This is a genomic window from Plesiomonas sp., from assembly GCF_051652165.1.
GTDB lineage: Bacteria > Pseudomonadota > Gammaproteobacteria > Enterobacterales > CAMTGL01 > Plesiomonas.
The window spans coordinates 1-57,671 of sequence record NZ_JBOFTR010000008.1 but is presented as its reverse complement, the minus strand read 5'-3'; the positions used below and the strand labels follow the sequence as shown (position 1 = coordinate 57,671).

Below are 57,671 nucleotides of genomic sequence, written 5' to 3'. Positions count from 1 at the left end.
CTGCATGCCTACCCGATTCCTACGCTCAGTGATGAAGAGCAGGCATTTCTTGATGGGCCGGTCAACACACTGTGCCAAATGACCAATGATTTTCAGATCACCCATGAGCTGGCAGACCTGCCGCCCGAGATCTGGCAGTACCTCAAAGATCAGCGTTTTTTTGCTATGATCATTCAAAAACAGTATGGGGGATTAGAATTCTCTGCCCATGCCCAGTCACTGGTTTTACAAAAACTGGCTGGCGTTTCCAGCGTACTGGCCTCAACGGTCGGCGTACCCAATTCGCTTGGCCCCGGTGAGCTATTGCAACACTACGGCACGCCAGCGCAAAAAGAGCACTATCTACCACGCCTTGCCTGTGGTGAAGAGATCCCCTGTTTTGCCCTGACCAGCCCAGAAGCCGGATCAGATGCCGGTGCAATTCCCGATACCGGCATCATCTGCCGTGGAACATGGCAAGGCGAAGAGATCTTAGGCATGCGCCTGACATGGAACAAACGCTATATCACACTGGCCCCTGTCGCAACTGTGCTCGGATTGGCCTTTAAGCTGTACGATCCCGAGCATTTATTGGGGATCTCTGAAGATTTAGGCATTACTTGCGCCTTGCTCCCAACGGATACCGATGGCGTACAAATTGGTCGACGCCATTTTCCATTAAATATTCCGTTTCAAAATGGGCCAACACAAGGGCAGGATGTCTTTGTACCGCTCGACTATATTATCGGTGGGCAAACCATGGCCGGACAAGGCTGGCGAATGCTAATGGAGTGCCTCTCGGTCGGACGTGGTATTACCCTGCCTTCCAATACCACGGGCGGAACCAAAAGCGCGGCACTGGCTACCGGCGCATACGCACGGATACGCCGCCAGTTCAAAATGCCGATTGGCTACATGGAGGGCATAGAAGAGCCACTCGCCCGAATTGCCGCGCACACCTATCTACTCGATGCCGCCGCAACCCTGACCACCACCGCCATTGATTTGGGCGAAAAACCGGCCGTTATTTCAGCAATCGTGAAATACCACTGTACCCACCGCGCACAGCGTTGCGTGATTGATGCTATGGATATTGTCGGCGGAAAAGGGATCTGCATGGGGCCGAATAACTTTCTGGCCAGAGCCTATCAAGGCGCACCGATTGCCATTACCGTTGAAGGGGCAAACATTCTCACCCGCAGTATGATTATCTATGGGCAGGGCGCAATTCGCTGCCATCCGTATGTACTGGCTGAAATGAGTGCAGCCAAGAGCAGTGGCTCACTGGCTGTTAAGCAGTTTGATGATGCACTATTTGGTCATCTGGGTTTTGCCCTGAGCAATACGGCCAGTACACTTTGGCTAGGTTTAACCGACGGACGTACCAGCGCGGCCCCTAAACAGGCCCGCACCTTAACCCGCTACTACCAGCGTCTAAACCGTTTATCGGCCAACCTTGCCCTGCTCTCTGATGTCAGCATGGGTGTCCTTGGTGGCAGTTTAAAGCGCCGAGAGCGTTTGTCGGCACGGCTGGGCGACCTACTCAGCTATCTGTTCCTCTCTTCAGCCGCACTCAAACGTTTTGCTGACGATGGCTCCCCTGAAGCTGACCTCCCTCTGCTGGAGTGGAGCTTGCAAGATAACCTCTATCTGGCCCAACACGCTATTGATGAAATACTGCAAAACTTTCCGCAACCGGCTATCGCCAAAGTACTCAGATTTTGCCTGCTGCCGCTCGGAAAAACCTACCGCCGCCCGAATGATCAACTCGATCACCAGCTGGCCCGTATTCTACAAACACCCAGCGCGACCCGCAGCAGGCTCGGGCGCAACCAGTTCTTACAAAACTGCCCGCATAACCCTGCCGGCCGTTTAGAGCAGGCTTTAGAGGATGTACTGCTTGCAGAAACCATTCTCAACCGTCTGCGTCAAACTACGGGGGAAAATCACCCGCTAATGGCACTCGATAAACTGGCTGAAAATGCGCTGCAAGCCGGTACTATCTCCACACACGAAGCCGAACTGCTGCACCGTGCCGAACAGGGGCGTTTATACGCCATTAATGTAGATGATTTTGCCCCACATACACTGGCGGCATGCAATATTGATAAAAAAACACAGGCTATTTAGCAAGCACAATTGAGTGATCCATCATCGGGTTAGATAACCACATTACTGGCTACTTTTTTGTGCTAGATACTGATTATTTGGCTGTTATAGATACAATAATATCTCACTGTAACAGCAAATAATGTAATTTATCTCGCGCTTTTGTGATGCACAAAATCGTTTTTTTAACCAAATCACCACAAAATAAATAACAGGATGTACACTGAAAAGAGCGGTCTGTATTAAAGAATAGGCAATCAATAAATGCCCCCTATTAGGCAGTAAGTTGACTGACCACAAAGGCCAAAGACAGTAGCAAGTCAAGAGGGATCACATTATGGTATATCTGCCCATGGAGCATAGGCAAACATCGATACTGCTTGCAACATCTAGCATGAAACCTGCCTCATCTAATCCTATTGAGACATATCAAGAACATCATGCCCAGTTGCAATCAGCCACTCAACAAATAGCCTATCAGCATACTTGCTATCGCCATAGTCAGCGATCACTGTCCACACATCCGACACTGACATTAGTTGCTGGTATGGTGCGTCACCGCCATCCACGCTATGTACATGCATTTCAGCAAGGAAAAGCGCACTGGTATCACTTACCTGTTAGTACTAGCCAACGGCAACAAATTTCAACTGCTATGATGTCAGCTATTCGCTATTGCGCAATTGCTGTGCCAGGGGCCGATATGCGGGTACAAAAAATCCAGACTGTTTACCCAGTGCTCAGTATTCATCTTGTATCACGCAATCAACTCACGGCTGAACAAACGGGCAGCTATCAAGAGTATCCCTCAACCGATAAACAGTATTGGCTGTTTGAACTGGGTAAAGCACAATACTTACCGCATGCTATCCTCAAACCTAATACCACTGATTTTAGTTTTAAACTCACTGACTATATGGCCCTACAGAACAATGTAGCATGGCAACACTTGCCACCAGCATCTTCTGCTCAAAAAGCACATTTAACGGAAGGGCATCGTGAAAAACACAGCCATTGAGTGATTACACACGCTGACATTGTGTAGACAAGCAAATAAGATAATTATTATTTTCAGCACATTGCTTATTGGAAAATAAAAATCAGAGACAATGGAAATAGCAGAAATATTAAGCGAATTATACTGATAATCGATACAAAAAAGCCCTGAACATAAGTTCAGGGCTTTTTTTAATATTGGCGGAGCGGACGGGACTCGAACCCGCGACCCCCGGCGTGACAGGCCGGTATTCTAACCGACTGAACTACCGCTCCGCGAAACTGCTTTGAAGCTTATGCTTCAATTATGTTGCCCTGTTCATGGGAGGCAAAATAATTTTAAATAAATTGGCGGAGCGGACGGGACTCGAACCCGCGACCCCCGGCGTGACAGGCCGGTATTCTAACCGACTGAACTACCGCTCCGCGAAACTGGTGTGAAGCTTGTGCTTCGATTACCCTGCTCTGTTCATGGGAAGCAGAATAATATCAAATTAAGTGGCGGTGTGGACGGGGCTCGAACCCGCGACCCCCGGCGTGACAGGCCGGTATTCTAACCAACTGAACTACCACACCGCTCAAATGCTTGCCGTCGCAAGCGGGGCGAATATTACGATTCACACGTTATTCAGTCAATCATTTTCTCTAAAAAAAACAATGAACCACATCATCTGACGATAAAAACAACAAAAGCTGTAACTCATATCACTTTTTTGCAGAGAAATCTCGTTGGCCCACGTGTGTTTGTGCCAACACTTGCCGTTGTAATGCTGATAATGCTTTACGCCGTTGTACCTGCTTGCGCCAACGTCCCCCCCCCCACACACTCAATGCAACAATAAGTGCCAATAATGAGCTGCCAACTAATACCCATTGCATCCGTTGCACACCTTGCTGTTGGGCACGTGCTGACGATAATGCAAGCTCAGACAATATTTGTTGTTGTGCATCTTGTTCTGCTTGTTGTTGATCCCTTTGCATTTGCTGTCGCTCTTGTACAGCAGCGTTAGTCACCACACGAAAGCGTTGTGTAGGTAACAGTAACGATACCCTACACCGATCTATTGTCTGTAAATATGCCCATGTTTGTAAGCTGTAATGCCCTAATTGCGCACGATAAGGCAGTGATACCCGAACGTTGTACCCCTCTTTTTCAGCTTGCCCACGATAACCAATGGTCGCTAACTCCTCAGGCAAATGCTCTTCTACTTGCACATGTAACGAACCTGCAGCGACAGTGGTAGAGTCAGCCAACAACGTTAACCTATGCTGCTGATTGGGTGAGTGTACTTGCGTAAACAGCACTTTTAACGGTAATGCTTTCACCTCAACCCATTGCCCACTGTCTGGGAGTGTTACCCCTTCACCAGTACGCAATTCAACCCAGTAGTACCCGATAGGCATCGTCAACGCTAATTGCTGGCTAAATATCCCATCACCGGCAATAGCATCTACTCCAACCCCATTATCTTCTAAACGCCCTGCACTGAGTGGTGAATTGGTTAGGAGTTCACGTTTTGCTTTACGATTATCTGGCAAAGACAATTGCGCCTTTTCAACCGAGGTTAACTCTCCTAATGGAATAAATACCGTATGTAACGCGGTATTCTCAAGCAGTTCAGGGGCAATAACACTCTGATTACCTTGAGCTAAACGGGCTGAAAAGGTGAGCTGTTCATGCTGATATAGTGTCATTGGTAAGTGGTCAGCTTGAATGCGAATATTTGAAAAGGTCTGCACATTCAACACTGTTTGGCCTTCAGCTAACACTTGCCATGGCCCAACCATTGGCGCAGTAATCGTAATCAACTCATGCGTATCAGAGCGCCACCACTGCACATTATCAGTAGGATCACGGGCAAACAGCTTGCTACCATCAGGTTGTACCAGTGTCAGTGGTTCAGCATTGCTTTTACGAGTAATCACAAGAGTCAAATGGGGTGTCTCTGTATCAAGACGAAACCGATGAGCTAACACAGAAGCAGATGACAGTACTGTTGACGATAGCGACACGGTTGATGATGACAGTGTTGATGTAGTGGTAAATAAAGGCTCGTTTTGTGCCAGCAGTTCGGTAGAAAAAAATATCAACAGAATACCGCAAAGCTTTAAAAGCACTTGTTTGGGGGATACACAGCAGTACCGGTAAAGCATTGTGCCAAATGCATCATAATAATGCTGAAATTGCCGATACTGCATACCCTCTCCCACTGTTAACTACGCCACAAACATGAGCCCCCTTTTTTCTCAATCAGATCCAACCGAGACTCGTGTGCTTGTACTTCATCGGCAGATGCATGGATAACCTTTAGTGCCAATTCTGCAGAGATGGTGCGTTGTTTCTCGCCGCCAAATTCCGCATTAGCCCCTTCGGTTTCAGCAGAAAATGCCAGCGATGTTTGCCCGCCGGTCATCAGCAAATAGACATCGGCCAAAATCTCGGCATCAAGCAATGCCCCGTGCAGCGTACGGTGACTGTTATCTATGCCGTAGCGATCACACAATGCATCAAGGTTATTTCGCTTACCGGGAAATATTTTTCGCGCCATCACCAGCGTATCGGTGATCCGGCAGAAGGTGTCAGTTTTGCTGATCCCACGTTTTAGCAGACCAAACTCATAATCCATAAAGCCGATATCAAACGGTGCGTTATGAATCACCAGCTCAGCACCGCGAATAAAATTCAGAAAATCATCCGCAACCGCCGCAAACATCGGTTTATCATGCAAAAAAGCATCAGTAATACCGTGAACTGCAATCGCTTCAGGATCAACCAAGCGATCGGGTTTGATATACGCGTGAAAATGCCGCCCCGTTAAACGGCGGTTCACAATCTCTACCGCACCAATTTCAATAATCTTGTGCCCTTCATAGTGCACACCTAGCTTATTCATACCGGTGGTTTCGGTATCTAGTACAACAATTCGGTTCAAATCTGTGCTCATAGCCGTATTTATGTCAGACTTCTGGTTTATGAAAACAACAACCATTCGGCACGTTGCCGCGTGATCATAATGAGTCTACCCATCATGCAAGAGAGACAAAAACAGGTAGCACTGTTTACCGATGGATCATGTCTGGGCAACCCCGGCCCAGGCGGTTACGGTATTGTACTGCGTTACCGTCAGCACGAAAAACATGTGAATGCCGGATACCGGCTCACCACCAACAACCGTATGGAGCTGCTGGCCGCAATTGTTGGGCTTGAGATGCTCACCGAACCGTGTCAGGTTTCAGTGACCACTGATAGTCAGTACGTCCGACAAGGGATCACCAGTTGGATCCATAACTGGAAAAAACGTGGCTGGAAAACCGCCGATAAAAAGCCAGTAAAAAATGCCGACCTTTGGCAACGCCTTGATAAAGCCGCCGCCGTACATCAAGTTGAATGGCTGTGGGTAAAAGGTCATGCCGGACACCGTGAAAACGAAATTTGCGATCAACTGGCCAGAGAAGCAGCCGAAAATCCTACCCTTGATGATACTCAGTATCAGCCGGAGAAGTGATACTCTGGCACGCACCGACAGGATAGATTACCCGTGAAGGCGAAACATTGCGGGTTGATCCATTAAACATTAATGGGATTGTTCGTTTGCGTGCCACAATCAATCGCAGCCCACTTAATGCTGGTAAATGGCCATTACAAAAATCGCTAAAACGCCCTGTTCCCGTATGCCATGGAAACGGCATAAATGCCTCGGTGTGGATCACCTCATAGTTAAGTAGATAGAGCCAATCCATAATTCGAAACGGTGCAAACATTCGGCATTGATAAGGGAAGCGCCGCCGTAACAGCGGTAAGCAATGGCCAACCCCCAATAAACTCATTGGGTTACAGTCAATCATGATCAGATAACCATCATCAATCAGTACCCGATCAACTTCTCGCAACAACGCATGCGGATCATTAGCATAATCAAGCGTAAAAGCCAGCAGTGCAGCGTCAAAGGTTTTTTGTAAAAACGGCAAACAATCTACATGTGCCACTACATGTACATCTGGTGCTTCTGGCGCAAGTGCAACTTGATGCGATAACTGCGCAGCAGAAGTATCAAGATCTGCACTGAGCGCACCGAGTTTTAACAAATGCTGTCCAAAAATTTTGCCCCACCAAGGTGTAAGGTGTGCGTGAATTAACTGACGGTAACACTCACCTTGTACAATCATTGACCAGCTTAGAGGGGGTTGTATCACACGAGATGTACGAACAGGACGTATCACTCTATTATCCTCTCTTATTTTTACCCACAATACTGGATTACCGTAGGCAATATCAGGAGAACATACCATGTTAATCAGCATACCTGCGTTGCAAGATAATTACATCTGGCTGTGTTGTATCGATAACAAGCACGCTGTTATTGTTGATCCTTCACAAGCGGCCCCTGTGATTGACACCATCACTGCCCAACAACTTAACTTACACGCCATTTTACTCACACACCATCATGCCGATCACACCGGTGGGGTTGCCGAGCTCACAGCGCGCTATCCTGATGTTTGTGTATATGGCCCACAAGAGACTCAACACAAAGGGGCTAAGATATTGGTCTGTGATGGCGATACTCTTTCGCTACCCACTGCGGCACAACAATGGCAAGTTATTGGCACGCCTGGGCATACACTTGGCCATGTTTGTTACTACAACGCACAACAGGGTATTTTATTCAGTGGTGATACTCTTTTTTCAATGGGCTGTGGGCGGCTATTTGAAGGTACGGCAGAGCAGATGTATCACTCATTACAAACACTCAGTGCACTTCCATCAAACACTTTAGTTTGCTGCGCACATGAATACACCTTGGCTAATTTACGTTTTGCCTGTGCTATAGAACCGAATAATCTTGCATTGAAAGAGTATCAAAAACACGTTGAACAAAAGCGGTTGGCACAACAACCGAGCCTGCCTGTCAGTTTAAAAATAGAAAAAGAATTAAACCCTTTCTTACGTTGTGATGATACAAAACTGAGATCTGTATTACAAAAAAAGGGCGCTCCAGACAAAAACAGTCTGTTTTTTGCACAATTACGTGCGTTAAAAGATCAGTTTTAGATGATAAGGTTGTCAGCCTAGGATTAGACAAGTATTATTGCACATCTTTTAATCAACAACCGACCGAGATAACATGAAGATACGAGCATTGGTCCTCGTCTCTGTGTTGTTGGCCGGCTGTCAGGCGCCGCATGCGTCGACGCCGTATCCGAACACGAAGACTTCGTCAGTTCGTGCAACTGATACTCGCACCTCTCAAGCCTCATCACAGTGGGCAACAACAGACCTGGCACAGCAACAGGGCGTGTGGGATTACATCGGCAGTACGCTAAAAATACCGGTACCTAATAACGAACGGATCCGCAGCCAAAAAGCGCGCTACTTGCGTAATAAGAGTCATCTCCAACGTGTGACAGAGCGTTCTGAACCTTACCTTTACTGGATTGTCGAGGAAGTAAAAAAACGCAACATGCCGATTGAAGTCGCATTGTTACCCATGGTGGAGAGTGCTTTTGATCCCAACGCAACCTCAAGTGCAAATGCCACTGGTTTATGGCAGATTACCCCAGCGACAGGCCGAAATTATGGGCTTGATCAAAACTGGTGGTACGATGGTCGCCGTGATATTGGTGCATCAACCCGTGCAGCACTCGATCTATTACAACGTCTCAACAAAATGTTTGACGGTGATTGGACCATGACCTTAGCAGCCTATAATGCTGGTGAGGGGCGTATTCTTAAAGCGATTAAAGCAAATAAAGCACGCAATAAGAAAACTGATTATTGGTCACTCGATTTACCGCGTGAAACTGCACTGTATGTCCCCAAAGTATTAGCGTTAAGTGATATTGTGCGTCATGCTGATAAATATGCACTTAAGTTACCGCATATTGATAAATCAAGTGCTCTGGCAAGGGTCAACGTTGGCCAACAATTTGATATGAACTCTGCCGCGCAAGTAGCGGGTATGTCAGTTGATGAGTTACAAGCACTAAATCCAGCTTATACAACACGGGCAACTGCGCCTACCGGTCCGCATTATTTAATGCTACCGAAAAAGAAAGCGAAACAGTTTAAAAAAGCGATACAAGAGCACGAAGATATTTCACTTACTGCGGTTCGGCACAAAGTGCAGTCAGGTGAAAGTATTGATATTTTAGCGCGTCGTTACGGTGTTTCTGCGCTTGATATTAAACAACTTAATGAATTAAATGGCGCGGGTATTCGACGCGGTCAATATGTTTTGCTGCCCATAACCCGCAGTACATACCTTGCCAAAACTTCAGCCAGTGCGCAACGTGATACTTTTGCTTTAGCTACAACACCAAAAACGAAAAGTGCCACAACCCAATCTTATACTGTACGCAATGGCGATACACTCTCAACAATAGCAAATCGTCATAAAATGAGTGCGCGTGAGTTAGCCAAACTCAACAACATAAACAGTAATAGCCATTTAAAAGCGGGACAAACATTGAAAGTGAGTGCAAGCTCACGCAATGCGACAACTACCAGTAGCCTCGCGCGCTCTTATAAAGCAAAAAAAGGTGATTCATTCTACAGCATTGCGCAAAGACACGGCGTTGATGTTGCTGATTTACTGCGCTGGAACGATATGAACCGCAAAAGTGTGTTAAAACCTGGCACTGTTTTAAAGGTCAATAAAACAAAGAGTTAAAGAGATAACACTCTCTTTCTCTGCGAATTAAAATGAAGCACTCACTAGTATGTTTCAACGTAAGGTAAATTAAAAACCAAACGTGACTTCCAGTGGATTATGATCAGAGGCATCTGTTGACATAACAGATGCCTTTTCTACTTTTAATCCACGATAAAAAACATGATCAAGCGGATAACCAAACGCTTTTTTACGCTGCCCTTTTGGGAATAACACCTCTTCTAATCCCATTTGTTTAACCATTGTGCGTAATAATGCTAACCGAGTAACACTCCAGCTATTAAAATCACCGGCTAAAATAACTGGCCCACGATGCAGCGCAATTTGTGATAATACTTGTTCTAGTTGCTGGCGATACGCCTGAACACCCACGGTAAAATTGACGGCGTGAACATTCACGACCATCAGTGTTTGCCCTGTAGCAAGCCCATATACACTGACTAATGCTGACTTAGGCAATTTTAACCATGGTTCGCGTTCGCGTAGCGGGCAATAGTACTCGGCCTCTACGGCTGAAAGAGTCATGACTCCTGCCATTTGATCACGAATAGAGAATGCAGCGACCTGTGCTACTGCAGGATAACGCTGCGTAGCATATTGTAATAATTCTGGTGTTGCCTGCGCTTCTTGCAGTAAGACTAATTGCGCTCCATCAGTATAATTTGATAGTGCACTTAACCAATCATTACGTTGCTGTTTATAGATATTCCACACCAATATTTTGAGTGTATTACCGCTAAGAACCGTATGTTTATCTCTATCATAACGACAAGATTGTATCACTGTCGGAGAAGCAGACTGGTATTGCAACACAACACTGTCATTAGGAATATCAAATGGCCATTGCCATGCGCCTAATGCTACCAGTGAAGCTGTTGTACCAAACAGTAACCGCTTCTTTTTACCTTTCATGACTACCCGCCGAAAACACTGCTAAAGCCGAATGGATATCTCATATAAGAGTATAAAATAACAAATCTCACAGAAACAACCTAACTTTTGCTGTAAAATTGTGCAAATGGTTCATCTTATTACGTACAAAAATCTGCACGCTTTATGCTATTAACCTTTGCTCAAAACAGCCTATTACCAATGACATACATAGTTATACGTGCTTTGTTTATCAATGAGTGTTGTTATTTATAGCATATTGACAGCAGTTACTCCGCCAAGTTGACGCATCTGACGCAAAATCCACTTCTGACGTTGTAAGACATACGCTGAAGGTGCTTGGACTTGATACCGAATCGGATTAGGTAATACAGCAGCTAACCGTGCTGACTCTGTTGCGGTTAACTGGTTGGCTGATTTATGAAAATAGTGCCTTGCCGCAGCTTCAACACCAAATATCCCCTGACCAAACTCAATACTATTTAGGTAGACAGTCAAAATACGATCTTTGCTCCAAAATAGCTCAATCAACACAGTGACCCCAGCTTCTAGCCCTTTACGTAGCCACGAACGATCACTCCACAAAAATACATTTTTGGCTGTTTGCTGAGAAATGGTTGAACCACCGCGGATACGACGACTGTGCTCATTGTGTTTAAGAGCTTGTGCTATTGCTTGAAAATCAAAACCAAAGTTATCTGGAAAACGCTGGTCTTCTGCGGCAATGACCGCCAACTTCATTTGTGGCGAAATAGCATCGCTCGCAACCCACCAGTGAGTGACAGAGTATGTTGGCTTTCCCTCAAGGTGAGCTGTAATAACGCGTTCAATAATCACACTCGGTAAAGCAACCGGTAACACGCTATACACAATCACTGATGACAGCAAAACCGAGAGCCCTCCTGCAAAGATACGAATACACCCCTGTTTCCAACGTTGCCAATCGGTTTTTAATACTCGTTGTTGTCCTGACATCAGATGAAATTCACTGTTAATGCATGCTTATCGGGTGTATACGATTAATCTCTTATGCATGATCTTTTGTTAATCATCAACAAGTTTACTGTATCGGCCATGGCATCACAGGAACAGCTGTCACCGCATTCTTGGGCGAACCTTCAACTACGCGATCTGAGTAGGTTAAATAGATCAATGTATTACGTTTAGGATCATAAAAACGAACCACTTGCAGTTTTTTAAATACCAGTGACGTGCGTTTTTGGAACACCGATTGACCATCACCCTTACCATTTTTGATTTTATCCGATAAAACGATTGGACCAACTTGTCGGCAAGCAATTGATGCATCAGCAGTATCTTCGGCCAGCCCTAATCCCCCTTTAATACCCCCCGTTTTTGCTCGGCTAAGATAGCAAGTGACACCTGATACATCGGGATCATCAAAAGCATCGACCACAATTTTATGATCTGGACCAAAGAGTTTGAATACTGTGTCCACCGAGCCCACCTCTTCGGCACTAACTAATGTGCTACTGCATAATAATAAAAGTAATACCCAACGGTAATATTTTGTTGCCATTTAACATCTCCTGCTACTTTATACATTAATCACCACAAAAAATGGTGTGGCCATATATTGGTGATAAGCAATACTCAGGTCAGTATTGATGAAAAACATCATAAAGGTGGTTAACGAAATATACATCACACAAATTTATGATATGAAAATAAATTAATATTGTTTGGTTTTTTATCTCATATAAGTAAAAAATAGTGCATAACAGCTTTGGGTTTACATTGGCTTTTATTTCTAGGTCTGTAATATAGACGTAAGATCCGTACTTGATGCAATATAATGAGTAAGCACATTTATCAGAAAAACACAGACACATTGCATTTACTTAATTATAACATATAAAGCAAAACAGAGTTGAGGAGTGTTTAATGGCCCAAAAGGCGATAGTTCGGGAGTTATTATATTGGATTGAAACTAATCTGAGTAAATCACTCTCTATCGACGATATTGCACATCGCGCCGGCTACTCCAAATGGCATCTTCAACGTATGTTTAAAGATATCACTGGTCATGCAATGGGTGCATATTTACGTGCCAGACGATTAACCCGTTCGGCATATGATTTACGCTCCACTAACCGCTCCATTTTAGATATCGCTCTGCACTACTGTTTTGATTCACAACAAACATTTACCCGTGCATTTAAAAGCCAATTTGGGCGAACACCTGCACAATATCGCCGCCTTGAAGAGTGGGATTGCAGTGGTTTACAACCTCCACTGTTAAATGTACACAACAAAGCATTACCAATACCTGAATTTGTAGAGCTTCCTGCTGTTGAACTGCGTGGTAGTACGGTGACTTATTCTGTCTCTTACCGACGCGATGGCACATTAAAACCACGTGCTCTTCTTCAACATTGGTTACGTTTTCGCGCTCAATTTCCTGAAGAGACACCACCAAGCTTTTTTGCACTCATTTCAGGCAAGCTAACAAAAACGAATGACGATGAACAAGAGCTTTACTGTACCTGTGCAGTTGAATCTACATTTGCACCACAAAACACAAAATTGATGCCTTATGAATTTTCAGCCGGTAAATACGCAAAGTTTACCTATTACGGTTCGTTTCGTAATTTAACGGAGTTTATTGTGCATTTATATTGTGATGTTGTGCCGTTATATAAACTGACACGCCGTGCAGGTTATGATATTGAACAATTCCCCAGTCTGCGCGAAGAGCATCTTGGTTTTGGAATGATCCGTTGTGAATACTATATTCCGATTAAAGAGATCCCTGATGCTGAAGTTATCTCTCATGGTATACAGCATTACGACATTATTGAAAAATTGATTGCATTACACTAACCCAAAACCTGATAGCCGATGAATGGTCAGTACGGTTTATATTACGGGAGCAAAGCAATGTGATTTGTTATGCTCTCGTGTTTTACGTGTTCACGTTACGCTACATTAAATTACATTGTGTATTAAATGACGACAAATAGAGCCTGCTATTTAAGTAAGTGTGTTTCTAGCCAATGTTTTACTTGTGGTGATGCTGTTTTTAAACTATTTGAGCCACGGGTAATTGTTGCAATACCTGCACCTAATTCTGTTTTAATCTCACGCTGACTTAATGCACCACGTAACAACTCTTGTACTATTCGCACTCTTGTACCTAATGCATCGCGCTCATCAAGTGTCAGTAACAGTTGCAGAATTTCAGTTTCATATCCATCAGCAAATGCTTGCCGCAATAGCAACATAAAACCTTGCCACTCTTGCTCTGATTGGCCACTAGCAGCCGTCTGATTTACAGGTGTAATACTAGGCACGTAACCTCTTCTTTTTATCAAAAAGTGTCATACTCAAGACAGAACTTACTCTTTATAGAGCTATTTAATATACTCCATCTTCAAGCAATACACTGACTGTTCTACACTTTATTGATGAGATAAAGCCTGAACAGTATTCACCGCTCAGGCTTTATCAGTATGCTCAAACTACTGCACAATTATTGCTCTTAGTAACGCTGATTTAACTCTGCCGCAGTCAGTACGGGTTGTTGATTTTTCATTTGATAACGATAAAACACATCATAGGCCAATACATTCTTCACGTAACCTCGTGTTTCATTAAAAGGAATGCTTTCAATAAACGCAAGTGCATCAAGTTGACTATTGGCATTATTTAGCCACCGTTTTACCCGTGAAGGCCCGGCATTATAGGCTGCGGTAGCCAAAATTCGGTTGCGTCCAAATTGCTGATAAACCTCATCAAGATAGGCTGTACCGAGTTGAATATTGGTTTCAGGCTGAAATAACTGACTATCTTGTTGCAATATAATGCTATTTTTCTTAGCTGTATGTTGCGCAGTTTTTGGCATCAGTTGCATTAAGCCTCGCGCGCCTACGGGGGACTGGGCATCCGGATTCCATGCACTCTCTTGACGAGCAATAGCCATTGCATAACTTGGCGTAATGTTTTTTGTACGAGTAGCCTGTGTAAACAGGTTCGGATACGCCATCGGGAAACGCTCATCAATATGATCCCACAGTTTAGCGCGAATTGTCCCCTGTACGCTAAGATCGCTCCAACCTTGCCGACGGGCATACGCGGTTAATACCGCTTGTGTTCCGGTAGGATAATGCCCAATTAAGCTGCTCCACTCACTGCGAGCAATATTATGCAAATCCCAGTAGAGTAACTCACGAATCCGAACAATTTCAGGCCAATGGCTAACATCTTGTGTACTCACCTGCCGTGAGTCATTTTTTATGATGTAAGATTGATGAAGTTGTTGAGCTGCAACCATCGGGTAAAAGCCACGCCGCTCAGTCAAACGTCGAAGTTCTGTATGTGCTTGTTGTTGTTTTCCTTGCTGTTGTAATACTCGCGCATGCCAATATACCCACTCATCTTTCTCTTTATCAGCAGCCGGTAAACGGGCTATCCAGCGGCCAGTGTCAGTCAGGTCATTGCGCGACAATGCTAATCGAATACGCCGCTCAATCAAGGCGGTATTTTGGCTGCGCTGTACAATGCTATCGCGCCATTGGATCTGGGCAGCATCAGTAGCATCCATCATACGAAGTGCTACAGCACTTTCCATTTCAATAACTTGGCTATGGCTCATTGCTTGAGCTTTAGCTAATGACGTAATGAGAGATCGCGCATTATCTGGATCACTGCGTACCAAACGATTAAAAGCGACTAAGGTAGCTTGACGCGCAATGGGGCTTGCGCCATGTGTTTGGGCAAAACTCAATACTTGTGAAGGGTTTGCTTGTAATGCTAACAACCCATTTGCCATCGATCGGTACATTTGTGGTAATAGTGTAGCTAAATGAGTCAGTAAATTATCGTTACCCGTTTTCATTGCCAATACCATGCGATCAAGAACGTTTATCGCATTAAACGCACTGCTGCTCTTCCAAGCATCAATGAGTGGATCGCATGCATCTGGCAACGATTTACCGGTTAACCACACCTTTTTTGCCCCCTCCCATGCCTGCTGACGTTTACCGACAGCATAATTGGCATAGTAAAAACGACACTGTCCAGCGATGGATGATGGCGCTTGTGGCATCAGTGTCAGCAAAGTCTTCCAATCTTGACGGCGGGTGAGTTCAGGGCTAAAACGCTCAGGTAAGCCTTTGGCCAATGGCATGGTTTGATAACGTTCAATAAAGTGGCGTGCTTGTGCAGCCGTTAATTGGCTCATATCCCGAGTTAATAAACGGTATTCAATGTAGGGATATAGCGGATAATTTTTTAGCGCAGGCAACAGTTGCGTAGCAACCTCTGGCTGATTATTGTCGAGCGCCGTTTTCGCTTGCTGATAAGCTTGACGCTCGTTTGCTGTAGGTGCAGCGTGAACAAGCATACTGGTACTGCCAACACTAATAACACAAAAACTCAATATCCACTGGCGCAATGCCATGTTGTAACTCCTTATGAAACGCATTTCCTTGCGTTGTACTGCTTGCAATTGCACTACTCTGGCACTGTCACTTCGGTTGCTACTGTGCCGTACTGAGGTATTGTCTGTAATGCATATTCTACAACACGCATTATATAAGTTTATCACCTGATATTGACTATAAGAGATAGCATACACTTGTCACAACACGGATAAATTAGCAATAAATGTGAAGCCAAGCTCTGACATAGGAAAGGGTTACACTTGGCTATCAGGAACGGCTACAATAAGCCTTTATTGGTCAATCAACAGGGTCGATAACGCGTTATGGCTCAATATGTTTATTCAATGCACCGCGTCGGTAAAGTTGTTCCGCCGAAGCGTCATATCCTAAAAAATATCTCTTTGAGTTTTTTCCCAGGAGCCAAAATTGGTGTGTTGGGTCTCAACGGGGCGGGTAAGTCAACGTTACTGCGCATTATGGCAGGGGTAGATACTGATATTGAGGGTGAAGCACGCCCACAACCAGGGCTGAAAATCGGCTATCTGCCACAAGAGCCCAAGCTCAATACCGAAAGTACCGTTCGTGAAGCGGTTGAAGAGGCAGTTGCTGAAGTTAAAAGCGCGTTAACCCGTTTAGATGAGGTATACGCTCTGTACGCTGATCCTGAAGCAGATTTTGATAAATTAGCCAAAGAGCAGGGTGAGCTAGAAGCAATTATCCAGACTTATGATGGCCATAATCTGGATAACCAGCTTGAGCGTGCCGCTGATGCACTGCGCTTACCAGCATGGGATGCGAAAATTGCTAATTTGTCAGGTGGTGAGCGCCGCCGTGTGGCGATTTGCCGTCTGTTGCTGGAAAAGCCAGACATGCTACTACTCGACGAACCAACCAACCATTTGGATGCCGAATCGGTTGCATGGCTTGAGCGATTCTTGCACGATTACGAAGGCACTGTGGTTGCTATTACGCATGACCGTTACTTCCTCGATAATGTCGCCGGCTGGATCTTAGAACTTGACCGCGGCGAAGGTATTCCGTGGGAAGGAAACTACTCTTCTTGGTTGGAGCAAAAAGATCAGCGTCTGGCACAAGAGGCCTCTTCTGAAGCGGCGCGCCGTAAGTCTATCGAGAAAGAGCTTGAGTGGGTACGCCAGAATCCGAAAGGTCGTCAAGCCAAGAGCAAGGCACGTATGGCGCGCTTTGAAGAGCTTAACAACACCGATTACCAAAAGCGTAACGAGACCAATGAGCTGTTCATTCCGCCTGGTCCGCGCTTGGGTGATAAGGTGGTGGATGTGGCCAATCTGGTCAAATCCTACGGTGATCGCACGCTGATTAATGACTTGTCATTTAGTCTGCCAAAAGGGGCGATTGTCGGGATCATCGGCCCGAACGGTGCGGGTAAATCTACCCTGTTCCGTATGATGTCAGGCCAAGAGCAACCAGATTCCGGCGCAATTGTGCTGGGTGATACAGTGAAACTGGCCTCTGTCGATCAGTTCCGTGATGCGATGGATGACAAGAAAACCGTGTTTGAGGAAGTGGCCAACGGGCAGGATATTCTGCGCATTGGTAACTTTGAGATCCCAAGCCGTGCCTATATTGGCCGCTTTAACTTTAAAGGTTCGGATCAGCAAAAGCGGGTGGGTGAGCTATCAGGTGGTGAGCGTGGCCGTTTGCATTTGGCCAAGCTGCTGCAAACTGGCGGCAACTTATTACTGCTCGATGAACCGACTAACGACCTTGACGTTGAAACCCTGCGCGCACTGGAAAACGCCCTGCTGGAGTTCCCAGGCTGTGCCATGGTTATCTCGCACGACCGTTGGTTCTTAGACCGTATCGCCACCCACATTCTGGATTATCAGGATGAGGGCAAGGTTGAGTTCTTTGAAGGTAACTTCACCGAATACGAAGAGTGGAAGAAAAAAACCTACGGTGCTGATGCTATTCAGCCACATCGGGCTAAATATACCCGTATGGTGAAATAAGCCGCCGGTTTTTATGCTGATAGCGATTTACATCGTTATCACAGCGGTATTCCCGCTGAGTCATTCCCATTAAATCAAAAGGCCTGAGAAATCAGGCCTTTTTCTTTTCTACTGCGATTTACCACAATGGCTGGCTACTGCTGTTTTCCTGCAAAATGCTTATAACGCAAACCTACCAATTAGTTATTATTTATGCCTATTTTTTCTACAACAAACGATTGATCACGCAATCTGTTGTAGTAAACTTACCAACATAAAGGTGACCAATATCACACAAGATTACGGCGACTTTCAGTCGTTACCCCAGCGCCAAGGAGGCATGTCATGTTTATTTATCCACCGACTGTGTACAGTACCAACCGTGCCGACAAGCCTGCATTTGCGGCTTATCAGTCAGTACAACGCCGTTTTTTTGCGTTATTCACACGTAAGTAACGGTTCGTCATACTGATTTATATAACGGGCACACTGAATGCAGGCGGTGTTAATTAACTACATTCAGAATCATCATGAGGTGTGCCATGTTTTTATTCCCACCAACACAATATGCTACCAACCCGATTGATAAGCCTTCTGTAACACACTGGTACAGCCGTTTTTTTGCCCGCAAAAAATAACACGACACCTGACGCTTCGCTAAAAACAGCCGTGGGCTCAAAAACCCGTTGGGTTAACCGTATAATTAAAGATCAATAAACGCATCGAGCGCATCAGAGAGCTTTTTCACACCGAACACCTGCATTCCCGTTGGAGGCTGTTTTGGCATATTGGCATGTGGAACGATGGCGCGCTTAAAGCCGTGTTTTGCCGCTTCGGTAATACGCTCTTGGCCACTAGGCACAGGGCGAATTTCACCGGCCAACCCCACTTCACCAAACACCACCACATCACGTGGTAATGGTCGGTCGCGCAGGCTCGATACCATCGCTAGCACCAGCGCCAAATCTGCACTAGTTTCGGTGACTTTTACCCCACCGACCACATTCACAAAGACATCTTGATCGGCCATCTGCAAGCCACCATGCCGATGCAGTACCGCCAGTAACAGCGATAAGCGGTTTTGATCCAAGCCAACCGCCACACGACGCGGATTTCCTAGCATCGAATGATCGACTAATGCCTGAATTTCGACCAGCAGTGGTCGCGTGCCCTCCCACACTACCATCACCGAACTGCCCGGCGCTTCCTCTTCACCACGGCTTAAAAAAATCGCCGACGGATTACTGACCTCTCGCATACCCTGCTCAGTCATGGCAAACACACCCAGTTCATTGACCGCACCAAAACGGTTTTTATGGCTGCGTAGCATTCGAAAACGGGAGTCTGTATCGCCATCAAGCAACACGGAGCAGTCAATGCAGTGCTCTAGCACTTTCGGGCCAGCCAGTGATCCATCTTTGGTCACATGGCCGACCATAATAATCGCAACCTGCGTGGTTTTGGCAAAGCGGGTCAGGTAAGCAGCCGTTTCTCGCACTTGTGCCACACTGCCGGGTGCCGATTGAATATCGGCCATATGCATCACCTGAATGGAGTCAATCACCATAATTTGCGGCTTTTCCTGCTCGGCAATCAGGCAAATTTGCTCAACACTGGTCTCTGACAACATTTTCAGTTTGTCGGTCGGCAAGCCAAGGCGATAGGCGCGCATTGCAACCTGCTGCAATGACTCTTCCCCTGTCACATACAAAGCTTTCATCTGCTCGGCTAAACGGCACATGACCTGTAACAGCAGGGTACTTTTACCTGCACCGGGGCTTCCGCCAATCAAAATGGCACTGCCAGGCACAACGCCGCCACCAAGTACCCGATCAAACTCCTTAAAACTGGAGGAGAAACGTGGCAACTCTTGTAAACTGATCTCAGCCAGTGTCTGGACTTTATGGTTACCGGCATGTCCGGCATAACCACTGGTACGGTCGGTGCGCGCAACACTGGCTGCGGCAAGGCGCACTTCAGTAATAGTATTCCATGCCTGACAGGCACTGCACTGCCCCTGCCAGCGCGGGTAATCAGACCCGCACTCATTGCACACAAAGGCGCGTTTAACAGCTTTAGCCACGGTAAAATACTCTCTTGAAACAGTCATTAAGACCTAAAGTCATATTCAAAGTTATCGCCTTATCGCAAATTTAATACGAAAATTGGGCGATCTCATCATGTTGTTATACGGTATGCCGATAACCTTATTGTTATTTTTTGTTGTCTGGCTGTTGACTCTGGTTGTCTGCAAGGCTCACAACATCGGCATCTCTATTTTAAGCGCAGCAAAAGGCCTATGCATACCACGTTACCCAATGAATTTGCCCACATATTACAGCAGTTAATTCCTCTAGGAGTGCATGCCGAGCTCGATCCTCTGCTGAAAAAACTACTACCACAAAGTAGTGCGAGTGAGCGTTTGCATATTAAAATGGCTTATCGCCAGTTACATACGCCTTGTTATCGGCCACTTGATCTGCGCAATCGCGTTGATGGGCGTTGTCATGAACACCAAATCAATGGTCTGACTCATTGGTTAGATGATGTTGCACTGAATATTTTCCAACAGCAAATCGCACTCTTTCAAAACGTATATACACAAGGTGTGTACGATGCTGTGATGCAGGCAAATAATAATTACCGTAATATGCGTCAACAGACGTTGTTAGAAAAAACAGCACAAAAGGCAGCCCCTACCTCTGAACCTGAGCTCAAAAAAGACCTGCCAACAGAGGTGACTGTCGCCCGTTTTGGCTATCAATTTATGCGCAATGAAGCGCGCCTGCATTATCATTGTCAGGTGGTCGTGACTTGTCATGAAACACAACAAATCGCACACGGTGTTACTGTTGATATCTCGCTTGCAGGGTTGTGTATCCGAGTACCGCATTCACTAACGTTTAAACTTGGTCAAGAATTTACCATTCAGTTCAACGCATTGGGTGAAAAACTCGAACAACCCACTCTGGAACGTGGATTAAACTACTTACTTGTGGGCATTGATCGTCAAGATCAACGCCAATTGTTGCGCCTACATATTAGTGAACCGAATCCAGCACTGCATCGTTTGATGAGTGCGTTAGCACGCAGTGGCAGTAAAAAAGTACGCTTGAATGTTGATGGTCTGCTGACACAGTTACATCTGCGCGGGCTCGAACAATCTTATTTAAATGCCACTGCAACACTGCCACTGCTCATCAGCCAACAAGGTACTGTCTATGCGCTGCTTTCACAAAATAACCGTGAAAGTTACCAATATTGGCATGATGAAAACTACCAACCGGTATTGGGGCAATTTTTTACACCTGAACGCCTACAACGTATCTGCCCACCTGGGGTATCGTGTGTGAAATCACTGCTGTATAGCTTTATTCATCGGCAGAACGGGCGTACCTATTTTTATTGTGCTATGAGTACTGAGCTAACTCAGGCTGAACAGCGGGAACTCTTTTGGCACGTTGGTGCACACCGCCCTAGCTTTCGGGTGCAACGGTTGATTATCCGCCCATTGAGTGCTGATGATTTTAGCCCACACCCAGAACAACAACGCCTTATTACAGAGCATCAACTCAACGAGTTACGCTATTTGGTGTTATTGCAAGATTTAAGTAGCTGCACAATACAAGCTGATTATCAGCAAACGCCACTGCCCAACTTACCACTCAACCAACTCAATGTATTTTGCCTTCCCCGTGCCTATAGCTCGACATTTGAAGTAAACATGTCGCAAGAGCAGCGCCGGCGCGCACCCCGCTATCGCTACCAAACTGAGGTGCATGTTACCAGCTCAGATCAGCGTACAACGATTGGCTATACTGTGGATTTTTCAGCGGTTGGATTACGTATCGTGCTTGGGAAACCATTAAATATAAAACGAAATCAGGTGCTATTGTTGCACTTTCCAGCCTGGCAAGTTTTGGATAAACATATTGCCCTGCACACCTTGCCGTATCAGGTGTTATATATCAATGCCGAACAAGACCAACTGGTTCTTACTGCAACAGAGCCTCATGTTGCACACACGGGTGTGCAATTTATCCAGCGGCTCATCGCGGCTAATTTAAAAAGTTTACAAGAGGATGTTGAACAGCAAACACTGCCTGAGATTATTGATATTTTCCGCCAAATTACTGTACCGCATCTGGCTAGTATACCGATTTTTGTGGTGCAAGACGGGCATATTTACCGCCCAACAGCCATCGGGATGACTCCGGCAACTTATACGCTTAACCGTCGGTTAGGACAAGGGCAAACGGATACTTTGCTGCTCGCACTGCTCGATGTGTACTGGTCACAATTAGTAATACGACCACTGAATGAGCCTTTTCGTTCTCATCCCACCGAACATAAAATTTATCTCTCACTCCATCAAGAGAAATGGCAATACCAATTGCAAGATAAAAAACTCGATACAGAATTAAACGATAAAAATGCGTTGATGGCCTTTATTCAACAAGCCAAACAACAAGGGGAGTTTATTGCGCTACGTTTTCAACTCACCCGCTATAAACGCAATACACTGCACCCTAATTTGCTACGCGATTTTGAACAACTGATTAAAGCCAATCTAAGCCAAGCAAAAATGCTCGAACAAGAGCTGCTCGCTCTGACTGCGATGATAGAGCTAACTGATTGTACTGAAGAAGTTCTGCTAAGGGTCGAGTCTGAGCAGCGCCGGATAGCTATCGAAACCTTAACTGAAATGCTATAAGCTGTGCCCGATACTGGCAGATAAAATGCACAATACCCCTAGCAAATCGGCATGGCGGATCACCACTTGCGCTTGTGCCTGTACCGTTGGTTTGGCATGAAAGGCAATGCCTAATCCAGCCGCATGTAACATTTTCAGATCGTTTGCACCATCACCGATACCCACCGTATTGGTGAGTGGGATCTGATACCGTTCGGCTAATTCACACAGCACTGTTGCTTTACGTTCTGCATCCACAATACGCCCTTCAACTTCACCGGTCAGCAGATTATCACTGATACCCAGAACATTAGCTTCAACATGGCACAACCCCAACTGACGCTGCAGATGTTCAGCAAAATAGGTAAAGCCTCCTGAAGCAATCGCCACTTGCCACCCACAGTTTTGTAACTGCTGTACCAGTGCGGTGAGCCCCGGCATCAGCGGTAAATCTGCTAATACGTGTTCCAAAATTTGGTGAGGCGCACCACGCAAGGTTGCCACACGCTGACGCAGACTTTGAGCGAAATCCAGCTCGCCACGCATTGCACGCTCGGTAACCTCAGCCACTTGCGGGCCAGTTCCGGCAAGTGTAGCTATCTCATCAATGCACTCAATCTGGATAGCGGTGGAATCCATATCCATCACCAATAAACCGGGGGTATGCAATGAAGGCAACATATGCAATCTGGCAGTATCTAATTTAAATTGATCGGCAAGCTGCGCAGCATGCGCTAAATATTGGCCTGCAAACTGAACAATTTGGTACTCTTCCACATGCCACGCTTTTTGAATCACGACAGGCCTATTGAGTTGCAATAGGTAAGCGGCCAACACAGATTTGTCTAAATTTTTACCATATAGCAGCCATTCGCCCTCTCCCAAGGTATAATCACAGGAAACAGATTCATGACCTTGTAACAATAAGGGAAAACATGACCACTCAGAGAGACATGAAGGCAATTGGGTAAAATCATAATCCTTAATAAGCATTTTAACGCATCCTGCTAATAGTGAATGGCGAGTCTAAATTATCCTATTAAAAGGTAGGCTGGCAACTGACTCTCCACCGAAGAGATAATACTGACGATATAGAGAAAATAACGCCATGAACAACACGTTATTACTGCCAGAGCATCAATACTGATACTTCCCTATTTTAGGGGCTCTTTTTAGTGCTGTGCACACTGCCACTGAGTTAATGGTCATGCCAATAATAAAGCTGATTAAATACCATCTACGTACTTTGCTTATCACTATCACGAGTCTGTGCCTTTTTCTCTTTTTACTGCAAACGGCCAGTATACTGGGGTTAAATGCACAAGCTGTACGCTCTGATCAAGTGGATCAGCTTGCTCGTATACTAACGCGACAAGTCGCTATTGGGTTATTTCCATTATTAAAAATGGATGATGGATCGGATCTGATTGCACAACAACTTGATAAGCTGACACAAGAGGCTCGTATTTTAGATGCCAGTGTTTATCGCATGGATGGCGCACTGATCGCACATTCAGGTGATACCACCCACGTCAGAGATAGACTTGGGCTCGACGGCTCACAGCGGCGTGCGATGTTAAATCGCCAGATGGTAGAGATTATTTCAGAAAATAATACTCCGCTTGGTTTTCTGCGTCTGACCCTTGATACACATGTGCAGTCAACCGACGATCAGCTCATTGATAATACGACCAATATGATTCGATTGATGCTCTTGAGTGCATTACTTATTGGCATTGTTATTACCCATACGTTGTTCAAAGATCGTTCGCTAATCACAGATAGCCAACGTATAACAGGCTTTCCTCGTTTATCGAAATCAGCCACAGAGATCAAACTGCCCGTCTCTACGCCAAGTATACCAAGCTCACCACCGCATCTTCTCTTAGCGAATCGCGCCTCTGACAACAGCAGCACAAATCTCTGTGGTACATCCGCGTTAGACAGTGAACTCAGCACCACACATGCCAAGTTAAAACAACGTCGCCGCCGCCGAATACCAGCTCGCAAAACACACTATCGTCGTTAAACGGCACAAAAAGAAAAAGCGATGAATACTCATCGCTTTTTCTTTTTGTGCCTTATCGTTTCATCTTTATCTGCGGTAACGCATTTATCTGCCGTTACTTATCTAACAGAAAAACCAAAAACGGCTGACCATTCAATCGTGCAAATAAAATAGTACTTATGCTTGATCGCCTAACAACACAGATTCAAGCGCAATTTCAATCATGTCATTAAATGTAAGCTGACGCTCTTCGGCTGATGTCTGCTCATGTGTACGAATATGGTCAGAAACGGTGCAAATAGTCAGTGCTTTAGCACCAAACTCTGCCGCGACACCATAAATACCGGCCGCCTCCATCTCAACACCCAGAACACCGTATTTTTCCATCACATCAAACATGCTTGGATCTGGCGTATAGAACAGGTCTGCTGAGAAGATGTTACCAACACGCACTTTAGTACCGCGCGCTTTTGCTGCATCAACGGCATTGCGCACCATGTCAAAATCAGCGATTGCAGAGAAATCGTGATCTTTAAAGCGCATACGGTTCACTTTAGAGTCAGTACAAGCCCCCATACCGATGATCACTTCACGCAGTTTCACATCGGTGCTCACCGCACCGCATGAACCGACACGAATAATTTTCTTCACGCCGTACTCGGTAATCAGCTCTTTAGCATAAATAGAGCAGGATGGAATCCCCATACCATGACCCATTACCGAAACTTTACGACCTTTATAAGTGCCAGTAAAACCCAGCATGCTGCGCACGTTAGTGACTTCGACTGCATCTTGCAAAAAGGTTTCTGCGATGTATTTTGCACGTAGCGGATCGCCCGGCATCAAAACAACATCAGCAAATGCACCGTTTTCAGCATTAATATGCGGAGTAGCCATGGTTATCGATTCCTTTATCGGTTATTTCTGTTGATCAATAATTGAATCAACAAGATCAGCAAACATCAAAGATCGTACACGAATAGAGAACAATCCGCTAATTATCGACTATTATCAGGTTCAATTAACTTATCTTGATAGAACATTGGCATACCAAAATCCATTGCCGATGTTCCAAAATAGGCGGCCAGCGTCTGCCCAATATCCGCAAAGGTTTTTCGGCAACCCAATGAACCGGCAGTAATTTTGGGGCCATACACCAGCACTGGAATGTGCTCGCGCGTATGATCAGAGCCCGGCCATGTTGGATCACAACCGTGATCAGCAGTTAAGATCAAAATATCATCTTCACCCACCAGCGAGAGCATTTCCGGTAAACGGCGATCAAACAGCTCCAATGCCGCAGCATAACCAGCAACATCACGGCGATGACCGTATGAAGAGTCAAAATCAACAAAGTTGGTGAACACAATGGTGTTATCACCAGCCAGTTTCATCTCTTCAAGCGTGGCATCAAACAGCGCATCAATACCGGTCGCTTTCACTTTTTTGGTGATACCCACGTGTGCGTAAATATCAGCAATCTTACCTACCGACACTACCTGGCCATGTTTCTCTTCAACCAGTTTTTGCAGCACTGTGATTGCTGGCGGTTCAACGGCCAAATCTTTTCGGTTGCCGGTACGCTGAAATTCACCCGGTTTATTACCGAGGAATGGGCGCGCAATCACACGGCCAATGTTATAGCCTTCCAACTCTTCACGCACGATTTTGCACAGAGCGTACAGGTTATCTAACCCGTAGGTCTCTTCATGACAGGCAATCTGGAACACAGAGTCGGCAGAGGTATAGAAAATCGGCTTGCCGGTTTTCATGTGCTCTTCGCCTAGCTCATCAAGAATTTGTGTACCCGAAGCGTGGCAATTTCCCAGATAACCGGGCAATTTAGCGCGGGTAACAATTTTCTCTAACAACTCAGCAGGAAAGCTGTTGTCATGATCAGAGAAATACCCCCAATCAAACAACACAGGCACACCAGCAATTTCCCAGTGGCCTGATGGCGTATCTTTCCCTGATGACAGCTCGGCCGCGTGGCCATAAGCCCCAATAATCTCAGCGTGCTCATCAAGCCCAACAGGGAATGTACCGGTTGACTCTTGTGCTGCTTTCCCCAGCCCTAAACGGCTAAGATTTGGCAACGTCAGCGGCCCTTTACGGCCACGATCTGCTTGGCCGTTGGCACAAGCCTGTGCGATATGGCCCAGTGTATCTGCACCTACATCACCAAATTTCACAGCATCTTCTGCTGCACCAATACCGAATGAGTCCAGCACCATTATAAAGGCACGTTTCATATATTCTGGCCTCTGTTTAGAATAAGAGAGTCTACGCGAACATGGCGATATACGGTCGGCATCGCTGCCGGTGCATCGCGTTCAATATGGATTGCAGCTTGCACAGCATGTGCTGCACTTAGCCAGTCTGATTCTGTGCGTGCATGGATCATTGCCAGCGGACAAGATGTATCTACTGCTTCCCCAAGCGGCAATATATCGCTCAACCCGACACTATAATCAATCAGATCTGTTGCACTACGACGACCACCCCCCATGCTTACAATAGCCATACCAAGTGCACGAGTATCCATCGAAGCAACAAATCCACTGTTTAAAGCATAAACGGGTTTGATAATCGAAGCTTGCGGTAAATAAGTATTGTAGCATTCGATAAAATCGATTGGACCACCGAGTTCAGCGATCATCCGGCCAAAAACTTCAGCAGCCTTGCCATTATCTAACACCGTATTGAGTTTTGCTTGCGCATCAACATCATCAGTAGCTAAACCAGAAACTTGCAGCATCTCTGAGCATAGCGCCATTGTTACCGCATACAAACGAGGGTTACGATAACGGCCAGTCAAAAACTCAACCGCCTCACGGACTTCTAACGCATTACCCGCGCGTGAAGCCAGCACTTGGTTCATGTCAGTCAACAGTGCTGTGGTTTTACACCCAGCACCGTTAGCCACACCCACAATAGATTGCGCCAGCGCCCCGGAAGCCTCATACGTTGGCATAAATGCACCTGAGCCCACTTTAACATCCATCACTAAGGCATCTAAACCTGCAGCCAGTTTTTTCGATAAAATAGACGCAGTAATGAGCGGAATCGAATCAACTGTGGCAGTAATATCACGCGTGGCATAAAACCGCTTATCAGCCGGTGCAAGATCACCGGTCTGCCCAATAATGGCTACACCAACATCACGGGTAATCTGACGAAAACGCGCATTGTCAGGATGAATGTTATAACCGGGAATCGCTTCGAGTTTATCAAGCGTTCCGCCAGTGTGTCCAAGCCCTCGCCCTGAGATCATCGGTACATATCCGCCACACGCAGCAATCATCGGGCCAAGCATAAGTGAAGTCACATCACCGACACCGCCGGTCGAATGTTTATCCACAATCGGCCCATTAAGGTGCATATCAGCCCACTGCAATACCATACCTGAATCACGCATCGCTAAAGTCAGTGCAACTTGCTCATCCATGGTCATATCATTAAAATAGATAGCCATCGCCAAAGCTGCAATTTGCCCTTCTGTAATGCGGTTATTAGCAATACCCTGAATAAAAAAACGAATTTCTGCATTGCTCAAGGCAATGCCATCACGCTTTTTACGGATAATCTCTTGCGGTAAGAACATGACTCACTCCCCAAAATTGGTTACGGTGAATCAATATTGGCTATTGCTGGTTGCATCGTGGCCCAGCGTATTGAGTAAGCTGGCCAACAGGCTAGATGCACCAAAACGAAAATGGCGCTTATCTGCCCATGTTTCACCTAGAATCTCTGCCGCCAGAGCCAAATACTGCGCAGCCTCTTCAGCCGTGCGTACACCACCGGCAGGTTTAAAGCCAACACGATCGGCAACCTGCTTATCACGGATCACTTCCATCATAATACGGGCAAATTCTAGCGTGGCATTAACGGGCACTTTACCGGTTGACGTTTTAATAAAATCAGCACCAGCATCAATAGCAATTTCAGAGGCCTGACGGATCAACGTATCCTCTTTTAACTCACCGGTTTCAATAATCACTTTTAGCAGCACATGTGCGCCACAGGCATCTTTACATGCCTTCACCAAATCAAAGCCAACTTGAGCATTACCGGCCATCAGTGCGCGATATGGGAAAACCACATCCACTTCATCAGCACCGTATGCTACCGCGGCACGTGTTTCGGCCACCGCAATAGCAATATCATCATTGCCGTGCGGGAAGTTAGTTACTGTGGCGATACTAATTTCCGGCGTACCTTGCTCGCGCAGGGTTTTACGGGCGATAGGAATAAAACGTGGATAGATACAAACCGCAGCAGTCTGACCTGCAGGGCTATTTGCTTGCCGACACAAAGCAATGACTTTTTCATCGGTATCATTGTCATTGAGTGTCGTTAAATCCATTAAGTTTAGTGCGCGTAATGCAGACATTTTATTCTCAGTCATATAACTCTCCAACTCTACAAATCACTCAACATGTGGGGTATCGAACGCTTTTCGATTACTGCGAGCGTTGGCGAGCGGACTTGGTTCCCTGAAGACTTGGCAACGTACATACTCCATTTTCTCTTAAAAAACACCAGTACCATACAGCGCCAATTGACATCCCTTTCACCGCACTCCCCTGACTCTCTTCCAGGGGTTAAATTCCAGCGGTTTGCATGTACTTACCCATTGATTTCACAACACGGCTAACAGAGTTGCAATGTGAAGAGATTATAACATGAGCTGATTCACAAAATATCGTTTCGTAATCGATTACGCCATGCTCATTTTTTCAAAAAAAGAACGCCACCGAATAAACGGTGGCGTTCTTTTTGATTTAACATGTATTTGTGTCTTTAAAGTGCACGAATTATAACGAGCACCAAAACATCACCACAATCTAGGCTCTTAGAGTGCCAAGAAGAAACCCGCAATCGTTGCACTCATGAGATTTGATAATGTACCCGCTACAACTGCCAGCAGCCCTAAACGTGCGATATCATGACGACGGCTTGGTGCCATACTGCCCAATCCACCCAATAAAATGGCCACCGAAGAGAGGTTAGCAAAGCCACACAGAGCAAACGAGATAATCGCTTTAGTCTGCACTGACAACACTTGTAGACCGGCTGCTGCCACTTCAGCATCAGGCTTCAAATATGGTGCAAAATTTAAGTAAGCCACAAATTCGTTTACAATCACTTTTTGACCGATAAACGAACCTGCAACGGTTGCTTCTGACCAAGGTACACCGATAACAAACGCTAATGGTGAGAACAAATAACCTAAGATCAGCTCTAATGAAAGATGCGGATAACCAAACCAGCCACCCACACCCGCAAAAATACCATTAATCAACGCAATTAGACCGATAAAGGCCAGTAGCATTGCCCCAACATTCAGTGCTAACTGCATACCCGATGCAGCACCGGCTGCTGCAGCATCAATCACATTCGCAGGTTTATCTTCACTATTAGATGTATCAACATCGTTTGTATCCCGCTCTTGCTCGGTTTCCGGTACAATCAATTTAGCAAACAGCAAGCCACCAGGTGCTGCCATGAAAGATGCTGCTATCAGATACTCAAGGGGAACGCCCATAGAGGCATAACCGGCTAACACCGAACCGGCCACCGAAGCTAAACCACCACACATCACCGCAAATAGCTCAGATTTGGTCATCGTGCTGATATACGGACGAACCACCAGTGGGGCTTCAGTCTGACCAACAAAAATATTTGCAGTTGCCGACAAAGACTCTGTACGTGATGTGCCCAGTGCTTTTTGCAAACCACCACCGAGGATCTTAATCACCCATTGCATGATGCCTAAATAGTACAGCACAGCAATCAGTGAAGAGAAAAACACAATTACAGGAAGAACACGCAGCGCAAAAATAAAGCCACCGCCACCAAAGACTTCAAACATTTTATCTGAAGTTAAACCACCAAAGAGAAAGTTAATCCCCTCGTTACCATACGCAATCACATTTGCAACAGCTTCTGACATCCCCAATAAAACGGTACGGCCGGCAGGAACATACAGAACAAACGCACCAATACAGACTTGGATAGCAAAAGCCCCTCCCACTGTACGTAATTTAATGGCTTTACGGTTACTGGAAAGCAAAACCGCAATTCCAATCAGTACCGCCATACCGACGAGGCTCATAATCAGTTGCATGGAAAAAGATCCCTATGGTCTGGACGATTGTGAATAATCGCCGCTAAAAATAAGGTGTATACCACCTTGAAAATCTAGCTCATTATACATAGGGGGTGGCTATCTTTCTTTACTCTCATCACAAAAGTTATGGCCTTTAAAAAACAATTATCATAAACAGTCGACCCAGATCACACTTAACTGCATACAAACCTGTATTGACGTACGGTTAATCGCTTGCGTTCACTGTAATATCAAACAATTCCATGCTGTTTTTATACACAGTTTCTGCTATTTCTTGCGGGCTTTCTGAACGTAATGCGCATAACGCTGTAAAAATATCGACTAACCGTTCAGGGCGATTTAACTCACCTTGCTGACCACATACCGGCATATAAGGCGCATCGGTTTCTAACACGAGTGAAGATAAAGGGAGTGCGGCTATCGCGGTACGGGTTTTGTTTGCCCGTGGGTAAGTTATCACGCCACCAACACCGATTGAGTAACCTAGCCGTATAAATGCCAGCGCCTGTTCACGTGAGCCAGAGAATGCATGTAACACACCAGTACGCTCAACCGGATACTGACGCAACTCACGCAGCAACAGATCATGAGTTTGCCGTGAATGCAAAATCACCGGTAAACCATACTGATTTGCCAGTCGTAATTGTTGACGTAATAGCAGATATTGCCTTTCCATATTTTGGTTCAACACCACAGCATCTAAACCAATCTCCCCAAGTGCCACAACCTTACGTAAGGTTGTTTGCTCTGTTGCCATATGTTGCTGCAATAACTGCTGTAACTGCGCTATCGCTTTATCTGTCTCTAATATTGCTGTATGTGGGTGAATGCCTAATGCCGCATAAATAGGCCAATCGCCTGTGAGTGCTAACACCGCAGAGAAATTATCAACCCCGATACTGGGTACAACCATTTTGCGTATCCCTGCACTGTGAGCTAAGTGCCATGCAGCCGCTATATCTGTAGCAAAAGGCATAGCATCAAAGTGGCAATGTGTATCAAAAAAACGCAAATTATCTGCATTGTGTACAGTCATATAATTAATCACTACAACACATTGTTATCATCTCTTACCTCGGTATTCTGATTACTCTACTCTGGTAACTTACCTTTGATTAATTAAGTGCCATTTGTCATCTTTTTTAACCACTTTTTTATGCCCTTTCACTTGGTGGTTTTCATTAGCTGCTTTACTCTGTCAATAGCCGATTTATATGACGAAAGGATCTGCCTATCATGTCAATCATCAATAAAATGCGCTGTGCTCTTACCATGGGTCAAGGTGTAGCCTTACCTGAGCACTCACCACAAGAGCAAGACAATCCAGTCAGTTTATTTCATAAGTGGTATAACGATGCAAAAGATGCCGGCATTATTTTACCCGAATCAATGACATTGGCGACGGTCGACTCTTCAGGCCAACCTTCAGCACGTATTGTCTTGATGAAGGATTTTACTGAAGAAGGCATCACCTTTTACACTAACTATGACAGCCGTAAAGGCCATGAGCTTGAGCAAAATCCCAAAGTTGCTTTAGTATTTCACTGGAATATACTGCAACGCCAAGTACGTATTGAAGGTACAGTTGAACGTGTAAGCACCGAAACTTCGAACACATACTTTCATAGCCGTGCACGTGGTAGCCAAATTGGTGCATGGGCATCACACCAATCTCAACCATTAGCAAATCGTCAAGAACTTGAAGCACGAGAGGCCGAATTTGCCCAAAAGTTTGCTAATGCTGATGTGCCATTACCACCATACTGGGGAGGTTTTCTAGTTCGCCCGCATGCCATTGAACTTTGGCAAGGTAAAGCCAGCCGTCTACACGATCGTATTCGCTTTGAACAACATCAGGGGGCATGGCAGCCACAGCGTCTTAATCCATAAATGTCTGTATAGCGCCACAATAACAAGGCTCTACTTTGTTGTTTTTAAAATAAAAAAATCAACAAAGTAGAGCTTATTTTTTGATACCCTTCCCCCTTTTTAGCCACACTATTTTGTACTTATCCTGTTTATACCTTATCGCCCTCTTGGTTATTTCCCTTCTAAGCTGAATGCAAGCTTTTAATTATTGATGTACGAAAACAAGCCAACGCATTCAATGCATCAGTATTCAATCACTTAATGTTGAACGTTCACTTAATGAATATCACAGTAGCGACCTATCCTGTTCACTGTGTCTACTGCTTACCCATTTTCCTTACCACTACTTATGCTAAATCTAGAGCCAAAAAAGAGAATAAATAGTCATATAAAATTGCATGCTTAGTGATTAATACTAAATATGTGATCGAGTACAGGTGTTCATACATCAATCAATTGACAATTTTACTTACAATGTGAAATATCATGCAACGGGGTCTGTATACGAAATGCGTGGAATATCAATGACACACATAAACCTATACCCACCTGTTAGCGCACATCACTATTTATTAGGTCATCAAGGAGTAAGTCATGCAAGAGTCAACCCGAGCACGTGTCGCCGCCATTATCGGTGCGTCAGCGTGTAATAAACGGGTGTTATCTGTCTATGATTATCAAGCGGGCCGCTACAAAAACACGCAAGTAAAGATCACTGAAGGGCGCATCAGCGGTTATGATCTGAATACCCAAAGTGGTTTTCAGACCCATAACAGTCGGGCAGGTAAACTTGATTTTTATGATGCTCAAACACACACCAAAGTGCAGCTTGAACTCAGTGGTAACCGATTTAAGGGTTATGATTTCCATACCGGAAAGTATTTTCACGGCAGCATTAACGGGCGCAACATCGGTCTTTACGATACCGAAACCGGTCGCCAGCACCACTATTCTGCCCGCTAGACAGAAACACTGTTTCAATCAAACAGAGAGAAATCAGTTTTATCCGATAGTTATACATAACTAATGATAAAACCCGTATTCACCGTCAGATCCAACCATAAAAAAAGCGCCTATCGGCGCTTTTTTTATGTTGAGTAGCCATTAAATACCCAGTACTAACTCAGCATCAACCCAATAAGAGATGTAAATTAGTGCTCACGGGTTTTACGGAACTGCACATCAGGGTAACGCTCTTGGCTCAAATTCAAATTGACCATTGTCGGCGCAATGTAGGTCAGATTATCGCCGCCATCAAGCGCCAGATTGACTTCATTCTTACGCTGGAATTCATCAAACTTCTTCACATCGGCACACTCAACCCAACGGGCCGTTGACACGTTAACCGACTCATACAAAGCATCAACGTTGTATTCTGATTTCAGGCGGGCAACCACCACATCAAACTGCAACACACCAACCGCACCCACAATCAGATCATTATTAATCAGCGGGCGGAATACCTGTACCGCACCCTCTTCAGACAACTGAACCAACCCTTTGAGCAACTGTTTTTGCTTCAACGGATCACGCAGACGAATACGGCGGAACAATTCAGGTGCAAAGTTAGGAATACCGGTAAAACGCATATCCTCACCCTGTGTAAAGGTATCACCAATCTGGATCGTACCATGGTTGTGCAGACCGATAATATCGCCCGCATACGCCACTTCCGCATGCTCACGATCACCGGCCATAAAGGTCAGTGCATCAGAGATCACCACCTCTTTGCCCAAACGCACATGGCGAAGCTTCATGCCTTTTTCATATTTGCCGGAGACAATCCGCATAAAGGCCACACGGTCACGGTGCTTCGGATCCATATTTGCCTGGATCTTAAACACAAAACCGGTAAATTTCTCTTCTGTAGCCGCCACTTCACGGCTATCTGTTTTACGCGGCATTGGCGTTGGTGCCCACTCAACCAAACCGTCGAGCATATGATCAACACCAAAGTTACCCAGTGCTGTACCAAAAAAGACCGGCGTTAAGCTGCCGTCTAAAAATGCCTGATGGTCAAACTCATTTGACGCCCCCTGCACCAACTCTAACTCTTCACGCAGTTGTGCTGCCAAATCTTCGCCCACTGCATTATCAAGTTCAGCCGAATTCAACCCTTTGATAATACGCACTTCCTGAATCGTATGGCCCATACCAGTTTGATACAGATACGCTTCATCTTTATACAGGTGATACACACCCTTAAATAACTTACCGCAGCCAATCGGCCAGGTAATTGGCGCACAGGCAATTTTTAGCTCACTCTCAACTTCATCAAGCAGCTCAAGTGGGTCACGAATATCACGGTCAAGTTTATTCATAAACGTGAGGATCGGCGTATCACGCAAACGAGTTACTTCCATCAGCTTACGTGTACGATCTTCAACACCTTTGGCCGCATCAATCACCATCAGACAGCAGTCTACTGCGGTCAGAGTACGGTAGGTATCTTCAGAGAAATCCTCATGCCCCGGCGTATCGAGTAAGTTTACCAGCATCTCTTTATACGGAAACTGCATGACCGACGTGGTAATTGAGATCCCGCGCTGCTTCTCCATCTCCATCCAGTCAGATTTTGCATGCTGGTTTGAACCACGCCCTTTCACCGTACCGGCGGTTTGGATAGCCTGCCCGAATAACAACACTTTTTCAGTGATCGTGGTTTTACCGGCATCCGGGTGAGAGATAATTGCAAACGTGCGGCGAGTCGCCACTTCCTCTAGATATGACATAAAACTTGGCAAATCCTGTGATCAATTTAAGGGATACAAAGCCGTTATCTCTTGCTGCACCCTTTCTATATAGGCAATAAATAGCCTCACCGCTGTGTGGTGCTCTTCACACACAGCCATGACGCATATATCCGCATAGAGATTCAGTTCAGAGAACAGCGCATCAGAAATAGCGCAGACGCGTTTTAGTTCAACAACGCAACACACCAAACGCTCAGAAGGGCGAAATTATAGCCGAAAAGCCGTGCGCCGTCAGCCTAATGGCAGCGCCATAATCACCGCATTTTCACGCCCCTGTGCACACGGGTAGTAATTACGGCGAACCGTCACCTCATTAAACCCTTCTCGCTCATATAATGCACGAGCGCGCAGATTAGACTCGCGAACCTCCAGCCACAATGTCAGCACATCCTGTGTCGCTAATAACTCACCCAAATGACGCAATAGCTGTAACCCCAATCCTTGGCCTTGCCACTGGGGTGCTATCGCAATATTAAACAGCGTAGCCTCGTCCAAAATAACCTGTGTAATGGCAAAACCCACCAATTGGCCATCTTTTAGCAACTTTACATTGATATAACGTTCGCCAAAATTATCTTGAAACGTCTTTTCACTCCACGGAAATGCATGCGCCGCCACCTCTATGGCATAGGCCTGCGGCCACTCATCAGCCTCTAACGTGGTAATTTGAACACTCATTTGGTTTATCCGTTACGGGTCATTATTTATGTCTGATAACCAGACTTACGCAGAAACCGATTGGCGCTCATAGCCTACAATCTGCTGCCATAACTGCTTTTTCGCCACATCACTGTCCACCAACGTAGACAACGCTGCTGAATACAACGGCCGGCAGCCACTCAACGGCACACCTTCACTGCCCATTAGCCACAACCAGCATGCATGCTCTACATGCAAAAAATCATACTGTGCAGGCCGTACATGGCAAACGTGCTCAGAAGTCACCTGCAACGTCCGCAACACATCCTCAAACAATCTGCCTGTCGGCAACTCGGCCGCCACCACAATAAGCTGAATCTGCGCATCCACCCGCACCGCAGCATCACCTTGCAGCGCAGCTGGTTGACGCAATTGCCACTGCGTGATCCCCATCTGCTGTAAGATCCAGTCGCGTCTTTCGCTCATACCGCCCTCTTACACACCCCATCGCAGTAATAATATGGTATCAGACCGACAGAAGCAGTCACAGCCACGTGAAGATCCTTTATAATCGCTTTTTATCTAATAACATTGAGAAAACGCCATGCTGTGCCCTGCCAGTGAAGTTTTGCTACGCCACGAAGATGAATTTTCATCTCGCCACATTCTGTTTGCCGGAGATCTGCAAGATGAATACCCTTTGCAAATCAGTGCAGTACACGTGCAAGTGCACACCGCACATTTTGGCCGCTGGCTGACGTTACAACCAAAACTGGGTCAAGCAGCAACCTTTGGTCTGACGTTGGATGCAGAGCAACTACGTAGTATTGATACACTGATCTACTACTGGCCAAAAACCAAACAAGAAGCCCTGATGCAGATGACACAACTGCTCAGCATACTGCCTGTGGGTATTGATATTTTCGTCATTGGTGAAAACCGCGCCGGTGTTCGCTCGGCAGAAACACTGCTTGCCCCATTTGGTGCAGTACATAAAATTGACTCTGCCCGCCGCTGTGGTTTATACCACTTCACACTGCAACAGCAAGCCCACTATTCACTGGCCGACTGGTGGCACAGCTATACCCTCAATGATCTGCAAATCCACGCTCTTGCTGGTGTATTTAGCAGCAATGAACTTGATGTTGGATCCCGTATTTTATTGTCAACCATCACAACCCCAGTCAACGGGAATGTGCTTGATCTCGGCTGCGGTGCCGGTGTAATTGGTACACAACTGGCACGTAACAACCCTGATATCACCCTAACATTAAGTGATATCAACGCCATGGCATTAGAATCAGCAAAGGTCACGGCAGAACAAAACCAGATTAGCGCGACTGTCGTCGCCAGTGATGTATTCTCTGCATTTAACACACAAACTCAAGGCTCACAGCCACTGTTTGATCTGATTATCTCAAACCCACCGTTCCACGATGGCTTAAGCACTTCCTATCGCGCTACGGAAACACTGATCAAGCAAGCCCCTCAGTATTTGCGTGAAGGTGGAGAGCTACGGATCGTGGCCAACGCATTTTTACCCTACCCTGATGTACTCGATAATACCTTTGGTCGCCATCAAGTCATCGCCGAAACCGGTAAATTTAAAGTGTACCGGGCAATAAAACAGTCTTGCCATAAAAAATGATGTATTTCCCGACAAACATAGCTCTATTTGTTGATTTTAATAATTAATGATTGACGCAACGGGGGAAATCGCTAAAAATGCGCCCCCGTAGTTGATCTTAGTCACAAATAAAATTCAACTCGGCAAGGTTATCCAATAGTAATGCGGTAACAACATCAGCAAGAGAGTATGCGAAGGTGGCGGAATCGGTAGACGCGCTAGCTTCAGGTGTTAGTGTCTTAACAGACGTGAGGGTTCAAGTCCCTCTCTTCGCACCATATCTTGTTATTTTATTATCGATATTCACATAATTAATAACCTTGATTGTCAGCGAATATGCAATGCGAAGGTGGCGGAATCGGTAGACGCGCTAGCTTCAGGTGTTAGTGTCCTAACGGACGTGAGGGTTCAAGTCCCTCTTTTCGCACCAAATTCCTGACAAATTTCTGATGATATATGCGAAGGTGGCGGAATCGGTAGACGCGCTAGCTTCAGGTGTTAGTGTCTTAACGGACGTGAGGGTTCAAGTCCCTCTCTTCGCACCATACATCAGAATCGCGCAACCAATCGCGTTCAATAAATGGAACGGCAATCTGTGTATAGATGAATAGATAGATTGTGCAAGCGCAACAAGCAAGACTAAGCAACATACCTGTGCGAAGGTGGCGGAATCGGTAGACGCGCTAGCTTCAGGTGTTAGTGTCCTAACGGACGTGAGGGTTCAAGTCCCTCTCTTCGCACCAACAATTAACGGCGAAAGCCGTTTTTTTGTCTCTGCATTAGCCATATTACATATCATTTCAACACTCTCACGATTTTGCAAAACGATCTCTTTTAAAATATTCGTTAACCCTCCGTAAAAAACGTCAAATTATATACTCACCGTCATTGCGCTTTTCATGCGTTTTACGCACCATTTTTGCGCAGAGAAGCACACTATTTAGCCTCTTTGATTGCAGACATCTTGTCATTCACGTTAAAACAGCGCATTCCTATTTTTCCGAATACGAGATTATTTAACAAGCAATGGCATTAAAATCTCTCTTTTATAAAAAACTACAACCTAAACTGATGCTGGCATTTTTGCTCATCGGTACAATTCCGTTTAGCCTAACGGCATGTTTTTTATTAAAAGTACATGCCACCGATCTGACCGAGCAAACCAATAATTATCTTGTTGCAGTGCGTGATATTAAAAAAAATCAGCTAAATGACTATTTTCACTCACTTGAAGAGCAAGTCCTTGGTTTTGTTAATACAGAACTGGCTTCCGCAGCCGGCGGTCGCTTTTATGGCTTTGTTAATGCGTTTCAAATGCTAGGTGACAATGATGAACAAGCCAGAGTTAATGCCCAAAACCGTTATATTTCTGGTAGTGGTGATAAACCTAATACTCGTCTAAATACTAAACCGCCTCAAGGATACGGAGCGTATGTTGGTAGTGAGCGTTATCGGCTACTGCATAGCCGCTTTCATCCTTCATTTGTAGAAAAACTACGCTTTTCCGATTTTTCAGATATTTTAATCGCAAATACACAGGGCGACATTGTCTATTCAGTTATGAAAAACCCTAATTTTGGGACTAATTTACTGCAAGGCCCGTGGAAAAACAGCCCCTTATCAGAGGCCTTTAAGCAGACTCTTTTAGCCGCAGAACAGCACACCACACAAGCAAATAAATTTAAAAAAACACCCTTAATTTTTATTGATTTTGCAATAGACCCCATTACTAAAGAACATATCGCTTATCTGGCAGCCCCTGTTGAACAAAATGGCTACTTACACTCTATTTTTATCTTTCAACTAACAAAGCGTAAACTCAACAGCATCTTGAGTGATGCTAAGTTGTTTGGTAAAACCAGTGCCATCATTTTGGTTGGACACGATAATATCGCTCGCGGTATTACCCCTATTTATCCCCAACAAACAACACAACCTTTGCCGCTAACTAGCCCGTTAATCCAACAAGTTACCCAAGGAAAAACGGGCAATGGTAGTAGCATCTCTCTCAACGGTGCGCCAGTCATTGCAGCATTTACGCCTATTTCAGTATTCGGGGAATCTTGGGGGCTTATTACACAGATAAAAGCAGAAGAAGCATTTGCACGGATAGCCTCCGCTAAAAAGCTCTTTCTTGCTATCATGATACTTACTCTTGCCGCTGTAATTTTAATTTCTCATTGGCTATCAAACTCTATTACCGCTCCCATAAAACAGCTAAAGGATGCCGCGAAAAAGGTCTCTGATGGCCACCTTGATCACCCCATTGCAGGGCAACATCGTGATGATGAATTAGGTAGCCTAGCCAAAAGCTTTGCCTTTATGCAGGCCTCTATTCGTGATCAACTCGACTTAATTAAAGCGCAAAATGAGGAATTAGCTCAAAAGGTAGCGGTCATTGAAATTCAAAACACCGAACTACAGGCTGCCGATAAACTGAAAGATGAGTTTCTCGCCAATACCTCACATGAATTACGTACACCATTGCATGGTATGCTTGGCATTGCAGAATCTATGTTAGCAGGTGCAGTAGGCACTCTTACTCCACAACAAGAACATCAATTGGCGATGATAGCTAAAAGTGGTCATCGCCTCTCGAAACTGGTCAACGAACTGCTTGATTATCATAAAATGCGTTATGGCGATCTCGCATTACATGTACAGCCCGTTGATGTCAGTGCCGCAGCAAGTATGGTAATTGAACTATCACAACATTTGCTCGTTGATAAACCCATCAAAATTATTAATCAAATCTCTGCCCAAACACCTCATGTTATTGCTGATGAGCAACGATTAGAGCAAATTTTGTATAATTTGCTGGGTAATGCCATTAAATTTACCAATGAAGGGAAAATTATTCTCTCTGCTGAACAACATAATCATTCGCTGCTAATCTCTGTCCGTGATACAGGGCAAGGCATCCAACCTGATATGGTGCAAACTATCTTTGAACCACTTGTACAAGCCAGTCGACAGAGTATGCGCTCAGGTTTAGGGTTAGGCCTTAGTATTAGTCGGCAACTAGTTGAGTTGATGCAAGGCTCACTCAGTGTACACACTGAACCCATGATAGGATCCACATTTCAATTTACACTGCCTCTATCACATACCATGTTCCCTGAAAAACAGTCAGTTAATACTATACAGGCTGTAACCTCAGCAGAGTTACCCCATACCAGCACTGACTTAGCCCACAGTAATGCAACGCACTTAACAATCACATCACACACACCGCTAACACCTATACAACTCGACGTTCATTCAATGAATAACCCACTGGCTCCACGCATCCTCATTGTTGATGATGAGCCGATTAATATTCAGATCCTCTATAACTACTTGAGTTTGTCAGGTTTTAACCTATGTAGCGTGATGCATGGAGAAGAGACCATACGCTATTGTTTAGAACATGAACCCGACTTAGTCTTATTAGATGTCATGATGCCTGAAATTACCGGCTATGATGTGTGTAAAGCACTGCGTGAACACTTTGATCGCGTACAATTGCCAATCATTATGCTGACAGCATTGAGTCAACCGGAAGAGATCGTCCGAGGTTTCAATGCCGGAGCGAATGATTATCTGACCAAACCCTTCTGCCAAGATGAGCTACTCGCTCGTATCCAAACGCAGCTAGATACTCAAAAAATAGCGCGTATTCAGCAGGAAAATCTACAATTACAGCAAACGCTCAAACAAGAGCAACTGCTTATCAATAGTTTAAAAGGCTTACAACAACGCCTGCTCTCGTTGCTTGAACACAGTATTGAGCCTATTTTACTCACCGATATTAACGGTAATATAAAACTTGCTAATAAAGCTGCACAGCTCTTATTACACACATCAGATAATGAGTTGACACAACACTCACTTAACGAGTGGCTTCACCAACCCATCTCAACACTGCTGCCTGCATCACATGAATTTTATCAAGGCAATATCACCTTAAGAATTAATGATGAGTTACACGAGCATAATATTCAGTTATCACGTTTACCTGCCAGTACCGAACTAGGTTATTTACTTATTTTTAAACACGGCGCAACACTGCCTAACCAGCGCGTACAGACACTTGAGAATGCACTCGAATCTCTGGTGACCTTTGCACACAACGGCAATCAGGCTGATCTTGAACAATTGCGCGCTTTAGGCAGTGAATTTGCTGAACTTGCTGCACGTCTACAAGGTAGCGAAGAGCGTGATGCTAAATTGCGCGAAGTTATTGTTGATGCAATGAAAACAACCCTTCTTTACTGGGAAGAAAGTAGTGGGAAAGGAAAATTCGATCTGGCTGAACAAAGCGGATTATGGCGCGTTTATATTGACCGAGGCACTCTACAAACGCGTACTTTAGATAAATATTTGCAGATTGAAACACTGCCTAAAACACCCCGCTGGCGAACAGTCTTAAGCACCCTTGATTTTGTCTTACAGCATAGTAAAAAACGTAATGAGAATCGTACGACACTTGAAAATCTACGCCAACAACTGCAGCAACTCTTAAAATAGAGCCTCAATGCTGGTAGCCAAAAACTACCAGCATCAAACCACCAGCATTGAATTAAAAATACCGTATTAAACGCATATACTGAAGACTCTAAATCTAAGACTCACTAAATAACACTTGTTATTTAAATACGCCTCTTTTTTACTCACACTACAATTAACAAACACATATATACAATTACAACTCAGCCTTTCTCATGACAATAAAAAGCCCTCTTAACTCAGTGTGTTATTGCTCTCTGACATATCTAGCCTACTGACTTTCCCATACTCTGTGTCTTGATTACACCATACTAAGCTAACCAAATTATCACCTTGAAAACAGCACAAAATTTCCCATATATACCTCAATAAAGAGAGCAGTAGATCAGTAATCATTACCGATAAAATATACTCAATATAATTAGATGATGGGATTGAGATACTAATCACACGATTTCACGTGAATACTTTTTTACACTCACAAAAAAACAATCAATACTCTACGTTACATTAATTTACGATAAAAAATAAAATAAAATCCACCAAATCAATATGTTAACAAAACAAAAATGGATTAATAATTACATTTTTCAGTAATAATTTCGGAATTAAAATCACACACCCATGTAGGGGCTATTCAGGCATAATAATATTTTTGCCGTTTTTAACGTAAAAACCACCAAGTTTTACGATATTAACGAAACCGTAGATTGACGCATTCAGCAAAGAAGCGTTTCCTAAGGTTGCTGAAGCAGGAAATGCCATCATTATTACGGGGAGAGAAATAGGAGATGTATAACGATGGCCTACAGCAAGTAAGACAGTTTAGTTTCACTTTTTTGATAACTTCTGTACTTACCACTGCATCAAAACTAATAAGCAAATAGTAAGGAACAGCTATGCTTAGGAAGACAAAAATTGCGGTAGCACTGTTAGCAGCGGTAACCTCTGGCCTCTCTGCAACTGCAACTGTTGCGGCAGAAAAATCAATGGTCACCATTGTCCCAGACTTCTTCACTGCATTTGTTAGAAACTTCAACCCGTACCTGAATACAGCTCTGCGTACTACCACTGACTTTATTTACGAGCCATTGGTTGTATTTAACGAAATGAAGGGTAACGAACCTGTTTTCCGTTTGGCAACAGGCTTCACTATGTCACCAGATCTGAAGAGCGTCACCTTTGACATCCGTGATGGTGTTAAGTGGTCTGATGGTCAACCTTTCAGCGCCGATGACGTTGTTTTCTCATTCGACATGGTGAAAAAATACCCAGAGCTAGATACCGTCGGTATTTACAAATGGATTTCTAAAGCCGAGAAAGTAGGTGCTAACCAAGTTAAATTTGATTTGGTCGAAGTCAACACTGCGGTTGCTAATGAAATCGTTAAAGTCCCTGTTGTTGCAAAACACGTATGGGAAAAAGTGAAAGACCCAGTTACCTTCACGAATGAAAATCCAGTAGGTAGCGGCCCGTATACCCAAATCGATACCTTCACACCACAACTATACGTACAGTGTGAAAACCCAAATTACTGGGAAAAAGACAAAGTCAAAGTTGACTGTCTGCGTATGCCGCAAATCGCAAACAACGATCAACTGTTAGCTAAAATCGTCAACAGCGAGCTGGACTGGACCTCTTCGTTCATTCCTGATATTGACCGTACATATGCTGCAGCATCACCAACGCATAAATACTGGTATACCCCAGCAGGCTCTACTGCATTCTTGTTGAACTTCAAGAGCCCAAATGCAGCCACCAATGAAGCCGTTAACAACGTTGATTTCCGTCGTGCATTCTCAATGGCCCTTGATCGCCAAGCTATCATTGATATCGCAGCATACGGTAACGGTGTTGTGAACGACTATGCATCTGGTATTGGCGCAGCATTCAAAAACTGGGCAAGCGAAGGCACACACAACAAATACAAGCCATTCATGACGCATGATGTGAAGGGCGCGAAAGAGTTGTTGGCAAAAGCAGGCTTTAAAGACACCAACGGTGATGGCTTTGTTGAAACACCAACCGGTAAGAAACTGGAGCTGACAATTATCAGCCCGAACGGTTGGACTGACTTTAACAACGTCGTACAGCTGGGTGTTGAACAGCTAGCGGATGTCGGTATCAAAGCGAAATCTGCAACACCTGAATTTGCCGTACTGAACACCAAAATGGCAAAAGGTGACTACGATGCCGCCTTCACCAACTACTTCCACGGCCCAACACCGTTCAAATACTTTGATACTGCGTTTAACTCTAAGTATCAAGGTGGCGAGCAATTCGGCCGTTTTGCCATGCACCACTACAAAGATGCCCAGCTAGACAAACTACTGGACTCTTTCAACAAAACAGCAGACAAAAAAGAGCAGCACGAAATCATGAACCAGATCCAAGAGCGCGTTGCGTCTCAACAGATCACCGTTCCTGTATACAGTGGCGTGGAATTCTTCCAGTACAACACCAAGCGTTTCGACGGCTGGTTTAATGAGAAGAATCCGGTTTCTCGTCCACAAATTTGGGCAGGTTACCCAGAGCGTTTACTGCAAGTTCTGTCTTTAACACCAAAACAGTCTTAACAGACCTGAGGCCTGGGGTTGGCTCAGGCCTCCATTAATCTTCAACCCCCTGTATATCCGCCAAGCATACTGACCAAACGGAGCCAGGGGGTTTTCTTTACCCTAATAACTATAAAAAGCGATACCAGACAAGGAATCCAAGGACACAAATTCTTAAGGAAAGGTGTGAGTTATGGGCTTTTTTATTAGACGTTTATCTTTTTATCTCGTCGCATTTATGGTTGCCGCGACGATTAATTTTGCATTGCCGCGGGCGATGCCCGGTGATCCTGTTACCATGATGTTTGCTTCGGCAACAGCACAAGTAACCCCTGAAAAAATTGAAGCATTGAAAAAAATGTTTGGTTTTGTTGATGCCCCAATGTGGCAACAATACTTAACCTACATCAAGAGTATTTTCAGTGGTCAATTAGGAATCTCCACCCAGTTCTTCCCTGCAACTGTCAACGATGTTTTATCCTCAGCCTTTGGTTGGTCACTGTTTCTTGCCGGTACCGCCATTATCGTTGCCTTTGCCATTGGCTCAGTGATGGGTATTTTTGCAGCATGGTTCCGTGGAAGCCGCTACGACTCCATCGCCTCTCCACTGATGATGGTATTTCAAGCCGTTCCTCCGGTAGTCGTCGCTCTGCTGGCACTATTTACCTTTGGTGTCGGTCTGCAATGGTTCCCTACCAGTTATGCATTCACCCCCGGTACAGAGCCTGCGTTTAGCTGGGAATTTATCAGTGATGTGCTGTACCACGCCATCATGCCAGTCGGTTGTGCTGCGCTGATTCAAGTTGGTGGTTTTTTGATCACCATGCGTAACAACATGATTAACCTACTAAATGAAGACTTTATCACCATGGCAAAAGCCAAAGGCTTGAGCCAAAACCGAGTGGTCTTCAACTATGCTGCGCGTAACGCTATTTTGCCAACTGTTACCGCACTCTCGATGGCATTAGGTACCGCAATTGGTGGTCAGTTAATTATCGAAATCGTCTTTAACTACCCAGGTCTTGGTACCGTACTTTATAAAGCAATTCTGGCGCGTGATTATCAGGTGATTCAAGGTCAGCTTCTGTTGATGTGTGTCTTTATGCTGACGTTCAACTTCATTGCTGACTTGCTGTATGTCGTTCTAGACCCACGTCTACGCAAGGGAGGGAAATAATCATGCGTATGCCTAGTTTTGTCAAAATTCTGCTCGGGAACCCTAAGGCGTTAGTGGGTTCAGGCATTATTGTTGCCTTTATTTTACTGGCACTGTCAGCCTCAATGGTCACCACCCATGTGCCTGATAAACGAGTTGGCCGCCCACATGAGGCACCAAGTGCAGAGCATGTCATGGGGACAACCCGTATGGGCCGTGATGTGATGAGTCAAGTGATCCATGGCGGGCGTATCTCACTGGCTGTTGGTTTTGGTGCTGGCATTATTGTCTGTACTTTAGCGGTCGCGATGGGCGTCACTGCCGGTTACTTTGGTGGCAAAATTGATGAAGTTCTAACCTTTTTCATGAATGTCATGTTGGTTATCCCACAACTCCCGCTACTGTTTGTACTGGCGGCATTTATTGGTCAAGCGAGCCCCTTAGTCATCACGCTCATTATCGGCCTCACGTCATGGGCGTGGGGAGCAAGGGTTGTCAGAGCGCAAACGATGTCATTGCGGGAAAAAGAGTTTGTTAAAGCAGCCGAACTGCTGGGTGAACCTGCTTGGCGGATCATTTTAGTCGAGATCCTGCCAAACCTGATGTCAATCATTGGTGCTTCATTTATCGGCTCGGTGATGTACGCCATCATGACTGAAGCAACACTTGAGTATCTGGGCTTAGGCGATCCCAACGTCGTGAGCTGGGGCATCATGCTCTACAACGTACAAACCTCATCCTCTATTTTGGTGGGGGCATGGTGGGAAGTTATCGCACCTTGTGTAGCACTGATGATTTTGGTTGTCGGCCTTGCTCTGCTGAACTTTGCTGTCGATGAGATTGCCAACCCACAACTGCGTTCACACAAAGGTATGCAGCGCTGGAAATCAATGACGAACAAAAAACAACAGCCGGAGGGAACCGCATGAGTCAGGATATTCAGTTAGAGGTCCGTAACCTCTGTGTCGACTACATCACTGATGCTGGTGATATCCGTGCCGTGAATAACGTCAGTTTCGACATCAAAAAAGGTGAGATTTTTGGTCTGGCCGGAGAGTCTGGTTGCGGTAAAAGTACCGTTGCCTTCTCTGCTATGCGCCTGCATAAGCCACCTGCATTCATCACCGGTGGCCAGATCCTGTTTGATGGCCGCGATATTCTGACATTCAGCGAAAATGAAATGGCTAAATTTCGCTGGAGCAATATCAGCATGGTCTTCCAAAGTGCCATGAATGCGCTCAATCCGGTACTGACACTCGAAGAGCAATTTTGTGATGTGCTGATGGCGCATACCAACATGACCCGTCAGCAAGCTGTACGCCGTGCTGAAGGTCTACTGGAAATTGTGGATATTCATCCAAGTCGCCTCAATGACTATCCACACCAGTTTTCAGGGGGGATGCGTCAGCGTTTGGTTATTGCCATCGCGCTGGCACTCAACCCTAAACTGATCATTATGGATGAACCCACCACCGCACTCGATGTGGTTGTACAGCGCGAGATCCTACAAAAAATCTATGCGCTAAAAGAAGAGTTTGGTTTTTCTATTTTATTCATCACCCATGACCTGAGCTTAATGGTCGAATTTACTGACCGTATCGGCATTATGTATGCTGGTGAATTAGCAGAAGTTGCTCCTTCAAAAGATATTTTGACTTCACCATATCACCCTTATACCGAAGGGCTGGCCAGCTCGTTCCCACCGATGTTTGGCCCCAAAACCAAGTTAGCGGGAATCCCTGGGAATCCACTCAATATGCTGGAGATCCCGGTAGGCTGTCGCTTCCAAGCTCGTTGCCCGAAAGCAACTTCACAGTGTTTTACTGAGTATACCAAACTGCATGAAGTTGAATCACAACGCTTTACTAACTGCCATCTGTTTACCCAGCAGGCAGAACAGAAGCTGGTTATCGGATAAGGAGTTAAGCCATGACCAATATTGTTGATCTACCCATTATTGAAGGAAAAGGGATCGTCAAAGATTTCCCGATTAATAGCCACGCCTTAGCAAAACCGATGATGCGTGCGCTCAATGATGTATCATTTAAATTATACCGTGGCCGTGCACTGGCCGTAGTAGGTGAATCGGGGTCAGGCAAAAGTACAACCGCCCGTATTATCTCAAAAATGTATACCCAAACAGCCGGTAAAATTACCTATAAAGGGCGTGATATTAAAGAGATTAAATCACGCTCTGAAATGCTTGAGTACCGCGCAGGCATTCAAATGGTATGGCAAGATCCATTTGGATCGCTTAATCCGACACATAATATTTATCACCATATAGCCCGCCCTCTGCTGTTGCATAAAAAAGTACATGGCGAGAAAGAGTGCCGTGAACGTGTATACCAACTACTTGAACAAGTTGGGTTAGTGCCAGCAAAAGCGACCGCCGAGAAATACCCCCACCAGCTTTCCGGTGGCCAGCGTCAGCGGGTGAATATCGCCCGTAATTTGGCTGTGGAAGCGGATGTCATCTTGGCTGATGAGCCAACGTCGATGCTTGATGTTTCTATCCGTGCCGGTGTTTTAAACCTGCTCGAAGAGATGAAGCATGAAAATCAGATGGCCATGATGTACATCACCCACGATATCGCTACTGCCCGCTATTTGGCAGAAGATATTGCCGTTATGTATGTTGGTCATATGGTTGAATGGGGTGATACCGAAGAGGTGATCCATCACCCTCAGCACCCCTATACTCGGTTACTCATCTCTGCGGTTCCCGATCCAAGCAAGAGTATTCATGCCCAACTCGAAGGTGAGAAAGGTGAAATACCGCTCTGGACACCTGACAGTATCGGCTGCCCATTTGCTGCACGTTGTACCCATGCAACTGCAAAATGCACCGATGCATTGCCGGGGATTACTCAGCTTGGCAGTAACCACTTTGTTCGTTGCCACCTTTTCGCATAAGGGATGTCCATGCTGCTAGTAAACCATCTCGGCTACGAGCGGCACGGCGCAAAACAGGCGGTGCTACAAGCACCGTCTGGTCTGCGCGGCCAGCAAGCCTGTCTTCACCGAGCTGAAGACAATGTTGTGGTATGTCAGGTCGCCATTGAACAGCAAGGCTCAGTTCAGGGGTGGAAAGATCGCTATTTCTATACCCTCAATTTTTCTGATTACCAATATAATGGGCATTTTTACCTGTCACTGGGAACGTTCAGATCACACACTTTTGAGATTGGTGAAGGCCTTTATCTACAAAACACTCTGTCTGATGTGCTGAACTATTTTAAATCCCAGCGTTGCAGTGGTCGCTATGATCAGCAAGATCAACAGGCTATTTTCTTTGATCATCCAGAGAAAGCTCCGGTTGATCTGCATGGCGGTTGGTATGATGCCTCTGGTGATGTGAGTAAGTATCTCAGTCACCTATCTTTTGCTAACCACATGAATCCACAGCAGATCCCTCTGGTTGCATGGAATATGTTTCGTGCCGCAGAAATTCTGGCCGATGATACCCGCTTAAAAATTCAAAACCTGTATCACCGCATGCTTGATGAAGCCCTGTATGGCGCTGACTTTCTAGTCAGAATGCAAGCGCCTGAAGGTTACTTCTACATGACAGTGTTTGATCGCTGGAGTAAGCAGCCGGAACAGCGCCACATCTGCAGTTATGCAACACAAAGTGGGCATAAATCAGATCAGTGGCAAGCCGGTTTCCGCCAAGGTGGTGGAGTAGCAATTGCTGCACTGGCGGAAGCCGCACGGCAGACACGACACGGAGAGTATGATCAGGGTACTTATCTACGCACAGCATTGAGCGGATACTGGCATCTACGTGAATACAACACCCACTATCTTGATGATGGGCAAGAGAACATCATTGATGAGTATTGTGCACTGCTGGCAGCCACCGCACTCTACCGAGCAACACGTGATCAACGCATACAGCAAGAGTGCCATTACTGGGCCGAGCGTTTGTCTACCCGACAAAAAAGCGATCACCTTCAATCTCACTTTTGGTCTTCTGATGAGCACGGTGAGCGGCCGTTTTATCACGCCTCTGATGCCGGTCTGCCAGTTATTGCTCTCACTTACCATTTACAGCACAGCGCATTGCCAGCTCAAACCGTTCAGTTACAACAGGTCATCGAACAGGCAATACAGAGCGAACTGGCATTAACACAGCAAATTTTTAACCCATTTGGTTACCCGCGCCAATATGTAAAAGGGGTTCAGAGCGCCAAACGCAGCAGCTTTTTTATCCCGCACGATAATGAAAGTGGTTATTGGTGGCAGGGCGAAAATGCCCGTTTAGGCTCACTAAGTTGTATGGCTATGCTCGCCCGCCCTTATCTCAATACTGAGAGCAACCCACAACTGACGCATGCAATTAAACACTATGCGACCCATGCATTAGATTGGATTTTAGGATTAAACCCTTTTGATATCTGCATGTTAGAGGGGGCTGGCCACAACAACCCAACCTATCTTGATGCCTACCCAAGTGCCAAAGGGGGCGTCTGCAATGGGATCACTGCAGGGTTTGAGGATGAAGCGGATCTCGATTTTAAACCTGCCGCTTATGCTGACGATATCATGCAAAACTGGCGCTGGGGCGAACAGTGGATCCCCCATGCAAGCTGGTATCTCTTTGCTATCACCGTAATGTTTAAGGAGTCTTCGCATGTCTGATATTTTGTTTGTCGGCGTAGATGGTGGCGGTACCAGTTGCCGTGCACGGATCCGTGATCAGCAGGGAAATACATTGGGCGAAGGCCATGCAGGCAGCGCCAATATTCTTCTGGGTGCTGAAATTGCAATGCAATCTGTTCAGCACGCCATTGGCGATGCCACCCAGCAAGCTGGGCTCTCCGTGCGTGACTACCAACGTATGCATGTTTGCTTTGCGCTAGCAGGTGCGGAACACAAATCAGCACAAGATACCTTCAATCGCCTGCCAACTTCATACGCACGCCAAGTGCTGATTACCGATGCTCTGGCGGCCTGTTTAGGTGCTTGGGGTGGCAATGATGGTGCAGTGCTGATTGCCGGAACCGGCTCTTGTGGCTTGATTTATCAACACCACCAAATAACCACTCTCGGTGGACATGAGTTCCCCATCTCTGATCAGGGAAGTGGTGCACGTCTTGGTTTAGCCTGTATCCAACAAGCTCTGCTTTCTATTGAGGGAATTACCGCCGCTTCAACACTTGCCGAAGCCATTTTTAGCCAGTTTGATCTCGACATTGACAGCATCGTCAGCTGGTCAAAAACGGCTAGGCCACGTGACTATGCCGCATTCTCACCAATGATTTTCCAGTTTGCCGCACAAGGTGATTATCTGGCCCATCAGCTACTTAACAGTACAGCCCGTGATATTGAAATGTTACTCGATGCTCTGCACAAAAAAGGGGCCGACAACGTGGCACTGATGGGCAGCATCGGTAAATACATTCAACCGTGGTTGCAATCAAGCTATCAGGCACGCTTACAGACACCAAAACAAGATGCCATTGATGGCGCAATTCTGTATGCACAGCAACATTTAGCGCAATCGGCAGTTATGTCGAACTAAGACGGTATTTATCATGAATTTACAACTTGAGCTTGCTACTGTTCACGTAAACCCACCCTATTGTGGGTTTAGGGCCACTATTCTCAATCACTCAGAACATCCCATAACAGATTGGATCTGTTGCTTTTCTATTTGCCGTTTAATCAACCCTGCTACCGTGCAGTCTGGAAAGATCGAGCAAATAGGTAGTTTTTGTCGCTTTACTCCCAACGGTAATCCCTCCCTTGCTGCCGGTGGAACATTTAGCTTTGAATTTGAATTGGGTACAGCGCCTCTTCACTACAGCAGTGATGGTTTTGGTGATGCCTACCTGGAACTGACCAAAATAGATAACAAGAGAGATGATAACGCTACCACGAAAATACGTTATCCCATCCACATTGGCACATTTGATCTGGCACTCGCTGAAGCGCCATTAGCTGACTCTCTGCCAACAGTCAGTGCTAAACAGGGCATTATTCCCGTGCCACAGCACTGTGCATGGGGAGAGTCTACATTTATGCTGGGTGAGATGAGCGCCATAGGGCAATCTGACACACTCGCTGAAATCGCCATGCAGTGGTTACAAGAAGAAGCCTCTGCACGCTGTGGATTGCCTTTACCAAGAAAAACAGAAGGGCAAATCGTTTTTCTACGTGATACTACCCTGCCTGATGCTGCTTATACTCTGGTTATTGATGCATCAGGCATCACACTGAGCGCAAACTCGGTTGTCGGTTTTATCCATGCTACTGCTAGCTTATTGCAGTGTATTCCCGCTATGCCAGCGCACAGTAAGCAGCATGTTTACCCCATCCACTCTGTTGAAATTCATGATAAGCCTCGCTTTGCATATCGCGGAATGATGCTCGATTGCGGTCGCCACTTCCACACTATTAGCACCATTAAGCGTCTAATTAACCAGCTCGCTTATTACAAATTTAATACCTTCCACTGGCACTTAACCGATGATGAGGGCTGGCGAATTGAGATTAAAGCCTACCCAGAATTAACCCATGTCGGTGCATGGCGCGGGCCAGATGAGGTCATCGCCCCGCAATATACACAGCTTTCCACTCGCCATGGTGGTTTTTATACCCAAGCTGAAATCCGCGATGTCATCGCCTATGCGCAGGCTCGTGGCATCATGATTATTCCGGAAATCGATATCCCAGGACACTGTCGAGCCGCTATTTTAGCATTGCCCGAACTGCTACGCGATCCAACAGACCACTCACAGTATCGCAGCATTCAATACTATAACGACAATATCCTCTCTCCTGCACTACAAAGTACCTACACATTTTTAGATACTGTATTTGCTGAGGTCTGTGCACTATTTCCAGCGCCGTATGTCCATATCGGTGCTGATGAAGTCCCCGAGGGAGTGTGGACTGACAGCCCAGCCTGTCTTGCCATGATGCAGCAACATAACTATCAATCTCCCAAAGAGTTACAAGGGCATCTGCTGCGTTACATCGAACAGCAACTTAAGGCGCATGGAAAACGCATGATGGGCTGGGAAGAGGCCACCGATGGTAACAAAGTCAGCAAACAAACCATCATTTTTTCATGGCGAGGCGAAGCCGCAGGCGCTGAATGTATAACACAGGGGTATGACGTCATCATGCAACCGGCACCTTATACCTATCTCGACTTTGCACAGAGTAAAGACCCCTCTGAACCGGGAGTAGATTGGGCCGGCAATCTAAATTTGGAACAAGCTTATCATTATGAGCCTCTGTCAGATCTTCCTTCTGACTCGCCATTACGTGAACATGTACTAGGCCTCCAAGCTGCATTATGGTGCGAACAAATTAATAATCAAAATCGCATCGATTACATGCTTTATCCACGCTTACTGGCTCTGTCTGAAGCGGCATGGAGTCAAAAACATATCCGTAACTGGCACGATTTTTTGCAACGACTGCAAGCTCATCGGCCTTTGCTCGATAGACATGGCATTAATTACCGCCAATTTTAGGTGTGAGAGAACGTTACTTTAAAGGATGGTTTTTACATGAAATACGGTTACTTTGATAATGACAACAGGGAATATGTCATCACCCGTCCCGATGTGCCTGCGCCGTGGACTAACTATTTAGGGGTGAACGATTTCTGTACGGTAATTTCTCACAATGCCGGTGGTTATTCTTTCTATAAATCACCCGAATATCACCGAGTGACAAAATTCCGCCCAAATGCAACATTTGATCGCCCAGGTCACTATGTTTACCTGCGAGATGATCAGAGCGGTGATTATTGGTCTATTTCATGGCAACCGGTAGGTAAAGACTTAGAACAAGCACAATATGAGTGCCGCCATGGTCTTTCCTATTCAAAATTCTCTTGTCAATACAATGGTATTGATGCCAAGAAAACACTGTTTGTTCCGGTCAATGACAACGTTGAATTGTGGGATATCACCCTTAAAAATACCGGTACAACACCGCGAACTCTCAGCGCATTCTCATTTGTCGAGTTCTCTTTTAGCCACATCACCTCTGATAATCAGAACCATCAAATGAGCCTGTATTCAGCAGGAACACGTTATGATGCTGGCGTGCTTGAATATGATCTGTTCTATAACCCGAGCAAAGAAACCGGTTATTACTTCTTTGCCTCTAGCTTTACCCCAGACAGCTTTGATGGGCTACGTGACAAATTCCTCGGTGCATATCGTGATGAGTCTAAACCTATTGCAGTAGAGCGCGGATGCTGCTCGAACAGCTTTGAGAAAACCGGTAACCACTGTGGTTCATTGCACAAAGCCTTTACTCTGCAACCGGGTGAAGAAGTACGCTTTGTTTATATGCTCGGTATCGGTGATATGGAAGCCGGTCAGCAATTAAAAGAAAAATACAGCAATTTAGCCAACGTTGATGCCGCATTTGCCGAAATCAAACAACATTGGACACAACGTGTCGAAAAATTCCAGTGTCAGACACCGCATGAAGGCCTTGATACCATGTTAAATACATGGACACTTTATCAAGCTGAAACCTGTGTTGTATGGTCACGCTTTGCCTCATTTATCGAAGTTGGTGGACGTACCGGATTAGGTTATCGTGATACCGCACAAGATGCGATGGCCGTTCCACACACCAATCCAGTCAAAACGAAACAACGCCTGATTGAACTATTGCGTGGCCAAGTCAAAGAGGGTTACGGCCTGCACTTATTTGATCCTGCTTGGTTTGATCCTAATAAGAGTAATGCACCGGCATATAAATCACCAACTGTTGTCCCAACCCCAAATGCCGATGACATGATCCACGGTTTAGAAGACACCTGTTCAGATGATGCACTCTGGTTAGTTCCCACCGTTTGCCGTTATGTGATGGAAACCGGTGAGACGGCATTCTTTGATGAAGTAGTCAATTATGCTGATGGTGGCTCAGGCACTGTGTATGAGCACCTGACTAAAATCCTTGATTTCTCAGCCAAATATGTCGGCAGCACCGGTATTTGTAAAGGCTTACGTGCCGACTGGAATGACTGCCTAAACTTAGGTGGTGGTGAAAGTGCCATGGTATCGTTCCTGCATTACTGGGCGCTTGATGCATTCATTGATGCAGCTAAATTCCTTGGCCGTGAAGGTGATGCAGAGCGTTATAGCCAAATGGCAGAAGATGTGCGAATCGCCTGTGAAGAGAATTTGTGGGATGGCGAATGGTATATTCGCGGCATCACCAAAACCGGTGAAAAAATCGGCACTCAAGAGCAAATCGAAGGTAAAGTACATCTAGAATCAAATACTTGGGCGGTCGTTTCAGGGGTTGCTAATACTGAGCGTGCCACCAAAGCCATGGATGCCGTAGATGAGTATCTCTACTCCCCGTGGGGTTTACACCTTAATGCGCCCTCTTTTGCCACACCTAATGATGATATTGGCTTTGTCACCCGTGTTTATCAGGGCGTAAAAGAGAATGGCGCGATATTCTCACATCCAAACCCTTGGGCATGGGTTGCAGAAGCTAAACTTGGCCGCGGCGATCAAGCCATGAAATATTATGATGCTTTGCTGCCGTACAACCAAAATGATCAGATTGAAACGCGTATTGCCGAACCTTACTCCTATGTTCAATTTGTCATGGGTAAAGATCACACATCGCACGGTAAAGCCAATCATCCTTGGTTAACAGGATCATCTGGCTGGGCCTATTTTGCTGCCACTAACTGGATCTTAGGGGTGCGTTTAAGCTTTGATGGCCTGATTATCGACCCATGTATTCCAACAAGTTGGCCTGAATTCCGTATTCAACGCCAGTGGCGAGGTGCGACCTTTAATATTCACGTGCAAAACCCAGAGCATGTCAGTAAAGGTATTAAATCTATCACACTTAACGGCAACAGCATCAACGGTGCAATTCCGGCACAAGTTGAAGGTTCAGTGCATGATGTCATTGTCATAATGGGATAATTTCAAGGGGTGATCGATACGATCACCCCTTACTACTTTCACGGACAGAGGAGTACCATCATGATCCATTTTGGAACCGGTGGCTGGCGTGCATTTATTGGCGAAGAATTTACCAAAGCCAACGTTGAGCGAGTTAGCCAAGCATTGGCAAATATGATTAAAGAGCAAGGCCAGCAAGATAAAGGCTTTGTAGTCGGTTTCGATCGTCGGTTTTTATCCGATAAAGCCTCAAAATGGATGGCACAAGTTGTCGCCGCTAATGGCATCAAAGTCTATTTTGTTAAAAAATATGCGCCAACTCCAATGATCATGTTTGCAGCCAAACAACTTAAAACGGCGTTAAGTGCATGTATCACAGCAAGTCATAATCCAGCCGATTATAACGGTGTCAAAGTATTTGCTCTTGGTGGGCGTGATGCAAATGAGATAGAAACTCAGCAAGTAGAACTGCTGGCCAATCAATTAACCGCTGATAATGTTCAAACCATTGATTTTGATGAAGCTGTGGCACAAGGCTTGATTGAATTATTTGACCCTACCAATGACTTTATTGACTCCATTATTAATGCTATTGATATGGAAGCTATCAAAAATAGTCATCTAAAAGTTCTGCTTGATCCTATGCACGGTGTTTCTAAAACCTGCTTACAGACGGTTCTCATCAGTGCCCGCTGTGACTTAGACGTCATCAATGACCGACATGACACTCTTTTTGGTGGAAAACTGCCATCACCCAGCGCACATACATTGAGTCGTTTAACCGAAATGGTTGTTGAGCAAGGCTATGATATCGGTATCGGCACAGATGGTGATGCCGATAGACTCGGTATCATTGATGAGAAAGGCAATTTTATTCATCCTAATGAGATCCTCGCGCTCTTGTATTACTACATGCTCAAATATAAAGGCTGGAAAGGATCTGTGGTACGTAACGTAGCGACGACCCATTTACTGGATAAAATAGCGGCAAGTTTTGGTGAGCAATGTTACGAAGTCCCCGTCGGATTTAAACATATCAGTGCCAAAATGGAAGAACAAGATTCTTTGATTGGTGGTGAGAGCAGTGGTGGCTTAACGATTCGCGGACATATCAAAGGTAAAGACGGTATTTTTGCGGCAAGCCTTCTAGTCGAATTGATGAGTGTGAGTGGTAAAAAACTCTCTGAGTTACTCAGTGAAATTTACCATGAATACGGTTATTGCTATACCGCTGAAGGTGACTGCACATTCAAAGCTGCTGATAAGCCGCGTTTATATACCAAAATCTATACTGATAAAGCGCTGCCTGAGTTTAAATATGAGATAGATAAAGTCAGCTATGCTGATGGGGCCAAGGTTTACTTCAAAAACAGTGGTTGGATTATTGCCCGTTTCTCAGGTACAGAGCCGCTATTACGTATTTTTGCCGAGATGGATTGTAAAGAACGCGCAGAGGAAGTCCTCAATCAAATGAAAGACTTTTTACAAATCTAAACCGCTATTACAGACCATGTCATTAAATCCCTTAGCTTGCTGAGGGATTTTTTTATGCGATATACACAAGACTAAAATCCATTTGATAGTATTAAGCAAGAATGGAGCATCGTCAATGTGGATAAAACTAGACTATTCCACACACCTAAATTCACAAACGCAAAAAGCCCATCCTTTCGGATGGGCTTTCTACTTATTTGATGCCTGGCAGTTCCCTACTCTCGCATGGGGAGACCCCACACTACCATCGGCGCTACGGCGTTTCACTGCTGAGTTCGGCATGGGGTCAGGTGGGACCACCGCGCTATCGCCGCCAGGCAAATTCTT

General features: G+C 45.5%; 42 protein-coding genes, 7 tRNA genes and 1 rRNA gene (1 of these 50 running past the window's edge). 27 read left to right on the top strand and 23 right to left on the bottom strand.

Annotation, left to right across the window (positions count from 1 at the left end; genetic code table 11):
• Both fadE and ACRC53_RS06885 read left to right on the top strand, forming a co-directional pair.
• Nucleotides 1–2,109, top strand: partial view of an acyl-CoA dehydrogenase FadE gene (gene fadE, locus ACRC53_RS06890; RefSeq protein WP_438642756.1) — the 3' portion only. The gene continues 336 nt to the left of window position 1, outside the view; the window shows 2,109 of its 2,445 coding nt (coding positions 337–2,445); the start codon falls outside the window, past its left edge; the stop codon is at nt 2,107–2,109.
• 373 nt (nt 2,110–2,482) lie between these two features.
• Nucleotides 2,483–3,106 carry a hypothetical protein gene (locus tag ACRC53_RS06885; RefSeq protein ID WP_438642755.1) on the top strand — a complete coding sequence of 208 codons (624 nt, stop codon included), beginning with the start codon at nt 2,483–2,485 and terminating at the stop codon, nt 3,104–3,106.
• Nucleotides 3,107–3,283: 177 nt separating this feature from the next.
• On the opposite strand, the gene ACRC53_RS06880 is transcribed toward ACRC53_RS06885, so the two are convergent.
• The 5 genes from ACRC53_RS06880 to dnaQ form a co-directional block, all read right to left on the bottom strand.
• A tRNA-Asp gene (locus ACRC53_RS06880) sits at nt 3,284–3,360 on the bottom strand.
• 73 nt (nt 3,361–3,433) lie between these two features.
• Nucleotides 3,434–3,510: transfer RNA gene (locus tag ACRC53_RS06875), tRNA-Asp, on the bottom strand.
• 73 nt (nt 3,511–3,583) lie between these two features.
• A tRNA-Asp gene (locus tag ACRC53_RS06870) sits at nt 3,584–3,660 on the bottom strand.
• A 129-nt stretch (nt 3,661–3,789) separates the two neighbouring features.
• Nucleotides 3,790–5,175, bottom strand: coding sequence for a hypothetical protein (locus tag ACRC53_RS06865; RefSeq protein WP_438642754.1), 1,386 nt, complete (start codon nt 5,173–5,175; stop codon nt 3,790–3,792).
• A gap of 122 nt (nt 5,176–5,297) precedes the next feature.
• Complete coding sequence (dnaQ, locus tag ACRC53_RS06860) at nt 5,298–6,029, bottom strand: DNA polymerase III subunit epsilon (protein ID WP_438642753.1); 732 nt, start codon at nt 6,027–6,029, stop codon at nt 5,298–5,300.
• Nucleotides 6,030–6,098: 69 nt separating this feature from the next.
• On the opposite strand from dnaQ, the gene rnhA reads away from it, so the two are divergent.
• A complete protein-coding gene (gene rnhA / locus ACRC53_RS06855; protein WP_438642752.1) occupies nt 6,099–6,590 on the top strand; it encodes a ribonuclease HI in 492 nt (163 codons plus the stop codon).
• Here rnhA and ACRC53_RS06850 read toward each other — a convergent pair.
• On the bottom strand, nt 6,553–7,305 hold the full coding sequence (locus ACRC53_RS06850) for a class I SAM-dependent methyltransferase (RefSeq protein WP_438642751.1): 753 nt from the start codon (nt 7,303–7,305) through the stop codon (nt 6,553–6,555). The genes rnhA and ACRC53_RS06850 overlap by 38 nt on opposite strands.
• A gap of 67 nt (nt 7,306–7,372) precedes the next feature.
• Here ACRC53_RS06850 and gloB point away from each other — a divergent pair, with 67 nt between their 5' ends.
• Complete coding sequence (gene gloB, locus ACRC53_RS06845; protein ID WP_438642750.1) at nt 7,373–8,137, top strand: hydroxyacylglutathione hydrolase; 765 nt, start codon at nt 7,373–7,375, stop codon at nt 8,135–8,137.
• 73 nt (nt 8,138–8,210) lie between these two features.
• Nucleotides 8,211–9,755 carry a LysM peptidoglycan-binding domain-containing protein gene (locus ACRC53_RS06840; protein ID WP_438642749.1) on the top strand — a complete coding sequence of 515 codons (1,545 nt, stop codon included), beginning with the start codon at nt 8,211–8,213 and terminating at the stop codon, nt 9,753–9,755.
• Nucleotides 9,756–9,824: 69 nt separating this feature from the next.
• Here ACRC53_RS06840 and ACRC53_RS06835 read toward each other — a convergent pair whose 3' ends face one another.
• The 3 genes from ACRC53_RS06835 to creA form a co-directional block, all read right to left on the bottom strand.
• Entirely contained in the window at nt 9,825–10,667 is an 843-nt protein-coding gene (locus tag ACRC53_RS06835; RefSeq protein ID WP_438642748.1) for an endonuclease/exonuclease/phosphatase family protein, read from the bottom strand.
• A gap of 228 nt (nt 10,668–10,895) precedes the next feature.
• Nucleotides 10,896–11,621, bottom strand: a complete 726-nt coding sequence (gene mtgA, locus ACRC53_RS06830) for a monofunctional biosynthetic peptidoglycan transglycosylase (RefSeq protein ID WP_438642747.1) — start codon at nt 11,619–11,621, stop codon at nt 10,896–10,898.
• Between the two features lie 85 nt (nt 11,622–11,706).
• Nucleotides 11,707–12,186 carry a protein CreA gene (gene creA / locus ACRC53_RS06825; RefSeq protein WP_438642746.1) on the bottom strand — a complete coding sequence of 160 codons (480 nt, stop codon included), beginning with the start codon at nt 12,184–12,186 and terminating at the stop codon, nt 11,707–11,709.
• Nucleotides 12,187–12,551: 365 nt separating this feature from the next.
• Between creA and ACRC53_RS06820 the strand changes: the two genes are divergently transcribed.
• Complete coding sequence (locus ACRC53_RS06820) at nt 12,552–13,490, top strand: helix-turn-helix domain-containing protein (protein ID WP_438642745.1); 939 nt, start codon at nt 12,552–12,554, stop codon at nt 13,488–13,490.
• Between the two features lie 146 nt (nt 13,491–13,636).
• On the opposite strand, the gene trpR is transcribed toward ACRC53_RS06820, so the two are convergent.
• Complete coding sequence (gene trpR, locus ACRC53_RS06815; RefSeq protein ID WP_438642830.1) at nt 13,637–13,951, bottom strand: trp operon repressor; 315 nt, start codon at nt 13,949–13,951, stop codon at nt 13,637–13,639.
• A 197-nt stretch (nt 13,952–14,148) separates the two neighbouring features.
• The gene (gene sltY, locus ACRC53_RS06810) at nt 14,149–16,062 is read right to left on the bottom strand and encodes a murein transglycosylase (protein ID WP_438642829.1); all 1,914 of its coding nucleotides are present in this window, start codon (nt 16,060–16,062) and stop codon (nt 14,149–14,151) included.
• Between the two features lie 312 nt (nt 16,063–16,374).
• On the opposite strand from sltY, the gene ettA reads away from it, so the two are divergent.
• Complete coding sequence (gene ettA / locus ACRC53_RS06805) at nt 16,375–18,042, top strand: energy-dependent translational throttle protein EttA (protein ID WP_438622414.1); 1,668 nt, start codon at nt 16,375–16,377, stop codon at nt 18,040–18,042.
• A gap of 682 nt (nt 18,043–18,724) precedes the next feature.
• Here ettA and radA read toward each other — a convergent pair.
• Complete coding sequence (radA, locus tag ACRC53_RS06800) at nt 18,725–20,104, bottom strand: DNA repair protein RadA (RefSeq protein ID WP_438642744.1); 1,380 nt, start codon at nt 20,102–20,104, stop codon at nt 18,725–18,727.
• Between the two features lie 216 nt (nt 20,105–20,320).
• Between radA and ACRC53_RS06795 the strand changes: the two genes are divergently transcribed.
• Entirely contained in the window at nt 20,321–22,735 is a 2,415-nt protein-coding gene (locus tag ACRC53_RS06795; protein ID WP_438642743.1) for a PilZ domain-containing protein, read from the top strand.
• Here the strand turns inward: ACRC53_RS06795 and serB are convergent.
• Nucleotides 22,730–23,701: a phosphoserine phosphatase gene (serB, locus tag ACRC53_RS06790; protein ID WP_438642828.1), complete on the bottom strand. Its 972-nt coding sequence runs from the start codon at nt 23,699–23,701 to the stop codon at nt 22,730–22,732. The two genes, ACRC53_RS06795 and serB, sit on opposite strands and share 6 nt — an antisense overlap.
• A 220-nt stretch (nt 23,702–23,921) precedes the next feature.
• Here serB and ACRC53_RS06785 point away from each other — a divergent pair, with 220 nt between their 5' ends.
• On the top strand, nt 23,922–24,743 hold the full coding sequence (locus ACRC53_RS06785) for an AhpA/YtjB family protein (protein ID WP_438642742.1): 822 nt from the start codon (nt 23,922–23,924) through the stop codon (nt 24,741–24,743).
• A gap of 156 nt (nt 24,744–24,899) precedes the next feature.
• Here ACRC53_RS06785 and deoD read toward each other — a convergent pair whose 3' ends face one another.
• The 6 genes from deoD to ACRC53_RS06755 form a co-directional block, all read right to left on the bottom strand.
• Nucleotides 24,900–25,619 (bottom strand): purine-nucleoside phosphorylase, encoded by a 720-nt coding sequence (gene deoD / locus ACRC53_RS06780; protein ID WP_438642741.1) that lies wholly within the window; start codon nt 25,617–25,619, stop codon nt 24,900–24,902.
• A gap of 101 nt (nt 25,620–25,720) precedes the next feature.
• Nucleotides 25,721–26,974 carry a phosphopentomutase gene (gene deoB / locus ACRC53_RS06775; protein ID WP_438642740.1) on the bottom strand — a complete coding sequence of 418 codons (1,254 nt, stop codon included), beginning with the start codon at nt 26,972–26,974 and terminating at the stop codon, nt 25,721–25,723.
• A complete protein-coding gene (deoA, locus tag ACRC53_RS06770; protein WP_438642739.1) occupies nt 26,971–28,326 on the bottom strand; it encodes a thymidine phosphorylase in 1,356 nt (451 codons plus the stop codon). Before deoA ends, deoB begins: the two co-directional genes overlap by 4 nt.
• A gap of 30 nt (nt 28,327–28,356) precedes the next feature.
• On the bottom strand, nt 28,357–29,130 hold the full coding sequence (gene deoC / locus ACRC53_RS06765) for a deoxyribose-phosphate aldolase (protein WP_438642738.1): 774 nt from the start codon (nt 29,128–29,130) through the stop codon (nt 28,357–28,359).
• A 447-nt stretch (nt 29,131–29,577) separates the two neighbouring features.
• A complete protein-coding gene (locus ACRC53_RS06760; RefSeq protein ID WP_438642827.1) occupies nt 29,578–30,840 on the bottom strand; it encodes a NupC/NupG family nucleoside CNT transporter in 1,263 nt (420 codons plus the stop codon).
• A 220-nt stretch (nt 30,841–31,060) separates the two neighbouring features.
• Entirely contained in the window at nt 31,061–31,891 is an 831-nt protein-coding gene (locus ACRC53_RS06755; protein ID WP_438642737.1) for a TatD family hydrolase, read from the bottom strand.
• 200 nt (nt 31,892–32,091) lie between these two features.
• On the opposite strand from ACRC53_RS06755, the gene pdxH reads away from it, so the two are divergent.
• A complete protein-coding gene (gene pdxH, locus ACRC53_RS06750) occupies nt 32,092–32,745 on the top strand; it encodes a pyridoxamine 5'-phosphate oxidase (protein WP_438642736.1) in 654 nt (217 codons plus the stop codon).
• Between the two features lie 573 nt (nt 32,746–33,318).
• On the top strand, nt 33,319–33,687 hold the full coding sequence (locus ACRC53_RS06745; RefSeq protein WP_438642735.1) for a hypothetical protein: 369 nt from the start codon (nt 33,319–33,321) through the stop codon (nt 33,685–33,687).
• Between the two features lie 188 nt (nt 33,688–33,875).
• Here ACRC53_RS06745 and prfC read toward each other — a convergent pair whose 3' ends face one another.
• From prfC to ACRC53_RS06730, 3 genes are all read right to left on the bottom strand, one after another.
• Nucleotides 33,876–35,456, bottom strand: a complete 1,581-nt coding sequence (gene prfC / locus ACRC53_RS06740; RefSeq protein WP_438642734.1) for a peptide chain release factor 3 — start codon at nt 35,454–35,456, stop codon at nt 33,876–33,878.
• 252 nt (nt 35,457–35,708) lie between these two features.
• Nucleotides 35,709–36,155 carry a ribosomal protein S18-alanine N-acetyltransferase gene (gene rimI, locus ACRC53_RS06735; protein WP_438629697.1) on the bottom strand — a complete coding sequence of 149 codons (447 nt, stop codon included), beginning with the start codon at nt 36,153–36,155 and terminating at the stop codon, nt 35,709–35,711.
• A 45-nt stretch (nt 36,156–36,200) separates the two neighbouring features.
• Nucleotides 36,201–36,602 carry a DNA polymerase III subunit psi gene (locus ACRC53_RS06730; protein WP_438642733.1) on the bottom strand — a complete coding sequence of 134 codons (402 nt, stop codon included), beginning with the start codon at nt 36,600–36,602 and terminating at the stop codon, nt 36,201–36,203.
• A 118-nt stretch (nt 36,603–36,720) separates the two neighbouring features.
• Between ACRC53_RS06730 and rsmC the strand changes: the two genes are divergently transcribed.
• The 16 genes from rsmC to ACRC53_RS06650 all read left to right on the top strand — a co-directional run bounded on the left by rsmC (nt 36,721) and on the right by ACRC53_RS06650 (nt 57,344).
• The gene (rsmC, locus tag ACRC53_RS06725) at nt 36,721–37,764 is read left to right on the top strand and encodes a 16S rRNA (guanine(1207)-N(2))-methyltransferase RsmC (RefSeq protein WP_438642732.1); all 1,044 of its coding nucleotides are present in this window, start codon (nt 36,721–36,723) and stop codon (nt 37,762–37,764) included.
• Between the two features lie 170 nt (nt 37,765–37,934).
• Nucleotides 37,935–38,021: transfer RNA gene (locus tag ACRC53_RS06720), tRNA-Leu, on the top strand.
• Between the two features lie 65 nt (nt 38,022–38,086).
• A tRNA-Leu gene (locus tag ACRC53_RS06715) sits at nt 38,087–38,173 on the top strand.
• Nucleotides 38,174–38,201: 28 nt separating this feature from the next.
• Nucleotides 38,202–38,288 (top strand) — tRNA-Leu (locus ACRC53_RS06710).
• Nucleotides 38,289–38,399: 111 nt separating this feature from the next.
• Nucleotides 38,400–38,486 (top strand) — tRNA-Leu (locus tag ACRC53_RS06705).
• Between the two features lie 283 nt (nt 38,487–38,769).
• Nucleotides 38,770–42,252, top strand: coding sequence for a response regulator (locus ACRC53_RS06700; protein ID WP_438642731.1), 3,483 nt, complete (start codon nt 38,770–38,772; stop codon nt 42,250–42,252).
• An 878-nt stretch (nt 42,253–43,130) separates the two neighbouring features.
• Nucleotides 43,131–44,807 (top strand): ABC transporter substrate-binding protein, encoded by a 1,677-nt coding sequence (locus ACRC53_RS06695; RefSeq protein WP_438642730.1) that lies wholly within the window; start codon nt 43,131–43,133, stop codon nt 44,805–44,807.
• 172 nt (nt 44,808–44,979) lie between these two features.
• Nucleotides 44,980–45,963 carry an ABC transporter permease gene (locus ACRC53_RS06690; protein ID WP_438642729.1) on the top strand — a complete coding sequence of 328 codons (984 nt, stop codon included), beginning with the start codon at nt 44,980–44,982 and terminating at the stop codon, nt 45,961–45,963.
• A 2-nt stretch (nt 45,964–45,965) separates the two neighbouring features.
• Complete coding sequence (locus tag ACRC53_RS06685) at nt 45,966–46,871, top strand: ABC transporter permease (protein WP_438642728.1); 906 nt, start codon at nt 45,966–45,968, stop codon at nt 46,869–46,871.
• Nucleotides 46,868–47,860, top strand: a complete 993-nt coding sequence (locus ACRC53_RS06680) for an ABC transporter ATP-binding protein (protein ID WP_438642727.1) — start codon at nt 46,868–46,870, stop codon at nt 47,858–47,860. Before ACRC53_RS06685 ends, ACRC53_RS06680 begins: the two co-directional genes overlap by 4 nt.
• Before the next feature lie 11 nt (nt 47,861–47,871).
• Complete coding sequence (locus ACRC53_RS06675) at nt 47,872–48,858, top strand: ABC transporter ATP-binding protein (RefSeq protein WP_438642726.1); 987 nt, start codon at nt 47,872–47,874, stop codon at nt 48,856–48,858.
• 9 nt (nt 48,859–48,867) lie between these two features.
• On the top strand, nt 48,868–50,586 hold the full coding sequence (locus ACRC53_RS06670; RefSeq protein ID WP_438642725.1) for a glycoside hydrolase family 9 protein: 1,719 nt from the start codon (nt 48,868–48,870) through the stop codon (nt 50,584–50,586).
• On the top strand, nt 50,579–51,469 hold the full coding sequence (locus tag ACRC53_RS06665) for a BadF/BadG/BcrA/BcrD ATPase family protein (protein ID WP_438622438.1): 891 nt from the start codon (nt 50,579–50,581) through the stop codon (nt 51,467–51,469). The genes ACRC53_RS06670 and ACRC53_RS06665 overlap by 8 nt, the downstream gene beginning before the upstream one ends.
• A gap of 13 nt (nt 51,470–51,482) precedes the next feature.
• Nucleotides 51,483–53,432, top strand: a complete 1,950-nt coding sequence (locus ACRC53_RS06660; RefSeq protein WP_438642724.1) for a beta-N-acetylhexosaminidase — start codon at nt 51,483–51,485, stop codon at nt 53,430–53,432.
• Nucleotides 53,433–53,468: 36 nt separating this feature from the next.
• Entirely contained in the window at nt 53,469–55,871 is a 2,403-nt protein-coding gene (locus ACRC53_RS06655; protein WP_438642723.1) for a GH36-type glycosyl hydrolase domain-containing protein, read from the top strand.
• Between the two features lie 60 nt (nt 55,872–55,931).
• Nucleotides 55,932–57,344, top strand: a complete 1,413-nt coding sequence (locus tag ACRC53_RS06650) for a phosphoglucomutase/phosphomannomutase family protein (RefSeq protein WP_438642722.1) — start codon at nt 55,932–55,934, stop codon at nt 57,342–57,344.
• Between the two features lie 202 nt (nt 57,345–57,546).
• Here ACRC53_RS06650 and rrf read toward each other — a convergent pair.
• Nucleotides 57,547–57,662: ribosomal RNA gene (gene rrf, locus ACRC53_RS06645) — 5S ribosomal RNA — on the bottom strand.
• Nucleotides 57,663–57,671: the final 9 nt, after the last annotated feature.

What these genes read in the sequence shown, in the direction of transcription:
- ACRC53_RS06885 (WP_438642755.1), top strand. Translation starts at nt 2,483, where the DNA reads ATGAAACCTGCCTCATCTAATCCTATTGAGACATATCAAGAACATCAT.
- dnaQ (WP_438642753.1), bottom strand. Translation starts at nt 6,029, where the DNA reads ATGAGCACAGATTTGAACCGAATTGTTGTACTAGATACCGAAACCACC.
- rnhA (WP_438642752.1), top strand. Translation starts at nt 6,099, where the DNA reads ATGAGTCTACCCATCATGCAAGAGAGACAAAAACAGGTAGCACTGTTT.
- gloB (WP_438642750.1), top strand. Translation starts at nt 7,373, where the DNA reads ATGTTAATCAGCATACCTGCGTTGCAAGATAATTACATCTGGCTGTGT.
- ACRC53_RS06840 (WP_438642749.1), top strand. Translation starts at nt 8,211, where the DNA reads ATGAAGATACGAGCATTGGTCCTCGTCTCTGTGTTGTTGGCCGGCTGT.
- ACRC53_RS06835 (WP_438642748.1), bottom strand. Translation starts at nt 10,667, where the DNA reads ATGAAAGGTAAAAAGAAGCGGTTACTGTTTGGTACAACAGCTTCACTG.
- mtgA (WP_438642747.1), bottom strand. Translation starts at nt 11,621, where the DNA reads ATGTCAGGACAACAACGAGTATTAAAAACCGATTGGCAACGTTGGAAA.
- creA (WP_438642746.1), bottom strand. Translation starts at nt 12,186, where the DNA reads ATGGCAACAAAATATTACCGTTGGGTATTACTTTTATTATTATGCAGT.
- ACRC53_RS06820 (WP_438642745.1), top strand. Translation starts at nt 12,552, where the DNA reads ATGGCCCAAAAGGCGATAGTTCGGGAGTTATTATATTGGATTGAAACT.
- ettA (WP_438622414.1), top strand. Translation starts at nt 16,375, where the DNA reads ATGGCTCAATATGTTTATTCAATGCACCGCGTCGGTAAAGTTGTTCCG.
- ACRC53_RS06795 (WP_438642743.1), top strand. Translation starts at nt 20,321, where the DNA reads ATGCATACCACGTTACCCAATGAATTTGCCCACATATTACAGCAGTTA.
- ACRC53_RS06785 (WP_438642742.1), top strand. Translation starts at nt 23,922, where the DNA reads ATGCCAATAATAAAGCTGATTAAATACCATCTACGTACTTTGCTTATC.
- deoD (WP_438642741.1), bottom strand. Translation starts at nt 25,619, where the DNA reads ATGGCTACTCCGCATATTAATGCTGAAAACGGTGCATTTGCTGATGTT.
- deoB (WP_438642740.1), bottom strand. Translation starts at nt 26,974, where the DNA reads ATGAAACGTGCCTTTATAATGGTGCTGGACTCATTCGGTATTGGTGCA.
- deoA (WP_438642739.1), bottom strand. Translation starts at nt 28,326, where the DNA reads ATGTTCTTACCGCAAGAGATTATCCGTAAAAAGCGTGATGGCATTGCC.
- deoC (WP_438642738.1), bottom strand. Translation starts at nt 29,130, where the DNA reads ATGACTGAGAATAAAATGTCTGCATTACGCGCACTAAACTTAATGGAT.
- ACRC53_RS06760 (WP_438642827.1), bottom strand. Translation starts at nt 30,840, where the DNA reads ATGAGCCTCGTCGGTATGGCGGTACTGATTGGAATTGCGGTTTTGCTT.
- ACRC53_RS06755 (WP_438642737.1), bottom strand. Translation starts at nt 31,891, where the DNA reads ATGACTGTACACAATGCAGATAATTTGCGTTTTTTTGATACACATTGC.
- pdxH (WP_438642736.1), top strand. Translation starts at nt 32,092, where the DNA reads ATGTCAATCATCAATAAAATGCGCTGTGCTCTTACCATGGGTCAAGGT.
- ACRC53_RS06745 (WP_438642735.1), top strand. Translation starts at nt 33,319, where the DNA reads ATGCAAGAGTCAACCCGAGCACGTGTCGCCGCCATTATCGGTGCGTCA.
- prfC (WP_438642734.1), bottom strand. Translation starts at nt 35,456, where the DNA reads ATGTCATATCTAGAGGAAGTGGCGACTCGCCGCACGTTTGCAATTATC.
- rimI (WP_438629697.1), bottom strand. Translation starts at nt 36,155, where the DNA reads ATGAGTGTTCAAATTACCACGTTAGAGGCTGATGAGTGGCCGCAGGCC.
- ACRC53_RS06730 (WP_438642733.1), bottom strand. Translation starts at nt 36,602, where the DNA reads ATGAGCGAAAGACGCGACTGGATCTTACAGCAGATGGGGATCACGCAG.
- rsmC (WP_438642732.1), top strand. Translation starts at nt 36,721, where the DNA reads ATGCTGTGCCCTGCCAGTGAAGTTTTGCTACGCCACGAAGATGAATTT.
- ACRC53_RS06700 (WP_438642731.1), top strand. Translation starts at nt 38,770, where the DNA reads ATGGCATTAAAATCTCTCTTTTATAAAAAACTACAACCTAAACTGATG.
- ACRC53_RS06695 (WP_438642730.1), top strand. Translation starts at nt 43,131, where the DNA reads ATGCTTAGGAAGACAAAAATTGCGGTAGCACTGTTAGCAGCGGTAACC.
- ACRC53_RS06690 (WP_438642729.1), top strand. Translation starts at nt 44,980, where the DNA reads ATGGGCTTTTTTATTAGACGTTTATCTTTTTATCTCGTCGCATTTATG.
- ACRC53_RS06685 (WP_438642728.1), top strand. Translation starts at nt 45,966, where the DNA reads ATGCGTATGCCTAGTTTTGTCAAAATTCTGCTCGGGAACCCTAAGGCG.
- ACRC53_RS06680 (WP_438642727.1), top strand. Translation starts at nt 46,868, where the DNA reads ATGAGTCAGGATATTCAGTTAGAGGTCCGTAACCTCTGTGTCGACTAC.
- ACRC53_RS06675 (WP_438642726.1), top strand. Translation starts at nt 47,872, where the DNA reads ATGACCAATATTGTTGATCTACCCATTATTGAAGGAAAAGGGATCGTC.
- ACRC53_RS06670 (WP_438642725.1), top strand. Translation starts at nt 48,868, where the DNA reads ATGCTGCTAGTAAACCATCTCGGCTACGAGCGGCACGGCGCAAAACAG.
- ACRC53_RS06665 (WP_438622438.1), top strand. Translation starts at nt 50,579, where the DNA reads ATGTCTGATATTTTGTTTGTCGGCGTAGATGGTGGCGGTACCAGTTGC.
- ACRC53_RS06660 (WP_438642724.1), top strand. Translation starts at nt 51,483, where the DNA reads ATGAATTTACAACTTGAGCTTGCTACTGTTCACGTAAACCCACCCTAT.
- ACRC53_RS06655 (WP_438642723.1), top strand. Translation starts at nt 53,469, where the DNA reads ATGAAATACGGTTACTTTGATAATGACAACAGGGAATATGTCATCACC.
- ACRC53_RS06650 (WP_438642722.1), top strand. Translation starts at nt 55,932, where the DNA reads ATGATCCATTTTGGAACCGGTGGCTGGCGTGCATTTATTGGCGAAGAA.